General features: G+C 60.2%; 52 protein-coding genes (1 of these 52 running past the window's edge). 26 read left to right on the top strand and 26 right to left on the bottom strand.

Annotated features, from left to right (window positions below):
• A protein-coding gene (locus tag G9Q84_RS00255; protein WP_181642721.1) for a DUF6231 family protein crosses the window boundary here: on the bottom strand, positions 1–284 show its 5' portion. It extends 214 nt beyond the left edge of the window; the window shows 284 of its 498 coding nt (coding positions 1–284); its start codon is at positions 282–284; its stop codon lies beyond the left edge, outside the window.
• Between the two features lie 244 nt (positions 285–528).
• Here G9Q84_RS00255 and G9Q84_RS00250 point away from each other — a divergent pair, with 244 nt between their 5' ends.
• Positions 529–1,287 carry a hypothetical protein gene (locus tag G9Q84_RS00250; protein WP_032891600.1) on the top strand — a complete coding sequence of 253 codons (759 nt, stop codon included), beginning with the start codon at positions 529–531 and terminating at the stop codon, positions 1,285–1,287.
• A 76-nt stretch (positions 1,288–1,363) separates the two neighbouring features.
• On the opposite strand, the gene G9Q84_RS00245 is transcribed toward G9Q84_RS00250, so the two are convergent.
• Entirely contained in the window at positions 1,364–1,828 is a 465-nt protein-coding gene (locus G9Q84_RS00245) for a CopD family protein (protein ID WP_099601285.1), read from the bottom strand.
• Between the two features lie 99 nt (positions 1,829–1,927).
• Between G9Q84_RS00245 and dinG the strand changes: the two genes are divergently transcribed.
• The 6 genes from dinG (at position 1,928) to G9Q84_RS00215 (ending at position 10,376) form a co-directional block, all read left to right on the top strand.
• The gene (gene dinG / locus G9Q84_RS00240) at positions 1,928–4,072 is read left to right on the top strand and encodes an ATP-dependent DNA helicase DinG (protein WP_181642720.1); all 2,145 of its coding nucleotides are present in this window, start codon (positions 1,928–1,930) and stop codon (positions 4,070–4,072) included.
• Positions 4,073–4,160: 88 nt separating this feature from the next.
• A complete protein-coding gene (locus G9Q84_RS00235; protein WP_181642719.1) occupies positions 4,161–6,458 on the top strand; it encodes a beta-galactosidase in 2,298 nt (765 codons plus the stop codon).
• An 82-nt stretch (positions 6,459–6,540) separates the two neighbouring features.
• Positions 6,541–7,686, top strand: a complete 1,146-nt coding sequence (locus tag G9Q84_RS00230) for a serine hydrolase domain-containing protein (protein ID WP_181642718.1) — start codon at positions 6,541–6,543, stop codon at positions 7,684–7,686.
• A 143-nt stretch (positions 7,687–7,829) separates the two neighbouring features.
• Complete coding sequence (locus G9Q84_RS00225; protein ID WP_099601286.1) at positions 7,830–8,972, top strand: OmpA family protein; 1,143 nt, start codon at positions 7,830–7,832, stop codon at positions 8,970–8,972.
• Positions 8,973–8,999: 27 nt separating this feature from the next.
• Entirely contained in the window at positions 9,000–9,647 is a 648-nt protein-coding gene (gene pdxH, locus G9Q84_RS00220; protein ID WP_032891594.1) for a pyridoxamine 5'-phosphate oxidase, read from the top strand.
• Positions 9,648–9,911: 264 nt separating this feature from the next.
• Positions 9,912–10,376, top strand: coding sequence for an outer membrane lipoprotein (locus G9Q84_RS00215; protein ID WP_003189251.1), 465 nt, complete (start codon positions 9,912–9,914; stop codon positions 10,374–10,376).
• Positions 10,377–10,453: 77 nt separating this feature from the next.
• On the opposite strand, the gene nhaA is transcribed toward G9Q84_RS00215, so the two are convergent.
• The gene (gene nhaA / locus G9Q84_RS00210; RefSeq protein ID WP_095184026.1) at positions 10,454–11,629 is read right to left on the bottom strand and encodes a Na+/H+ antiporter NhaA; all 1,176 of its coding nucleotides are present in this window, start codon (positions 11,627–11,629) and stop codon (positions 10,454–10,456) included.
• A 216-nt stretch (positions 11,630–11,845) separates the two neighbouring features.
• On the opposite strand from nhaA, the gene G9Q84_RS00205 reads away from it, so the two are divergent.
• Positions 11,846–12,940, top strand: a complete 1,095-nt coding sequence (locus G9Q84_RS00205) for a PLP-dependent cysteine synthase family protein (RefSeq protein WP_099601287.1) — start codon at positions 11,846–11,848, stop codon at positions 12,938–12,940.
• Between the two features lie 122 nt (positions 12,941–13,062).
• Here the strand turns inward: G9Q84_RS00205 and G9Q84_RS00200 are convergent, their stop codons facing one another.
• The 3 genes from G9Q84_RS00200 to G9Q84_RS00190 form a co-directional block, all read right to left on the bottom strand.
• Positions 13,063–14,676: an NAD(P)/FAD-dependent oxidoreductase gene (locus G9Q84_RS00200; RefSeq protein WP_122755703.1), complete on the bottom strand. Its 1,614-nt coding sequence runs from the start codon at positions 14,674–14,676 to the stop codon at positions 13,063–13,065.
• 105 nt (positions 14,677–14,781) lie between these two features.
• Positions 14,782–15,453, bottom strand: coding sequence for a COG3650 family protein (locus G9Q84_RS00195; protein WP_032891587.1), 672 nt, complete (start codon positions 15,451–15,453; stop codon positions 14,782–14,784).
• Positions 15,454–15,550: 97 nt separating this feature from the next.
• Positions 15,551–16,150 carry a short chain dehydrogenase gene (locus G9Q84_RS00190; RefSeq protein WP_032891585.1) on the bottom strand — a complete coding sequence of 200 codons (600 nt, stop codon included), beginning with the start codon at positions 16,148–16,150 and terminating at the stop codon, positions 15,551–15,553.
• A gap of 103 nt (positions 16,151–16,253) precedes the next feature.
• On the opposite strand from G9Q84_RS00190, the gene G9Q84_RS00185 reads away from it, so the two are divergent.
• Positions 16,254–17,162 (top strand): LysR family transcriptional regulator, encoded by a 909-nt coding sequence (locus G9Q84_RS00185; RefSeq protein ID WP_095184028.1) that lies wholly within the window; start codon positions 16,254–16,256, stop codon positions 17,160–17,162.
• Here G9Q84_RS00185 and G9Q84_RS00180 read toward each other — a convergent pair.
• The 9 genes from G9Q84_RS00180 to G9Q84_RS00140 form a co-directional block, all read right to left on the bottom strand.
• Positions 17,159–17,644, bottom strand: coding sequence for a DoxX family protein (locus G9Q84_RS00180; RefSeq protein WP_181642717.1), 486 nt, complete (start codon positions 17,642–17,644; stop codon positions 17,159–17,161). The two genes, G9Q84_RS00185 and G9Q84_RS00180, sit on opposite strands and share 4 nt — an antisense overlap.
• A complete protein-coding gene (locus G9Q84_RS00175; protein ID WP_122755704.1) occupies positions 17,641–18,417 on the bottom strand; it encodes an HvfC/BufC N-terminal domain-containing protein in 777 nt (258 codons plus the stop codon). The genes G9Q84_RS00180 and G9Q84_RS00175 overlap by 4 nt, the downstream gene beginning before the upstream one ends.
• The gene (gene bufB / locus G9Q84_RS00170; protein ID WP_185159942.1) at positions 18,414–19,289 is read right to left on the bottom strand and encodes an MNIO family bufferin maturase; all 876 of its coding nucleotides are present in this window, start codon (positions 19,287–19,289) and stop codon (positions 18,414–18,416) included. Before bufB ends, G9Q84_RS00175 begins: the two co-directional genes overlap by 4 nt.
• Before the next feature lie 26 nt (positions 19,290–19,315).
• Positions 19,316–19,612: a BufA1 family periplasmic bufferin-type metallophore gene (locus G9Q84_RS00165; RefSeq protein WP_181642716.1), complete on the bottom strand. Its 297-nt coding sequence runs from the start codon at positions 19,610–19,612 to the stop codon at positions 19,316–19,318.
• 238 nt (positions 19,613–19,850) lie between these two features.
• Positions 19,851–20,552, bottom strand: a complete 702-nt coding sequence (locus G9Q84_RS00160; RefSeq protein WP_010212366.1) for an ABC transporter ATP-binding protein — start codon at positions 20,550–20,552, stop codon at positions 19,851–19,853.
• 1 nt (position 20,553) lies between these two features.
• A complete protein-coding gene (gene livG, locus G9Q84_RS00155; protein ID WP_012722652.1) occupies positions 20,554–21,321 on the bottom strand; it encodes a high-affinity branched-chain amino acid ABC transporter ATP-binding protein LivG in 768 nt (255 codons plus the stop codon).
• Positions 21,318–22,571, bottom strand: coding sequence for a high-affinity branched-chain amino acid ABC transporter permease LivM (locus tag G9Q84_RS00150; protein WP_095184031.1), 1,254 nt, complete (start codon positions 22,569–22,571; stop codon positions 21,318–21,320). The genes livG and G9Q84_RS00150 overlap by 4 nt, the downstream gene beginning before the upstream one ends.
• A complete protein-coding gene (gene livH / locus G9Q84_RS00145; RefSeq protein WP_003172375.1) occupies positions 22,568–23,491 on the bottom strand; it encodes a high-affinity branched-chain amino acid ABC transporter permease LivH in 924 nt (307 codons plus the stop codon). Before livH ends, G9Q84_RS00150 begins: the two co-directional genes overlap by 4 nt.
• Positions 23,492–23,720: 229 nt before the next feature.
• The gene (locus G9Q84_RS00140) at positions 23,721–24,848 is read right to left on the bottom strand and encodes a branched-chain amino acid ABC transporter substrate-binding protein (RefSeq protein ID WP_032891577.1); all 1,128 of its coding nucleotides are present in this window, start codon (positions 24,846–24,848) and stop codon (positions 23,721–23,723) included.
• 340 nt (positions 24,849–25,188) lie between these two features.
• On the opposite strand from G9Q84_RS00140, the gene G9Q84_RS00135 reads away from it, so the two are divergent.
• Positions 25,189–25,494, top strand: coding sequence for a DUF2288 domain-containing protein (locus G9Q84_RS00135; RefSeq protein WP_099601291.1), 306 nt, complete (start codon positions 25,189–25,191; stop codon positions 25,492–25,494).
• A 256-nt stretch (positions 25,495–25,750) separates the two neighbouring features.
• Positions 25,751–26,842, top strand: coding sequence for a hypothetical protein (locus G9Q84_RS00130; RefSeq protein WP_122764887.1), 1,092 nt, complete (start codon positions 25,751–25,753; stop codon positions 26,840–26,842).
• A 44-nt stretch (positions 26,843–26,886) separates the two neighbouring features.
• On the opposite strand, the gene G9Q84_RS00125 is transcribed toward G9Q84_RS00130, so the two are convergent.
• From G9Q84_RS00125 to G9Q84_RS00115, 3 genes are all read right to left on the bottom strand, one after another.
• Positions 26,887–29,064 (bottom strand): hypothetical protein, encoded by a 2,178-nt coding sequence (locus G9Q84_RS00125; protein WP_181642715.1) that lies wholly within the window; start codon positions 29,062–29,064, stop codon positions 26,887–26,889.
• 202 nt (positions 29,065–29,266) lie between these two features.
• Positions 29,267–31,531, bottom strand: a complete 2,265-nt coding sequence (locus G9Q84_RS00120; RefSeq protein WP_032891569.1) for a putative bifunctional diguanylate cyclase/phosphodiesterase — start codon at positions 31,529–31,531, stop codon at positions 29,267–29,269.
• A gap of 138 nt (positions 31,532–31,669) precedes the next feature.
• Entirely contained in the window at positions 31,670–32,035 is a 366-nt protein-coding gene (locus G9Q84_RS00115) for a YkgJ family cysteine cluster protein (RefSeq protein ID WP_032891567.1), read from the bottom strand.
• Between the two features lie 251 nt (positions 32,036–32,286).
• Here G9Q84_RS00115 and G9Q84_RS00110 point away from each other — a divergent pair, with 251 nt between their 5' ends.
• On the top strand, positions 32,287–33,633 hold the full coding sequence (locus G9Q84_RS00110; protein ID WP_032891565.1) for a spinster family MFS transporter: 1,347 nt from the start codon (positions 32,287–32,289) through the stop codon (positions 33,631–33,633).
• A 181-nt stretch (positions 33,634–33,814) separates the two neighbouring features.
• Here the strand turns inward: G9Q84_RS00110 and rapA are convergent, their stop codons facing one another.
• The gene (rapA, locus tag G9Q84_RS00105) at positions 33,815–36,661 is read right to left on the bottom strand and encodes an RNA polymerase-associated protein RapA (RefSeq protein ID WP_032891564.1); all 2,847 of its coding nucleotides are present in this window, start codon (positions 36,659–36,661) and stop codon (positions 33,815–33,817) included.
• A 218-nt stretch (positions 36,662–36,879) separates the two neighbouring features.
• On the opposite strand from rapA, the gene G9Q84_RS00100 reads away from it, so the two are divergent.
• Positions 36,880–37,221: a hypothetical protein gene (locus G9Q84_RS00100; RefSeq protein WP_032891563.1), complete on the top strand. Its 342-nt coding sequence runs from the start codon at positions 36,880–36,882 to the stop codon at positions 37,219–37,221.
• Here the strand turns inward: G9Q84_RS00100 and G9Q84_RS00095 are convergent.
• The 3 genes from G9Q84_RS00095 to G9Q84_RS00085 all read right to left on the bottom strand — a co-directional run bounded on the left by G9Q84_RS00095 (position 37,218) and on the right by G9Q84_RS00085 (position 39,830).
• Positions 37,218–38,399, bottom strand: a complete 1,182-nt coding sequence (locus G9Q84_RS00095) for an aminotransferase class V-fold PLP-dependent enzyme (RefSeq protein WP_181642714.1) — start codon at positions 38,397–38,399, stop codon at positions 37,218–37,220. The genes G9Q84_RS00100 and G9Q84_RS00095 overlap by 4 nt on opposite strands.
• Positions 38,396–38,866, bottom strand: a complete 471-nt coding sequence (locus tag G9Q84_RS00090) for a RidA family protein (RefSeq protein ID WP_099601298.1) — start codon at positions 38,864–38,866, stop codon at positions 38,396–38,398. Before G9Q84_RS00090 ends, G9Q84_RS00095 begins: the two co-directional genes overlap by 4 nt.
• A 91-nt stretch (positions 38,867–38,957) precedes the next feature.
• The gene (locus G9Q84_RS00085) at positions 38,958–39,830 is read right to left on the bottom strand and encodes a LysR substrate-binding domain-containing protein (RefSeq protein ID WP_181642713.1); all 873 of its coding nucleotides are present in this window, start codon (positions 39,828–39,830) and stop codon (positions 38,958–38,960) included.
• Positions 39,831–39,963: 133 nt separating this feature from the next.
• On the opposite strand from G9Q84_RS00085, the gene G9Q84_RS00080 reads away from it, so the two are divergent.
• A complete protein-coding gene (locus G9Q84_RS00080) occupies positions 39,964–40,125 on the top strand; it encodes a hypothetical protein (RefSeq protein ID WP_095184037.1) in 162 nt (53 codons plus the stop codon).
• Positions 40,126–40,268: 143 nt separating this feature from the next.
• Complete coding sequence (gene ccoM, locus G9Q84_RS29585; RefSeq protein WP_017530457.1) at positions 40,269–40,385, top strand: cytochrome c oxidase subunit CcoM; 117 nt, start codon at positions 40,269–40,271, stop codon at positions 40,383–40,385.
• 178 nt (positions 40,386–40,563) lie between these two features.
• Here ccoM and G9Q84_RS00075 read toward each other — a convergent pair whose 3' ends face one another.
• Both G9Q84_RS00075 and G9Q84_RS00070 read right to left on the bottom strand, forming a co-directional pair.
• Positions 40,564–42,039, bottom strand: a complete 1,476-nt coding sequence (locus tag G9Q84_RS00075) for an inorganic phosphate transporter (RefSeq protein ID WP_032891556.1) — start codon at positions 42,037–42,039, stop codon at positions 40,564–40,566.
• A gap of 312 nt (positions 42,040–42,351) precedes the next feature.
• Positions 42,352–42,552 (bottom strand): hypothetical protein, encoded by a 201-nt coding sequence (locus G9Q84_RS00070; protein WP_003172389.1) that lies wholly within the window; start codon positions 42,550–42,552, stop codon positions 42,352–42,354.
• 569 nt (positions 42,553–43,121) lie between these two features.
• Between G9Q84_RS00070 and pcaR the strand changes: the two genes are divergently transcribed.
• The 11 genes from pcaR to pcaC all read left to right on the top strand — a co-directional run bounded on the left by pcaR (position 43,122) and on the right by pcaC (position 53,838).
• Complete coding sequence (pcaR, locus tag G9Q84_RS00065) at positions 43,122–43,964, top strand: pca regulon transcriptional regulator PcaR (protein ID WP_032891554.1); 843 nt, start codon at positions 43,122–43,124, stop codon at positions 43,962–43,964.
• 145 nt (positions 43,965–44,109) lie between these two features.
• Positions 44,110–45,450 (top strand): 4-hydroxybenzoate transporter PcaK, encoded by a 1,341-nt coding sequence (gene pcaK / locus G9Q84_RS00060; protein WP_099601301.1) that lies wholly within the window; start codon positions 44,110–44,112, stop codon positions 45,448–45,450.
• Positions 45,451–45,641: 191 nt separating this feature from the next.
• Complete coding sequence (locus G9Q84_RS00055; RefSeq protein WP_032891550.1) at positions 45,642–46,499, top strand: CoA transferase subunit A; 858 nt, start codon at positions 45,642–45,644, stop codon at positions 46,497–46,499.
• Positions 46,499–47,278 carry a CoA-transferase subunit beta gene (locus tag G9Q84_RS00050; protein WP_032891547.1) on the top strand — a complete coding sequence of 260 codons (780 nt, stop codon included), beginning with the start codon at positions 46,499–46,501 and terminating at the stop codon, positions 47,276–47,278. The genes G9Q84_RS00055 and G9Q84_RS00050 overlap by 1 nt, the downstream gene beginning before the upstream one ends.
• Complete coding sequence (gene pcaF / locus G9Q84_RS00045) at positions 47,275–48,477, top strand: 3-oxoadipyl-CoA thiolase (RefSeq protein ID WP_177326468.1); 1,203 nt, start codon at positions 47,275–47,277, stop codon at positions 48,475–48,477. Before G9Q84_RS00050 ends, pcaF begins: the two co-directional genes overlap by 4 nt.
• 17 nt (positions 48,478–48,494) lie before the next feature.
• Positions 48,495–49,199, top strand: coding sequence for a protocatechuate 3,4-dioxygenase subunit beta (gene pcaH / locus G9Q84_RS00040; RefSeq protein ID WP_181642712.1), 705 nt, complete (start codon positions 48,495–48,497; stop codon positions 49,197–49,199).
• A 1-nt stretch (position 49,200) separates the two neighbouring features.
• Positions 49,201–49,767, top strand: coding sequence for a protocatechuate 3,4-dioxygenase subunit alpha (gene pcaG / locus G9Q84_RS00035; RefSeq protein WP_095184039.1), 567 nt, complete (start codon positions 49,201–49,203; stop codon positions 49,765–49,767).
• 189 nt (positions 49,768–49,956) lie between these two features.
• Complete coding sequence (locus tag G9Q84_RS00030) at positions 49,957–51,252, top strand: MFS family transporter (RefSeq protein ID WP_032891544.1); 1,296 nt, start codon at positions 49,957–49,959, stop codon at positions 51,250–51,252.
• A gap of 10 nt (positions 51,253–51,262) precedes the next feature.
• Positions 51,263–52,627 (top strand): 3-carboxy-cis,cis-muconate cycloisomerase, encoded by a 1,365-nt coding sequence (locus tag G9Q84_RS00025; RefSeq protein ID WP_122680237.1) that lies wholly within the window; start codon positions 51,263–51,265, stop codon positions 52,625–52,627.
• A 10-nt stretch (positions 52,628–52,637) separates the two neighbouring features.
• On the top strand, positions 52,638–53,429 hold the full coding sequence (pcaD, locus tag G9Q84_RS00020; protein ID WP_122764891.1) for a 3-oxoadipate enol-lactonase: 792 nt from the start codon (positions 52,638–52,640) through the stop codon (positions 53,427–53,429).
• Positions 53,430–53,439: 10 nt separating this feature from the next.
• Entirely contained in the window at positions 53,440–53,838 is a 399-nt protein-coding gene (pcaC, locus tag G9Q84_RS00015; protein ID WP_032891541.1) for a 4-carboxymuconolactone decarboxylase, read from the top strand.
• A 133-nt stretch (positions 53,839–53,971) separates the two neighbouring features.
• Here pcaC and G9Q84_RS00010 read toward each other — a convergent pair whose 3' ends face one another.
• Positions 53,972–54,871, bottom strand: a complete 900-nt coding sequence (locus tag G9Q84_RS00010) for a polysaccharide deacetylase family protein (protein ID WP_095184041.1) — start codon at positions 54,869–54,871, stop codon at positions 53,972–53,974.
• Between the two features lie 84 nt (positions 54,872–54,955).
• A complete protein-coding gene (locus G9Q84_RS00005; RefSeq protein WP_099601307.1) occupies positions 54,956–56,206 on the bottom strand; it encodes an OprD family porin in 1,251 nt (416 codons plus the stop codon).
• Between the last annotated feature and the right edge of the window lie 82 nt (positions 56,207–56,288).

Below are 56,288 nucleotides of genomic sequence, written 5' to 3'. Positions count from 1 at the left end.
GCGTTGAGGTTGCGAATCCCGCCGAGCAGGGTCAGGCCTTGAGGTTTTGACAGGTGCTCCAGGCAATCGACCACCAATGCCAGGTCAAAGCGCAGCGCGGCCAGCTCTGCGGGCAACGGCCCAGGCGTTGCCACAAACACTTGGGTGTCGGGATGCGCTTCCTTAAAGGCATCCAGCGCCGGGAACTGGCTGGCACCCAACAGCAACAGGCGTTTGGGCTGGTGCAGATCGAGCAATGCGGCCAGGGCTTGCTGGGGGGTACGGGCAGAAAAACCAGCGGTCATCAGAGATCCTCACATCAGGACCGTAGAGACTAGCGCGGCTGAGCGTGTGGGCCTAGAGCAGGTGATGGCGAAAAGTCCTACTTTTATGTTCATCCTCAATGAATGCGGGGATGGGGTACCGCGGCACAGATCCTCTCTTTAATCGCCGCCCTTTCAAGTTTTTTGAACCTTCACTGGCAAATCGCCTGTAGAAGTCGTTACTGTGCGATCAAAGAAAAATTTGAAAACACTCAGGAGCCCCATGATGCGTAAGGTTTTTCTGTTGGCTCTGTTGGCCAGCCCCGTTGCCCTGGCCCAGAGCGTCAGTGTCGAAACCAACTCGTTGATGCGCCTGCCCAGCAGCACCAGTGTGTTGCAGCTGGAACGCTTGGAAGTGGCGGACTACGGCACCTTGCTGATCCCCTCGACCATCAGCCAGGTCACCGTCGATGAGCTGCATTTGGGGCGCGATGCACGTATCGCCATTGTCCCCGGCGCTGTCGGACTGCAATTGCAGGTGGGTCATGCGCAACTGGAACATGGCAGCCAGATCACCTCGCGCGGCGCGCCAGGCACCCATGAAAAACCTGCGAAAGCCGGTCGAGACCTGACCTTGCGCATCAATTCGCTGGCGGCTGAAGAGCTGTCGGTGGATGCCCGTGGCGGCGCCGGTGCTCAGGGTTATGCCGGGCTTGATGGTGCCAATGGTGTGGATCCGGGTTGCACATGGGGCTCAGCCGGGCGCGGTTTCAATGGTGATAATGGCGGTGATGGCCTGCCGGGGGGCGCGGGTGCGCAGGTACGCGTGGAGTTGCCTAAGGACTTCCCGGCTGAACATATCAAGGTCTGGGTGGACGGCGGCGCTGGCGGGCTGGCGGGTACAGCGGGCAAACCGGGCAAAGGCGGGGAATCCAAAGGCTGCCTGGTGTATCGCGCCGATGGCGGCGAAAAGGGCCGTCCTGGTTTGGAAGGACAACCGGGGCCGGTTGGGCCTGCGGGGACTGTGACTATTCAGCGTCTCTGATACTTCAAGCCCCTCCCACCTTGAAATGCATTCCGGGTGTGGGGGGCTTGCTGCCGATAGCGGGCTAAAGGTCGTCTCAGAACATCGGCCGAGCCGAAGCAATCGCGACCACCACCAACCCAACAATCAGATTAACCCCCACTAACTTGCGAATCTGCCCTAGCGCAGCCGCGCCCACCGGCCAATCCTCAGCCGCCACCGCCGCCTTCAACTCCGGAAATTTCAACGCCTGGATGCGGATAAACAACGCGGTCATCACCAGATACAAGCCCATCATGACCTGCACGTAACGCGGTGCAGTCTCAAACCCGCTGAAACGCAGTTGCAGCAGGCCCACACCGCTGATCGGCAAAACCAGCACCGCCACCCATACCCACACGAAAAAACGTTGAAACACATTTGCCCACAACTTGAGTCGGGCAGGGCCCTCAAGTGCCGCCATGGCGGCGGGTCGCAGGATCATCCAGGCGAAAAACATACCGCCCACCCATACCAGGGCGGCCAATACATGCAGGGTGTAAGCGAGGCTAAACGCGGTCATTGTGGTACTCCGTTCTGCGCGGGATTAATTAGCGGGGTATGATAGCGGCCGATCCGAACCACTGAAAATTTATCCAGCGTTTTTTGCGCCCGACTATCCATGATCAGCACTGAACTCAAAACCACGATCCAGGGCGCCTACTCGCGTTTTCTCGAAGCCAAGAGCTTGAAACCGCGCTACGGCCAACGCCTGATGATCGCCGAAGTGGCCAAGGTCCTCGGGGATATCGACACCGACGACGAAGGTCGCCGCGAAGGTGACCCAGCGGTCGTGGCCGTCGAAGCCGGCACCGGTACCGGCAAGACCGTTGCCTACAGCCTCGCTGCGATCCCGACCGCCAAGGCCGCAGGCAAACGCCTGGTGATCGCCACCGCTACCGTCGCCCTGCAAGAGCAGATCGTCTACAAAGACCTGCCCGACCTGATGCGCAACAGCGGCCTGAACTTCACGTTTGCCCTGGCTAAGGGTCGTGGCCGCTACATGTGCCTGTCCAAGCTCGACGTGCTGCTGCAGGAAGGCCACGCGCAGACCGCCACGGCGTCGCTGTTCGAAGAAGAAGGCTTCAAGATTGAGGTTGATGAAGTCAGCCAGAAACTGTTTACCAGCATGATCGAGAAACTGGCCGGCAATAAATGGGACGGCGACCGCGACAGCTGGCCCACCGCCCTTGAAGACGCCGACTGGGCACGCCTGACCACCGACCATAGCCAATGCACTAACCGCCATTGCCCGAACTTCGGTCAGTGCGCTTTCTACAAAGCGCGCGAGGGCATGGGCAAAGTCGACGTAATCGTCACCAACCACGACATGGTCCTGGCCGACCTGGCCCTGGGCGGCGGCGCCGTCCTGCCGGACCCTCGCGACACGCTCTATGTGTTCGACGAAGGCCATCACCTGCCCGACAAGGCCATCGGCCACTTCGCCCACTACACGCGCCTGCGTTCCACCGCCGACTGGCTGGAAACCACCGCGAAGAACCTCACCAAATTGCTCGCCCAGCACCCGCTGCCCGGCGACTTGGGCAAGCTGATTGAGCAGGTGCCGGAGCTGGCGCGGGAGATCAAGACCCAGCAGCAGTTCATGTTCAGCGCCTGCGAGCAGGTCGCCGACTTCAGGCCCGGCGAAGATGTGGAGGGCCGTGAGCGCCCACGTCACCGCTTTGTCGGCGGGATGATCCCCGAGCATATGCGCGAAATGGGCATTGAACTGAAGAAAGGCTTTTCACGCCTGACTGACCTGTTTACCCGTCTCACGGATTTGCTCAAGGAAGGTATGGATGGCGAGGTCAATATCGGCATCGCCAGTAACCAGGCCGAGGAGTGGTACCCACTGTTCGGCAGCCTGTTGTCCCGTTCCCAAGGTAACTGGGAGCTGTGGACCGCGTTTACCGTCGAAGACCCGGAAGACAACCCGCCCATGGCCCGTTGGCTGACCTTGTCGGAAAGCGGCGCGCTGTTTGATATTGAGGTCAATGCCAGCCCGATCCTCGCCGCCGAAATGCTTCGGCGCAATCTGTGGAACGTGGCCTACGGCTGCCTCGTCACCTCCGCCACGCTGACGGCCCTGGGCACTTTCGACCGGTTCCGCATGCGCGCCGGGCTGCCGAAAAAAGCCGTCACCGCCGTGGTGCCGAGCCCGTTCCATCACGCCGACGCCGGTGTGTTACGGGTGCCGGACCTCAAGGCCGATCCTCGGGACGCGCCGGCCCACACTGCCGCGATCATTCGTGACTTGCCGGGCTTGGTCGAAGGCTCCCGGGGCACGCTGGTGCTGTTCTCGTCGCGCAAGCAGATGCAGGACGTGTTCGACGGCCTCGACCGCGACTGGCGCAAGCAGGTGTTTATCCAGGGCAACCTGTCCAAGCAGGAAACCCTGAATAAGCACAAGGCGCGCGTCGACGGCGGGGACTCCAGCGTATTGTTCGGCCTGGCGAGCTTTGCCGAAGGTGTCGACTTGCCGGGCGCGTACTGCGAGCACGTGGTGATCGCCAAGATCCCGTTCTCGGTGCCGGATGATCCGGTAGAGGCCGCGTTGGCCGAATGGATCGAAGCGCGGGGCGGTAACCCGTTCATGGAAATCTCGGTGCCGGATGCTTCGTTGAAGCTGGTGCAGGCCTGCGGGCGGTTGCTGCGTACGGAAGAAGACCGCGGCACCATCACCTTGCTCGACCGTCGTTTGGTCACCCAGCGCTACGGCAAAGCTATCCTGAATGCTTTACCGCCGTTCCGGCGCGAAATTTCTTAAGCCACTGTGGGCGGATTCGCCCACTTCGTGGTCTATCTCATCAATGTCATCAGGCCATTCACCGGCCGTTTGGGAGAACCTTGCTCGTATGATTCGCACGCTGCCCGCCCTTTTTGCCCTGCTGTTCGCTGCGCCCTTGATGGCGGCGCCCGCCGGGCAACAAACCCTGTTCAACTTCGTCCGGCCTGCCGATGTGGTCAAGGTGGCGACCCAGGACGCCAGCCTGCCGCAATACAACGCCGAGCAAACCCCCGAAGGTGAGGTGTTGCGCCGTATCACCTTCAACCCGGCCGCCGAACCCAGCTTGGTGCTTAGCCCGCAGACGGGGGTGTGGGACTGGTCGCAGTCCAGCGCCATGAGCCTGCGTATTCAGAGTGCCATGGACTGGGCGCTGACCCTTTACGTCAAGGTGCAGAGCAGTGACGGCAAGACGTTGGTCAGTCGAATCGACCTGCCGGCCGGCCCGGCACAGACCCTGCTGATCCCGCTGCAAGCCAACTCGCCGCTGAGTCAGGGCATGAAGGCCGGCCCGCCGATGCCGATTACTGTTGATGGCCAGCGTGTGTTGCTGGCTGGCAGCGCTGGGGAAATCGACCGCAGCCAGGTGGTCTCGGTGACGTTGTCGATGATCAAGCCCAACGCGGCCCAAAGCATCCTGCTGGAGCGCTTTGGTGTGCAGGACAGTGAGCCGGTATTGAAGGCCGCCTACAGCGAGTTAGTGGATACGTATGGCCAATCCACCCGTGCGCGTTGGCCAGAGAAGGTCAGCAGCGACGAGCAGCTCAAGGCCGCCGCGGCCAAAGAGCAAACCCAGCTTCAAGGCTGGTTGGCTGCGCGGGATAAGTCCGCATTGGACAGGTTTGGTGGCTGGAACAAAGGCCCTGCATTCAAGGCCAGCGGCTTTTTCCACACGGAGAAGCGTGACGGCCGCTGGTATCTGGTAACGCCTGAGGGCCATCCGTTCTACTCCCTGGGCGTCAATACCGTGGCCCCGGATAACAGCCAGACCTACGTGGCCGGTCGTGAATGGATGTTTGCGGCGTTGCCCAAGGCTGGTGAGCCCTTGGATAAGTATTACGGCAGCGGCGATAACCGCACCGGTAACGGTGCGGGTGAGGGGCGTAGTTTTGGCGCCGGGCGTTGGTACGATTTCTATGGCGCCAACCTGCAGCGCGCCTATGGTGGCGAAGGCTTCGACCAGAAACGCTGGGTGACTCACACCCTGGACCGCCTGCAGGCCTGGGGTTTCAACACCGTGGGCAACTGGAGCGACGAGGCTTTGGCCCGTGCCGACCGCGTCCCCTATACCTTGCCGCTGTCGATCGTCGGCGATTACGCCAGCATCAGCACCGGCACCGACTGGTGGGGCGGCATGCCCGATCCGTTTGACCCACGCTTCGCCATGGCGACCGAGCGTGCCGTTGCGATTGCTGCCCGCGACCATCGCGACGACCCGTGGCTGATCGGCTTCTTTGCCGATAACGAACTGGCCTGGGCAGGGCCGGGTGATGATCCGAAATCCCGCTACGCCTTGGCCTACGGCACGTTGCGTATGACCACCGACGTTCCAGCCAAACGCGCTTTCCTCAAGCAATTGCGGGACAAGTACCGCAATGAAGAAGGCTTGTCGAAAGCCTGGGGCATCGAATTGGCGGGTTGGGAGCTGATGGAAGATCCAGGCTTTGAACCACCGATTCCCAACCCTGAGCACCCGGAAATCGAGGCCGACTTTAAATACTTCCAGAAAACCTTTGCCGATGCTTATTTCAAGACCATCTCCGATTCACTGAAATGGCACGCGCCGAACCAGTTGTTGCTGGGTGGTCGCTATGCGGTGAGCACGCCCGAGGCTGTGGCTTCGTGCGCACAGTATTGCGATGTGCTGAGCTTCAACATGTACACCCTCAAGCCTCAGGACGGTTACGACTTCGCTGCGCTGCGCGCGTTGGATAAACCCGTGCTGATCACTGAATTCAACTTTGGCTCTGCCGACCGTGGCCCGTTCTGGGGCGGCGTGACCCAGTTGGCCAGGGAAGAGGACCGTGGCGCGGCGTACGCCAACTTCCTCAAGCAAGCCATGGCCGAACCTTCGATTGTGGGTGTGCACTGGTTCCAGTACCTGGACCAACCCGTGACCGGCCGTTTGCTGGACGGTGAAAACGGCCACTTCGGCTTGGTGGGCATCACCGACGTGCCTTATCAGGGCTTTGTCGACAGCGTGCGTAAAAGCAACCTGGCGGCGGTGGACCAACTGGGCAAGGAGGCGGAAAAGGCCAAGGCGGCAAGCGCTGTCCGTGAAGGTGAAGGCGGTAAGTCTGGGCATGACGGCAAAGGCGCAGGGCAGGGCGCCGGGCATGCCGGTGGGCACTCCGCCAACGGTCATTGATTGATCGCTGACGGGTTCACAAAACCTACAAGGGCTGGAACAATGTCGGCCACTTTCAATGGTGTTTTTCGAGGCGGCTTACGTGCAGATTCAGGGTCATTACGAACTCCAGTTCGAAGCGGTACGTGAAGCGTTTGCCGCGCTGTTCGATGACCCACAGGAGCGTGGCGCCGGGCTTTGCATTCAGATCGGCGGCGAAACCGTGGTCGATCTGTGGGCCGGCACCGCTGACAAGGACGGTGCCGAGGCCTGGCACAGCGACACCATCGTCAATCTTTTCTCCTGCACCAAGACATTTACTGCCGTCACGGCCCTGCAATTGGTGGCTGAGGGTAAGTTGCAGTTGGACGCTCCAGTTGCCAAGTACTGGCCGGAATTTGCCGCTGCCGGTAAGGAAAGCATCACGCTGCGCCAGTTGCTCTGCCATCAGGCGGGTTTGCCGGCGATCCGCGAGATGCTGCCCACCGAGGCCCTGTATGACTGGCAACTGATGGTCGACACCCTCGCGGCCGAAGCACCCTGGTGGACGCCGGGCCAAGGCCATGGTTACGAGGCGATCACCTACGGCTGGCTGGTCGGCGAACTGCTGCGCCGCGCCGATGGGCGTGGGCCTGGTGAATCCATTGTGGCGCGCGTTGCACGGCCGTTGGGCCTGGACTTTCATGTGGGCCTGGCGGATGAAGAGTTTTATCGTGTTGCCCATATAGCGCGCAGCAAAGGCAATATGGGCGATGAAGCTGCGCAACGTTTACTGCAAGTAATGATGCGTGAACCCACCGCCATGACCACACGGGCATTTGCCAATCCACCGTCTATTTTGACCAGTACTAATAAACCTGAATGGCGACGCATGCAGCAGCCCGCGGCTAATGGTCACGGTAATGCGCGTAGCCTGGCGGGTTTTTATAGTGGTTTGTTGGACGGTAGTTTGTTGGAAGCCGACATGCTCGAAGAGTTGACCCGTGAACACAGTATCGGGCCGGATAAAACATTATTGACACAAACTCGCTTTGGCTTGGGCTGCATGTTGGATCAACCGCAGATGCCTAATGCCACATTCGGCCTTGGCCCGCGTGCTTTTGGGCATCCTGGTGCAGGTGGATCGGTAGGTTTTGCCGACCCCGAACACGATGTAGCGTTTGGTTTCGTGACTAATACATTGGGGCCTTATGTACTTATGGACCCTCGTGCACAGAAGTTGGTCGGAATATTGGCCGGTTGTCTGTAAACCCCTTGCTGTTTCACATTTTTTTGTTACAAAGGCAACTATAAGAAGACGCTGAACGAAATGATGTAACTTTAATGTTCTGTAAGCGTCTGTTTAACGGGTCATCCAGACCCCCGTTTCTTTTCTCATTTTGTGGATATCTCATGTTATCGAACAAGTCCTTGGCACTGGCGCTTTGCCTCACCATTACCGGCTGCGCACAAACTCCACAGAATGATGCCGAGGGTGGGCATTGGTGGTCATTTGGATCTGATAAGGCCGCTACCAAGGACGTCGTGACCCAGACCGAGGCCAAGCCTGATGCCAAACCCGCAGCTGGCGCCAAGCCTGCCGCACCTGTAGCCGCTGCGCCTGCTCCGGCGGCCAAGGCTGACACCGGCTCCAGCTGGTGGCCGTTCTCCTCCAAAAGCACCGACGAAAAGGCTGCCGATGCCAAGGCCGCAGACCTGAAAGCCGACCTCAAGGCCGCCACTCCTGCCCCTGCCGCCGCACCAGCCGTCGCCAAGACCGACAGCGAAACTCACTGGTGGTGGCCGTTCGAAAGCAAACCCAAGCCATTGTCCAAGGTCGACGTGACCAACGTGCCGATGCCGGACCCGAAAATCACCCAGGCCTGGTTGGACGACTATGAGCCGCGCCTGCGCGCCGCCATCAAGGACAGCAACCTGCAACTGGAACGTCGCGACAACGTGCTCGTCGTGATTGCGCCGGTCGATGGCTCCTACAACCCAAAACGTCCAGCCATGCTGTTGCCGGTTACCCTTGGCCCGTTCACGCGTGTTGCCAAGGCTGTTGAAGCAGACCCCAAGACCGCCGTACTGGTCTTGGGTCACGTTGACGCCACCGGCACCGCCCCGGCGAGCCAGGCGCTGAGCAGGGAGCGCGCACAGTCCATCGCTTCGATTTTCAGCCTCAGCGGTTTGAAGCAGGATCGCCTGATGCTGCGTGGCATGGGTGACCTGATGCCACGTGCCGCCAACGACAGCACCCAGGGCCGTGCGCTGAACCGTCGCATGGAAATTATGTTCACTCAGCGTACAACTATGTTGGCGCTGCTGAGCAAGTACAACTCGGGCAAGACGCCGCCTGTGGCTGAAATGGTTGCCGTGCAGAACGTACCTGCACCGGCTCCGGCAGCCAAAGCTGCGGCGAAAAAAGCTCCGGCCGCGAAGAAAGCTGCCGCCAAGCCAGCCGCTAAAAAGGCGCCGGCCAAGCCAGCTGCCAAGAAAACTGCCCCGGCCAAAGCCAAGGCTGCTGCACCGGCGAACGACCAGGCAAAAAACTGATCTGCTGAACCAGAAGGATAAAGCCGCATGACCCAGGCACTGGCCGATATGCGCCGTGACTACACACGGGACGGTTTGAGCGAGGCCCAGGCCCCGGGCGAGCCGTTTGCGTTGTTCCACCAGTGGTTTGCCGATGCGGTGAAAACCGAGCAGCCCCCGGTGGAAGCCAATGCCATGACCCTGGCTACGGTCGACCAGGAAGGTCGCCCGCACTGCCGCATCCTGCTGCTCAAGGGCTTGGATACGCAGGGCTTTACCTTCTTCACCAACTATCAGAGCGCCAAGGGTGAACAACTCGCGGCGCGGCCGTTTGCAGCCATGACGTTTTTCTGGCCGACCCTGGAGCGCCAGGTGCGCATCGAAGGGCGGGTGGTCAAGGTCACGCCTCAGGAGTCGGATGCTTATTACCAGGTCCGTCCTCTGGGCAGCCGTCTCGGCGCTTGGGCTTCCCCGCAAAGCCAGGTCATTCGTGACCGTGAAGAACTGCAAGACCTGCTCACGGCCACTGAGCAGCGCTTCAGCGATACCCAGCCCGACTGCCCCGAGCATTGGGGTGGCTATCGTCTGCTGCCGGAGCGTATTGAGTTCTGGCAAGGTCGCGCCAGCCGCCTGCATGACCGCTTGAATTACCGCCTGCAAGGGGGCGAGTGGACCCGCGAGCGCCTGGCGCCCTGAGCGTCACCTTTCGTCACTTCATCTGAATGTTGTTCGCAGCACCGACGTCTCTATGGGAGAGACTTCGGTCGCATGCGGCTGCGCGGCTACAATGATGAAACCGTTGTGACATCTCTTGGTACACGAACTGAGCTACCGTTTGTCGAGTTTTCCGGTGTACGCAGTCTGTACTCAGGCTGAATGAAAGCAGTTTTCTGCGGTGCTTGCCGTGACAGGCGCCAAGCCGCAGCGTCTAATGAACACCTGTCCTTTGGAGTTGATGCTATGCGTAAGTCCGTTTTACTGGTTGCCTGCTTTACCACCCTGTCGCTGCTGCTGGGTGGCTGCGCCTCAAGTTTGACCGGCGATTCGTATTCCCGTGATGAAGCGCGTCGTGTACAGACCGTGCGCATGGGTACCATCGAATCCCTGCGTCCGGTGAAAATCGAAGGCACCAAGACCCCAATCGGCGGCGCTGCCGGCGCAGTCATCGGCGGCGTTGGCGGCAGCGCCATCGGCGGCGGCCGTGGCAGCATCGTCACTGCTGTGATCGGCGCAGTCGCTGGCGGCCTGCTGGGCTCGGCCACTGAAGAAGGTCTGACCCGCACTCAAGGCGTGGAAATCACCGTTCGCGAAGACGATGGCAGCATGCGCGCTTACGTCCAGGCTGTGCAGGAGAACGAAATCTTCCGCATTGGCGACCGCGTGCGCATCATGACGGTCGATGGTACCAGTCGCGTTACCCGTTAATCGGTAAGCAGCAGGTAAAGAAAAACCCCAACCGGGTGACCGGTTGGGGTTTTTTTGTGGGCGCGGTTTCTGGGGGATCAGGCTTTTTTACGACTCGCCATCGCCGTCACCAGATATCCAATACATGCTGCCAATATCGACCCGGTCAGAATCCCCATTCGATCCTCGCCGGCAAATTCGCTGGCGCCCGGCACGAATGCCAGGGAGCCGACGAACAGGCTCATGGTGAAGCCGATACCGCACAGGATCGCCACGCCGAAGACTTGGCCCCAGTTGGCGCCGTTAGGCAGTGTGGCGAGACCCGTCTTGATGGCCAGCCAAGTGAGGCCGAACACACCGATGGTCTTGCCGATCAGCAGGCCGGCGGCAATGCCCATGGGCACGTGGTGGGTGAAGCTCTCCAGGCTGACGCCGGTGAGGGAAACGCCAGCGTTAGCGAAGGCGAACAGCGGCAGGATGCCGTACGCCACCCACGGGTGCAGAGCGTGTTCGAGGGTCAGCAGCGGCGAGGGCTCGGCGTTCTTAGTGCGCATCGGGATGCAGAACGCCAGCGTCACGCCGGCCAGTGTGGCGTGCACGCCACTCTTGAGCACGCATACCCACAGGATCAGGCCGACGATCAGATAGGCCCAGAGCTTGATCACTCCGAGGCGGTTCATCGCGATCAAGGCCACCAGACAGGCGCCCGCGCCAGCCAAGGCTGCACCGGACAAATCGGCGGAATAAAACACTGCGATCACGATGATCGCGCCCAGGTCATCGATGATCGCCAGGGTCATCAGGAACAGTTTCAAGGACGTCGGGACGCGCTTGCCCAGCAGCGCCAACACGCCCAGGGCGAAGGCAATGTCGGTGGCCATGGGGATTGCCCAACCGGAGAGGGCGGCGGGGTAGTCCTTGTTGATCGCCCAGTAGATCAGCGCCGGCACCACCATACCGCCGATGGCGGCTGCACCGGGCAGGACCACTTGCGACGGTTTGGACAGATGGCCGTCAAGCAACTCGCGCTTGACCTCCAGGCCGATCAACAGGAAGAACAGAGCCATCAGGCCATCGTTGATCCACAACAAGGCTGGCTTGTCGATTTTCAACGCGCCAATCTGCGCCACCACCGGCACGTCGAGAAACGCGCCGTACAGGTGGGACAACGGTGAGTTATTGATGATCAATGCCAGGGCCGCAGCGGCGATCAACAACAGACCGCTGGCGGCTTCCAGCTGGAAGAAACGAGTGAAAGTGCTACGCAGAGCCAAGGGGTGCTCTCCAATCCGGATTCAATAGGCGGGTACCCTAACCCGTACCGTTAGTTGTTAAAACAAAAGTTATATTCTTATTTGTTATAAGCAATGGGCAGGTTCAGCGTTGCGTCAGGGGCTTGAAATTGTGTGTCCAATTGAGACGTTACTGTATCTGTGTCGAGTGTAGGAAAGATCCTAATATTGACCTGGAAATTCTTAGAGAAACCGACCATGAGTGACCATCGTCCCTGGGCTCGCGAAGCCATTCGTATCATCGAAGCAGACTTCCAGCGCAGCGCTGACACCCACCTGATCCCCTTGCCGCTGCCAGGTTTGCCGGGTATCGAGTTGTACTTCAAGGACGAGTCGAGCCATCCCACCGGCAGCCTCAAACACCGGCTGGCCCGCTCGCTGTTTCTGTATGCGCTGTGCAATGGTTGGCTCAAGCCCGGAGCACCAGTGATTGAAGCCTCCAGCGGCTCCACGGCGATCTCCGAAGCCTACTTTGCTCGGCTGCTCGGCCTGCCGTTTATCGCGGTGATGCCGGCCACCACTTCCCAGGAAAAAATCGCGCAGATTGCCTTCTATGGCGGTAAGAGCCATCTGGTAAAAGATCCCACACAGATCTATGCAGAATCCGAGCGCTTGGCGCGGGAAAGTGGCGGTCACTTCATGGACCAGTTCACCTACGCCGAGCGCGCTACCGACTGGCGCGCGAACAACAACATCGCCGAGTCGATCTTCCAACAGATGCGTTTCGAGCAGCATCCCGAGCCGAGCTGGCTGATTTCCAGCCCCGGCACCGGCGGCACCACGGCGACATTGGGTCGCTACGTGCGGTATCGCCAGCACGCCACCCGCGTGCTATGCGCCGATGCTGAGCGATCGGTGTTTTTTGACTATTACCAGACGGGTGACGCCAGCCTGCGCCTGGACTGCGGTTCGCGTATCGAAGGCATTGGCCGGCCACGGGTCGAGGCGTCGTTTTTGCCGAAGGTGATCGACGCAATGGTCAAGGTCCCGGATGCGCTGTCACTGGCAGCCATGCATTACTTGGCAGAGCGATTGGGGCGGCGAGTGGGCGGTTCCAGCGGGACCAACCTGGTTGGCGCGCTGGTGGCAGCGCAGCAGATGAAGGCTGCGGGGGAGTCGGGTTCTATCGTGGCGATCTTGTGCGATGGTGGCGAGCGATACGCCACAACCTATTACAACCCGGTGTGGTTGGCGGGGCAGGGGTACGAGTTGCAAGGGCTGATCGCGGCCGTTGCGGCCAGTGTGGAGCGGGGCGAGCCGCTACCGGATTGCATCCTGCGCGCTAACATCTGAAATCACGCAAAAACCGTGTGGGAGGGAGCTTGCTCCCAATGAAGGTGGACCAGTCACATGTGTCCTGACTGATCCACTGCTATCGGGAGCAAGCCCCTTCCCACTTGTGAACACGGATGTGCTCAGGCCTCGATGCCCAACATATCCCGCGCCAACGCCTCGGCAATTCGAATCCCATCAACACCCGCCGACAAAATCCCACCGGCATAACCGGCGCCTTCACCGGCCGGAAACAGGCCTTTAACGTTCAGGCTCTGCATCGAATCGTCACGGGTTATCCGCAGCGGCGACGAGGTGCGCGTTTCGATACCGGTCAGTACCGCATCGTGCAGCGAGTAGCCTTTGATTTGCTTCTCGAACGCCGGCAGCGCTTCGCGGATGGCTTCGATGGCGAAGTCCGGCAGCGCCAACGCCAGGTCGCCCAGAGCCACGCCAGGCTTGTAGGACGGTTCCACACTGCCGAGGGCGGTGGACGGCTTGCCGGCGATGAAATCACCCACCAGTTGTGCCGGCGCTTCGTAGTTGCTGCCACCGAGAATGTAGGCGTGGGACTCCAGGCGTTCCTGCAACTCGATACCCGCCAGCGGGCCACCGGGGTAGTCCACTTCCGGCGTGATGCCGACCACGATGCCGGAGTTGGCATTGCGCTCGTTACGTGAGTACTGGCTCATGCCGTTGGTCACAACGCGGTTCGGCTCGGAGGTGGCCGCCACCACGGTGCCGCCAGGGCACATGCAGAAGCTGTAGACCGAGCGACCATTCTTCGCGTGGTGCACCAGTTTGTAGTCGGCGGCGCCCAGCTTCGGGTGCCCGGCGTATTTACCCAGGCGCGCGGCATCGATCAGCGATTGAGGGTGTTCAATGCGGAAGCCCACCGAAAACGGCTTGGCCTCCATGTATACGCCACGACCGTGAAGCATGCGGAAGGTATCTCGGGCGCTGTGGCCCAGGGCCAGGATCACGTGCCTGGACAGGATCTGCTCGCCGCCATCCACCACCACGCCGTTCAGTTGGCCGTCTTCAATCAGCACGTCAGTCACGCGTTGCTCGAAACGCACCTCACCGCCCAGGGCGATGATCTGCTCGCGCATGTGTTCCACCACGCCGGTCAGGCGGAAGGTACCGATGTGCGGCTTACTGACGTAGAGGATTTCTTCCGGCGCGCCGGCTTTGACAAACTCGTGGAGTACTTTACGGCCGTGGAATTTGGGGTCTTTGATCTGGCTGTAAAGCTTGCCGTCGGAGAAGGTGCCGGCGCCGCCTTCACCAAACTGCACGTTGGACTCGGGGTTCAGTACGCTTTTGCGCCACAGGCCCCAGGTGTCCTTGGTGCGCTGGCGCACTTCCTTGCCGCGTTCGAGGATGATCGGCTTGAAACCCATCTGTGCCAGCAGCAGCCCGGCGAAGATCCCGCAGGGGCCAAAACCGACTACGATCGGTCGTTCAGCCAGGCCTTCGGGCGCTTGGCCGACTACTTTGTAGCTGACATCCGGCGCCGGGTTGACGTTGCGGTCATCGGCAAACTTGAGCAGCAGGGCGGCTTCACCCTTCACATCCAAGTCGATGGTGTAGATGAAGCACAGCTCCGACGATTTTTTACGGGCGTCGTAGCTGCGTTTGAAGAGGGTGAAATCGAGCAGGTCATCACTGGCGATGCCAAGGCGCGCCAGGATGGCAGGCCGCAGGTCTTCTTCGGGATGGTCGATGGGCAGCTTGAGTTCGGTGATTCGTAACATGACGGGATCCGGTGTGCGGCATTCGGTAAGGCCGGCGGTTTTGCAAACCGGCGATTATAAGCCCCAACGGTGGTGTCCCGTCATGCTAAAAAGCGCAGGACACTATCAATCGTCCCGCGAACCACCGAAAGCCGCGCAGCCACGCTGGACTTGACCGTTGATCCGCAATTCGGCGGTCATGTGTTGCAGGCTGCCGCTGACGCTGTCCACACAACGTTGCGGAGCCACCCACAGCTCGATGTGCTGGTTGTTGGCTTCGGTCATCAGGTTAAAGCGGCCGTCGCCGATCTGCTCTTCTACATAAGGTACGGCCAAAGGCGGCTGGCCTTCACGTTCCAGCACCATGCCCTTGGCGGTGACGTTCATCGCCCAGGCCGGCTTGTGGCCGTTGGCGCGCAGGATCATGCGTTTGAAATCGGGGTCGTCGCAGGCCGAGGTCGACCGTTCGACACGGTAGAGCTGTTGCAACTCCACTTCGCCCTGAGTGCCGGTGGCGACGCCCGAAAACTTACCGCGCAGGTCGGCAAACAGCGCACCTTGCTGGCCGGCCAGGGAGGCGGCTTCCTGCAGGATGCTGGTGCCGCCGGTGTCCTTGACCACGTAGTTACGTTGGTCGTGGCACGCTTGGAACAACAGTTTGTCGCCTACGGCTGTGAGTTGGCCCTGCATGCGGGTCAGCCCAACCGTAGACGGCTTGGCCGGCTCGCTCTCGAAGACCTGACACGCGGTTAGAAAGGGAAGCAAAGCACACAAAGCAAAGGTACGGGCGGCACGCATTATCGGGGTCTCCAGGCAAGTGCCGCCACGTTACGCAGGCTGGCGGTGCATCACAACCCCGCTGTCCCGCTTCAGGTAATTCTTACAACCCTTACATTCAGCCAACCATAAATGTCTGGCCGGTCTGTAGGCCTTCTACGCTTTTAGCGTAGGCCAAGGCCACGTCAGCGCCCGGAGCAGGCTTATAGCCGCGGAAGTAAGGTGCGTAGCTGCCCATGGCCTCTTCCAGCACTGTGGGGCTCACGGAGTTGATGCGCAGGCCTCGTGGCAATTCGATCGCTGCCGCTTTGACAAACGCATCGAGTGCGCCATTGACCAGCGCCGCAGAAGCGCCAGTCCGAATCGGATCACGGTTGAGAATGCCACTGGTGAAGGTGAACGAGGCGCCGTCGTTAGCATACTCGCGGCCGATCAGCAGCAGGTTTACCTGGCCCATCAGCTTGTCACGCAGGCCAAGTTCAAAGTCGTTTTCGCTCATATCACCCAGCGCCACGAAATTCACGCTACCGGCCGCGCAGATGAGGGCGTCGAATTTACCGGTTTGCTCAAACAACCTGCGGATTGACGCGCTGTCGCTGATATCCACTTGGAAGTCGCCGCTGGTGCGGCCAATGCTGATCACCTCATGACGCTGAGCCAGTTCGGCCTTGACTGCCGAGCCGACGGTGCCACTCGCGCCAATCAATAGGATTTTCATGGTGCTGTTCCTCCAGTGATAAGTGAGGGCTCAGTCTAGGGTGGCTTTTTCGCTGGATAAACGTGGTAATAGGCAACCTTTGGTTTTCAAATGGAAACAATCCATGAGCGAGATGGATGACCTGGCGGCCTTTGCCGTACTGATCGAAGCCGGCAGTTTTACGGTGGCCGCCGAGCAACTGGGCTGCAGTAAGGGCCAGTTATCCAAGCGTATCTCCCAGCTGGAAGCGCAGTTTTGTGTGGTGTTGTTGCACCGCACCACCCGCAAGCTCAGCCTGACCGCTGCCGGCGCGGCGTTGTTGCCACAGGCCCAGGCATTGGTGGTGCAGGTGGAACGTGCGCGTCAGGCACTGGCGAGGCTCAAGGACGATCTGGCCGGGCCGGTGCGTATGACGGTTCCCGTTTCATTAGGCGAAACTTTCTTCGATGGCTTGTTGCTGGAATTTTCCAAGCAGTACCCTCAGGTGCAGATCGAGATTGAACTCAACAACAGCTATCGAGACCTCGCGCGTGATGGCTTTGACTTGGGGGTACGTTCGGGTGCGATTGAAAACGAGCGCCTGGTGGCCAAGCCTCTGCTGGCCTGGCATGAGATGACTTGCGCCAGCCCCGCCTATCTGGAGCAGCACGGCGAACCGCTGACCCCGGCGGATCTTGCGGCGCACACCTGCTTGCTCAACAGCCATTACAGCGGCCGCGAGGAGTGGCTGTATCACCAGCAGCACGAGTTGTTGCGGGTCAGGGTAAGCGGCACCTTTGCCTCCAACCATTACAACTTGCTGAAGAAGGCAGCGCTGGTAGGCGCTGGTATTGCCCGGTTGCCGTCCTACGTGCTGCCGACGGAACTGGCCGACGGTCGATTGCGCTGGTTGCTGCGTGACTATCAGACTCGAAGCCTGCCGATGTACCTGGTTCACCCTTATCAAGGTGGCCTGCCCAGGCGCACCCAGGTTCTGGCCGACTACCTGGTGGAGTGGTTCAAGCGCAGCGGCGAGGCGTTGGATCGTCTTTAACGGTAGCGGCGGGCGATCAAGTGGTCGATGGACAAGCAACCAGGGCCCTTGGCAACCAATAGCAACAGCAGCGCAAGCCAAGTGCCGTGGGTGGGGTAGGCGTCCGGGTACACGAACAATTGAATGACCAACGTCATGCCAATCAAGGCCAGGGCCGAGAAGCGCGTGGCGAACCCCGCCAATATCAGCACCGGGAAAAAGTGCTCTGCAAACGCCGCCATGTGCGCGGCCACTTCCGGCGATATCAACGGCACGTGGTACTCACTGCGAAACAGCGGCAGTGTCGAGGCGGCGAGTGAGGGTTCACCGAGTTGGAACGTGCCGCTGACCAGATCGATGGCGAAGCCTTCTACTTTGGTTTGCCCGGATTTCCAGAACACTGCCGCGATTGAAAAGCGCGCAATAAACGCGATCAGGCTGTAGGGGATTTTCTCGAAAAGAACGATGGCCTGTTTGATCCTGCACGAAGGGCTATTGTTCATGGCGATACCTTTTGTTCTGGGAGCAAGTGAGTGATGGCGTCGTGGTTGATCAGCAGTGACAGACACTGGTGCAGGTCGAACTCGGCGCAGGCTTTAAGCGCATCCGCCACGGCCATTTCCAATGCGGCGCCGTGGTTCAGGCTATTGATAAAAGCGACAGAGCCGCCGTCGACGGCGAAGACCTTGACGATCAACCCCTGGCGCAGCACCAATGCACTTTGGGCTTTGTAAGGATCAAGAGTGGCCAAGGCGCCCTCGGTCTGGTGCGCCGCCCATACCGCAACCACGGCGTAGGCTGAGTTCAAAGCGGCAAGGGATGGGTGCAGCCGTAGGCGCAATGCGCCCAGCTCCGTTTGGGCCTGCAGCTGTTGCAGGGCGGCTTGCTGACTCACCGCCGGCGTATCTGCCGCGTGATAGGCACGAACCCGCAAGCGTTCCAAGCGGGCCACGTCGGCCAGATAAGGCACACTGGAGGCCGGATCGAAACCCTGGATGAAGTCGGCGAATGTGCTGCCGTAGTCACTGATCAGTGGGCTGGTAGGCGGGTGCGCCTGGACGTAAACGCCGACCATGGCGCGGAAAAACTCATCGCCTACCAATTGCACTGTCACGGGATAGGCCGATGCCAGTGCATTGATCAATGAGCTGTGGACATTGTTGCGATATACCGCAAAGCGACTGGCCGGGTCGGCACCGTTACTGCTGAACAGGCCGTCCGGGCAGGGCAGGTCGGGTGCCAGCAAGGCGCTGGTGAAGGCGTCGTGAAGGCTCATGGGCGGACCTGCGATAAATAGTGTTCGGCCTGTTGGGCTTCAGCGTGCAAAACGTTAAAGGCCGGCACGTGGTTGTCACGTTCAATGAGCGTGGCGACCGGGCCAGTTCGTGTGAGCACCTGTTTGTACAGTTGCCATACGGCGTTGTTGATGGGGGCACCATGGTCGTCGATCAGCAGGCGATCACCCAGGTTGTCGGTGTCCTCGCCAAAGCCGGCCAGGTGAATCTCGCCCACCGCGTGCAACGGCAGGGCGTCGATGTAAGTGAGCGGGTCGCGCTGGTGGTTGATACACGACACGTAGGCATTGTTCACATCCAGCAGCAAGCCACAGCCAGTGCGGCGGATGGTCTCGCTGATGAAGTCGGTCTCGTCCAGGGTAGAGCGTTGGAACTGCAAATAGGTCGATGGATTCTCTAGCAGCATGGGCCGCTTGAGCGTGCTCTGCACCTGGTCGACGTGTTCGCATACCCGGTTCAGCGTGTCTGCGTCGTAGGCCAGGGGCAGTAAGTCATTGAGAAACACCGGGCCGTGGCTGGACCAGGCCAAGTGTTCGGAAAAGGAGTGGGGTTGGTAGCGTTCGATCAGCGTTGCCAGGCGCGCCAGGTGCTCACGGTTGAGCGGGCCTTCGCCGCCGATGGACAGGCCCATGCCGTGCAGCGACAGCGAGTACTGTTGGCGAATCAACCCTAGGTAGTGATGAAACGGGCCGCCGGCCACCATGTAGTTTTCGGCGTGTACTTCAAAAAAACCGACATCGGGAAGGGTCTGGAGCACTTCGGTGAAGTGCTCGCTCTTCAGCCCCAGCCCGGCCCGACAGGGGAGGCCGGGCGCCTGAGCGTGTGAGACCGTGTGCTGGCGTGAAAGCGTCATGATCCGTACTCAGGCTGTGCAGGGTTTCACGACTTGGCGGTGAAGGTAGCTTCCTGGCCGAAACCGGTCGGCGAGGTGGAGCTGGGGGTTTGGGTGCAGGTGCCGGCGGGGACCAGTTTCCAGGCGTTGGCCTGATCCTTGGTTTTCGAGCTGCCGGCACAGGAGGTGCCTGCGCCTGCGGCGCAATCGTTCTTACCGGCTTCAGCGACGCCGAAGCATTTTTGCATGTCGTCGGCGGCGTGGACGGTGCTGGTCAGAGCGGAGAGGCTCAAGGCAGAACTCAGGGCGAGGACGAGGGACGCGGCGGACAGTTTGGTCGTCATGGTGTTTCTCCAGCAGTGGTTGAGTGGGCAGGCTTGATTGCCTGCATGCACCACTAGAGAAGGGAGGATTGAGTTCGTTACAAAGGCAGTTGAAAAACTTTCAAACGGTGCAAAACAAATGTGGGAGGGAGCTTGCTCCCGATGGCGGACTATCAGTCACATGCTCTGTGCCTGATATGCCGCCATCGGGAGCAAGCTCCCTCCCACATTTAGATCCGGTTTATTCAGCAACCGTCTCTTAGCCGCCCAAGTACGCCTCGCGCACCTTCGGATCCGTCAGCAACTGCTCGCCAGTGCCCTGCATCACCACACGACCGTTTTCCAGTACATAGGCGCGGTCGGCGATTTTCAGCGCCTGGTTGGCGTTCTGTTCCACCAGAAACACGGTCACACCGTCTTTGCGCAGCTGTTCGATGATGTCGAAAATCTGCTGGATGATGATCGGTGCCAGGCCCAGGGACGGTTCGTCCAGGAGCAACAGCTTGGGCTTGCTCATCAGCGCCCGGCCGATGGCGAGCATTTGCTGCTCGCCGCCGGACATGGTGCCGCCGCGCTGACTGAAGCGCTCCTTGAGCCGGGGGAACAGGTGCAGCACCTTGTCCATTTGCTCCTGGTAGTCGCCCTTGTCGGTGAAGAACCCGCCCATGGCCAGGTTTTCTTCGACGGTCAGTCGCGAGAACACGCGGCGGCCTTCCGGCACCACCGCAATGCTCTTGCGCATGATCTGCGAAGACTGCTGGCCCACCAGTTCTTCACCCATGTAGCGGATGCTGCCGCTGTGGGCCTGTGGCGAACCGCACAAGGTCATCAACAAGGTGGACTTGCCGGCGCCGTTGGCGCCGATCAGGGTCACGATTTCACCCTGGCGTACTTCCACATTGACGCTGTGCAGGGCCTGGATCTTGCCGTAGAAAGTGGAAACGTTTTCGAATTGCAGCATTTTACGCTTCCCCCAAATAGGCTTTGATCACTTCAGGATTGTCGCGGATCTGCTCCGGCGTCCCGTCGGCCAGGGGCGTGCCCTGGTTGATCACCACGATGTGGTCGGAAATGCTCATGACCAGTTTCATGTCGTGTTCGATCAACAGCACCGTGGCGTTGTTTTCTTCACGCAGCACACCGATCAGCGCCTTGAGATCTTCAGTTTCCTTTGGGTTCAGGCCGGCGGCTGGTTCGTCGAGCATGAGGATCCGCGGGCGGGTCATCATGCAGCGGGCGATTTCCAGGCGACGTTGCTGACCGTAGGCCAGGGTGCCGGCGGGACGGTTGGCAAACTCGGTGAGGTTGACCTTGTCCAGCCAGTACTCCGCGTATTCCATGGCCTCGCGCTCGCTTTTGCGAAACGCCGGGGTCTTGAACAGGCCTGCAAAGAAGTTGGTGTTCAGGTGACGGTGTTGGGCGATCAACAGGTTTTCGACCGCCGTCATGTCTTTGAACAACCGCACGTTCTGGAAGGTACGCACCACGCCCTTGCGGGCGATCTCGTGACCGGCCAAACCCTGGATCGGCTGGCCGTCCAGCAGGATGCTGCCACCGCTTGGCTTGTAGAAGCCGGTGAGGCAGTTGAACACCGTGGTCTTGCCGGCGCCGTTGGGGCCGATCAATGCAACCACCTGTTTCTCTTTCACGGTCAGGGCCACGCCGTTGACCGCCAGCAAACCGCCAAAGCGCATGCTCAGATTTTCGACTTTCAGGATCTCGCGGCTCATTTGCGCAGCTCCATGTGTGGACGTTGCATGGGCAGCAGACCTTGAGGACGCCAGATCATCATCAGCACCATCATGGCGCCGAACATCAACATGCGGTATTCGCTGAACTCACGCATCATTTCTGGCAGCAGGATCATCACGATCGCGGCCAGGATCACGCCCAGTTGCGAGCCCATGCCGCCCAATACCACGATGGCAAGGATGATCGCCGACTCGATAAAGGTGAACGACTCCGGTGTCACCAGGCCTTGGCGCGCGGCGAAGAAGCTGCCGGCAAAACCGGCGAACGCAGCACCCAGGGTGAAGGCGGAGAGCTTGATGATGGTCGGGTTCAGGCCCAGGGCGCGGCAGGCGATTTCATCTTCGCGCAACGCTTCCCAAGCACGGCCGATTGGCATGCGCAGCAGGCGGTTGATCACGAACAATGCCGCCAGCGCCAGCAACAGCGCCACCAGGTACAGGAACACCACTTTGCTTACCGGGTTGTAGGCAATCCCGAAGTACTCGTGGAAGGTCTGCATGCCTTCGGCAGCGGTGCGGTCGAACGACAGCCCGAAGAACGTTGGCTTGGGGATGCTGCTAATGCCGTTGGGGCCGCCGGTGATGTCCGTGAGGTTACGCAGGAACAGACGAATGATCTCGCCGAAACCCAGGGTCACGATGGCGAGGTAGTCACCGCGCAGTCGCAGTACCGGGAAGCCCAGCAGAAAGCCGAACGTGGCCGCCGCCATGCCGGCCAGCGGCAGGCAGATCCAGAAGCTCCAGCCCAGATAGTGCGAGAGCAGCGCGTAGGTGTAGGCACCCACGGCGTAGAAACCCACATAACCCAGGTCGAGCAGGCCGGCGAGGCCCACCACGATGTTCAGGCCCAGGCCTAGCAACACGTAGATCAGGATCAGGGTGGCGATGTCTACGGCACCGCGCGAGCCAAAGAACGGCCAGATCAGCGCGGCCACGATCAGGCCGATGATGATGTAGCGCTGGGTGCGCGGCAGGGTCAGGAATTGGCTGACCTTAGGCGATACCAACGGACCACGGTTGCTCTTGAACAGAGCGCCGACCTGCTGGGTGAACAGCACACGCAGGAACATCAGCACCGAACACAGGGCGATGATGGTCAGGGTCACGGGACCGGTGCCATGCACTTCCAGGTTGATGCCGACAATGCTCAGCTTGAGGCCGAGTACCGGGAAGGCCACGGCCCACACCAGCAAGGCGCTGAAAAACGCCGATTTAAGATATCTGCTCATACTTTCTCAACCTCCGGACGGCCCAGGATGCCGGTCGGACGGAACAACAGCACCAGAACCAACAGGCCGAACGCCACGACGTCCTTGTACTGGTCGCCGAAGATATCGGCACCAAACGCCTCGGCCACACCCAGCACCAGCCCGCCGAGCATCGCGCCCGGAATACTGCCGATGCCGCCCAATACCGCTGCGGTAAAAGCCTTGAGGCCTACCAGGAAACCGGCGTTGGGGTTGATTACGCCGTACTGCATGCTCAGCAGTACCGCCGCGACGGCTGCCAGCGCAGCACCGATCACGAAGGTCAGGGCGATGATGTTGTTGGTGTTGATGCCCAACAGGTTGGCCATCTTGATGTCTTCGGCACAGGCCCGGCAGGCGCGCCCCAGACGGGAGCGGGAGATGAACAGGGTCAGGCCCAGCATGGCCACCAGGGTGACGACGAAGACCAGGATCTGCATGTAGGAAATCAGCACTTCTTCCGCACCACCTGGGCCGAAGGAGAAGCTCCCCGGGATCAGGTTGGGGATGGATTTATCCTTGGAGTCCTGAGACAGCAATACGGTGTTCTGCAGGAAAATCGACATGCCGATGGCGGAAATCAGCGGGATCAAACGGTTGCTGCCACGCAAGGGACGGTAGGCAACGCGCTCGATACTGTAACCATAGGCACTGGTTACGACGATCGACGCAAGGAACGCGGCGGTCATCAACAGCGGCAGGGAGTGGATACCCATCATGGCCAGCCCGGCAAGGGCGATGAAGGCCACGTAGGAACCAATCATGTACACCTCGCCATGGGCGAAGTTGATCATTCCAATGATGCCGTAAACCATTGTGTAGCCAATGGCTATCAAGGCATAGGTGCTGCCAATGGTCAGGCCATTAACCAGCTGTTGGAAAAAATGATAGATCTCAGGCATTACAGCGCTCCTAAAAACCCGATACGCATTTCACTGGTGGAGTCATGTTCCGGCCCTGTGCTGTGTTCTGTGAGCACATTTGCACAAAGCGTTTGCCAGCGAACCGCTGGTGACGGTTTTAAGATTTTCAGGTGAGCCAGCGCCCGGATCGCGGGTGACAGGCCCATAAACCTCGTAAAACAAAGCCCACTGCTCTCACAGTGGGCTTGTTGGACCAGTAACGCCTGGCTTACTGAGGGGAAACTTCGGTTTTTGGTTTGCCGAAGTGCCATTCGTAGACCACGAACTTGAAGTCCTTCAGGTCGCCCTTGGCGTCGAAGCTCAGCTCGCCGGTAGGGGTCTTGAAGGTGCCCGCGTGGATGGCGGCAGCCACTTTGGCGGTGTCTTCGCTCTTGGCAGCGGTAATACCGCCGGCGATGACTTCAATGGCCGAGTAGGCCGGGAACACGAACGGACCGGTTGGGTCCTGCTTGTTCTTGGTGAACTCTTCAACGATGGCTTTGTTGGCTGGGTCGGTGTCGAAGGATTTCGGCAGGGTCACCAGCAGGCCTTCGGAAGCACCTTGGGCGATTTGCGAGATGGAGTCGTTGCCGACGCCTTCAGGGCCCATGAACTTGGCGTTCAGGCCTTTTTCCTTGGCTTGGCGCAGGATCAGGCCCAGCTCAGGGTGGTAGCCGCCGTAGTAAACGAAGTCGACGTTGGCTTGTTTGAGTTTCTGGATGATCGAGGAGAAGTCTTTGTCGCCAGCGTTCAGGCCTTCGAAGACGGCAACTTTGGTGCCTTTTTCTTCCAGGGTCTTTTTGACGGCGGTGGCGATGCCTTCGCCGTATTGCTGTTTGTCGTGCAGGACGGCAACGATTTTAGGCTTCACGTGGTCGGCGATGTAGTTGCCGGCCGCTGGGCCTTGGGCGCTGTCGAGGCCGATGGTACGGAAGATCAGCTTGTAACCACGGGCGGTGATTTCCGGGCTGGTGGCCGCCGGGGTAATCATGATCACGCCTTCGTCTTCATAGATGTCGGACGCTGGCTGAGTGGAGCTGGAGCAGAGGTGACCGACCACGAACTTAACGCCGTCGTTAACCACTTTGTTGGCGACAGCCACGGCTTGTTTAGGGTCGCAAGCGTCGTCGTATTCCTTGGCTTCAAGCATTTTGCCGTCGACGCCGCCTTTGGCGTTGATGTCGGCGATAGCTTGCTTGGCACCCATGAATTGCATGTCGCCGTATTGCGTTACAGGACCAGTCTTTGGACCGGCGATGCCGATCTTGATGGTGTCAGCTGCGAACGAATGGCCGGCAACCCCAGCCAGGACCATAGCGGCAAACAGTTTGGAAATCTGCTTAGTAGCCTTATTCATAGTGCTCCACTCTTACTGTTGTATTTTTTATAGTTCTAGCGGCCTTGTGAGCTGCAGAACCGGATCAGATATCTCGGATATCCCCCGGCAGTGCCCTGGCAACTGTACCGGTACAGTGTAGAGCGCCGGTTCATCGCTTGAAAAGCTGGCTGCTGGGGGCAAAACCTTGGCGTGTCGCTTAAATGAAAGAAAAAGACAGAATTGCGGCGGGGTGATGCCAGAGTTTCGGGCAATCCTTGGCTTTCCTGACACTTTCTATCGATGACTCATTTGCAACTGGGTTTTTCTACCTCGGTCGCGACGTTATGATTGCGCCGATTTTTTCCCAAGGTGAACTCCCATGACGCAAGAACCTAGCACCCTCTATGCCAAGCTGCTCGGTGAAACCGCCGAAATTTCCTGGAAGGAGCTTGAACCGTTCTTTGCCAAGGGTGCCCTATTGTGGGTCGACACCGGCTTGGATTTGATCGAAGCCGCCGAGGGAATGGCCGAGGACAACCGTGACAAAGTCGCTGCCTGGCTGGCCTCGGGTAGCCTGGGCGAAGTGTCTGCGACGCGGGCATTGGACCTGGTGGAGCGTGACCCGAGTTTGTGGGCGGTGGTGGTTTCGCCGTGGATATTGATCCAGGAAAGGGCAGCGCAATAGAGGTGAGCACTAAAACGGTGCGTGTTTTTCCGTGGCAAAAGTGTGTAGCGGAGTAACCGCAGATACGGTGATGGCATCTTGCCGTGGAGAAAGGTCACAGCTCAGGGTGACGTGCGCGTCATGGGAACAGTTATCTTGCGAGCGAATAGGCGGGAGAATTGTTTCTCAGTGTGAATAAAGCGTAGCGGCTGTCAGATCATGACATGGGAAAGGGTGAATTCCGGTAAAGTTCGCCGCTTGTCACCCGGAGCTCGTCATGCCGTCAGCGCTGCCCCCTTTAGCCAAGTCCTCGCACCAGCTGCTTTACCTTATTTACGGTAATCAGGACGTTTATCGGCGCGAAGCCAAGTTCAGTATCCTCACTGCCTTGTCCCAGCTCAAAGCGGGCGAGTCGTTGTGCATCCGTGTCATGACCGATCGCCCCCAGGATTACTTCGGCTGGCCGGTTGAGACCATCACCTTGGACGAGCAGACCCTGACCCAATGGCAGGGTGAAAACGGCTATGCCCACCGCCGCAAGGCGTGCGCGATTGCCCACGGGCTTGCGCTTGCGGACAAGACCCTGTTCGTTGACACCGACACCCTGTTTCTCAAATCCCCCCATCGCGTGCTTGAGCTGATCGAGCCGGGCCAGTACGTGATGGATGGCTTCGAATACGACTGGAGCTACGTGTGCAAGCGTCCTGACTACCTCAAGTTGGGCGAGCACCTACAGGCCCATGGCATCTCTGCCGATAACAGCTTCAAGCTCTACAACAGTGGCCTGTGCGGTGTCCGCGCCAGTGATGCGCCGCTGCTCGAAGCGTCCATCTGCCTGATCGACGAGTGGACCCAGCACTCGTTCGATATCCACACCATCGAGCAAATCGCGATTTCCTTTGCGATGCGCGAACAGAAGGTGCGCGAGGCGTGCAAGTTTGTGCATCACTACTATGCCGACAAGCGCTTCTTCCATGCCATGCAGGCGCACTTCTTCGCCCAGCACGGTGAGGTATTCGGCCCTGAGTTGGTAGCGCGTTGCCTTGATGTGCCGCGGGTCAAGCCGGTGCCCTCGCCCTGGCAGCGATTGCGCATCAAATGGAAGCTGCGCAATCAGTGCAAGCGTGTCAAAAAGGTCGGCCGCGATCTGCTCTACGGCAGTTCGGCGCCCGAGCATCCGTACTACGACGTGTGCCGACATGGCTGGTGGGAATCGGCTTCCCGGGAGATTCGCGGCTGGGATGAGGCGGAGCAGCAGCGGTTTTTCGGCGCGAAAGACGCCGGCTGGCCGAAGCATATTCCCCGGCCTGCCAAGCGCGCTGACGAACAAACCATCCTCGCGTTCCTGCGCCAGCGCATGACGCAATGACGCAATGACGTTGCGACGGCGCCACGCGGCGCCGTCGCACAGTATCAGGCCGTCTTGCCGGTATGGTTATTCAACGAAATAACCTTGGTCTTGCCGATACGGTGACGATAGATCTCACGCAGGTACTTGATCGCTTTCTTCACGCAGTCCCGTGACAGGCGAATGTCATTGATCGATACGAACTTGTCTTTGTCGTTGATCAGCTCCCGGTACTTCTTCTCATACATCGGTTTGATCGCGTACCAGTTGGTGTCGAGGATCTTGGCCGGGTTTTCAAACTCGTTGAGCAGCTCGTCGATACGGTCTTCGTCGAAGTCCTCGTGGATGATGAAATCCAGGATCGAGTTGTCCAGCGTGTCATCGAAGCGGTACGGATTGCGCGCGAAGCAACGTTTGATAAACGCCACGATCAGCGTCAGGAAGTCATCCGACAGGCAGGGGCTCTTGGCAATCAGGGTGGTCAGCGACAGGTTGGCCGACGCGCCGATGACCAAGGCGTAGCGCTTGAGCGTGGTATTGGGGAACAGGCTGTTGAGGTGAGTCTTGAGCCGGTTCAGGTCCATGTAGGACAGTTTGTAGTCCTTGGGCAGCGAGACGATGGACACCACCGACGAGCAGTTCTTGAAGAAGTGCAGGTCGTGCAGCGCCGCTGCGTCATAGCCGGAATTCTTGTACTGCTCCAGGGACGCTTTGTAGCGCTTGGACTCGATTGGCAACAGGCTGATGCCTTCGATGGCCTGGGTGACCTTATTGAAGTGCGGCAGGTCGATGGAGCGGAAGAACAGATCGTCGATATTCAGGCGCTGGGGCTCCTTCTCGAAGACTTTGAACTTGTCATTCGAAGGAACCGGTGTTTCCGGAACCACGGACTCGGCGTAGGCAATCGCTACCGGGCCGGCCAGGCTCATGAATAGGTCGTTGGCGTCCAGGCGGATGGTTTCGCCGATGTCGATACCGGCGCGACGGAAGTAGTTCTGGTCGTAGTCGGTGGTCACGGCCTGGGCGGTGAGGATGTTGAAGATCTGCTGGGAGATGTACTGGTTGGCGTGTTTTTCCATGGCATTGACGTCAATGTTCTGGATGTTGCCGTCATCGCTTTCTTCGGCATAGCGCATGATGTCGTTGGAGATCAGCATCATCGCGTTCCATGGGCGGATACGCCCCTTCACGCTGGCTTCGCTGCTGTCTTCGTTGTCAAAGTTGTACGAGAAGTCCCACTCTTCCGAAAGGTATTTGCACAGCAGCCGGCCGGCGTTGATGTGCAGCGCCTCGGACATTTCACTGCGGTGATCGGAAATGTTCGGCAGCACACAAATACCGCTGGTGAAGATCGGCTCGAAGACGAAAGCATGGCCGCTTTTGCTGTCGTGCTCATCGGCGGGCTTGGTGTCGAAGGTCTTGTTCATGTACGAGTGCTGCTGGGCCAGGCCGAATTCCGAGGCCATGCCTGAGCCGGTACCGCCACCGGCGCTGAAGATCGAGAAGTACAGACGCGACTGATTGGCCTTGATGCCGCAGGAGTCGATGAGGTACGAGTGGATCATTTTCCAGTCGGGGCTGGAAAAGCGCTGGGTGTCTTTGTTGAGGATGATCTTCGCCAGGTATTGGCCGAGGATCGGCGCGTTACCGGCGCCACCGGCATGGACTTCGGAGAGGTCCATGATTTTCATCTTGCTGTAGTCGCGCAGGAAGCCGCTTTTTTCGCCCTTGCGTGAGAAGCGAATACGCCCGGCGATGTCCTTGTCCAGGTCGCCGAGCATCACCAACGGTTCCACCAGGAACACCGGCTTGCTGGCCTTGCCGCCGCCCAGGCGCAGGTTATTGCGGATCCACTGGGCCGGACTGTAACCCTTGTCCAACGATTTATCTTCGTTGCTGAACTCGTTCAGGTAGAACTTTCGCGCGTTGTACACCAACTCCGCCACGTCCAGCGCAATGTTCGAACCGCAGCGGCCCAGGCCGATCAGGCATACCGACGGAAACTCTTGCTCGCTGCGCTGCTCGCCGTCCACTTCCAGATGAGGCGGGCATGGAAACACCATGTCGCGCAGGCCATCGAGGTTATCGAGGATACGGTCGGTATTGGTTTCGGTGAAGTACAGGTATTGCTGGGTGGACAGCGGGCGGGCAGTGGTCAATGACGTTGAACCTGAGGGCTTCTGCGCAGGCGCTGCGAGCAACACGTCGGATACCACGGTGGCAGAGTTATTTTTAGAAGTCATTGTGCGCCATGTGCCTGGGCGGATGGCTGGAAAGAATCAAAGGGCCATCACGGAATGGGAGTTCGCGACTTTGCAGTGCGTCCTTGTCCGGGACGATCGGGCTGACCCCGTGTTCTCAGGGAAAACCTGGCCGGACTCTGATGAATCGGCCGTTCGTCGGGAATCTTTAGATGAATGATGGCGAAATGCCAAGGAATCGGCGTCAGCGAATTGGCCTCACGATAGAGGTGGGCCCAGGTCGGCCCGGGGCAGGTTCTCTCGGCGCGATGGTGTCTTTGGTGGCTGCCATGCTCAACGAATAAAGCGGGTTGTGTATGTCGATGCCCTGCATAACGCTGATGATGTCACTGGCGGCCACTGCTGGGCTCAGCAGGTAACCCTGGACGTAATCACAGCCGTGTTGGAGCAGCAGTTCGAACTGGGCATGGGTTTCCACGCCTTCGGTCACCACCTGCAGGTGCAGGGTATGGGCCATGCCGATAATCGCCTGGACGATCTCGATATCGGCGGTCGATTTGGGAATGTCCTGGATGAACGAACGATCAATCTTCAAGGTGTTGAGCGGCAGGCGCTTGAGGTAAGCGAGGGAGGAGTAGCCGGTGCCGAAATCGTCGATGGCCAGCGACACGCCCAGCGAACGTATTTGCCGCAACAGTGCCAGGGTGCTGCTGATGTTGCCCATCAGCGCATTTTCAGTCACTTCCAGCTCCAGGCGATTAGCGCCGATCCCGCTGAAGCGCAGGGCGTCTTCTATCTCATCTGCCAGCTCATCGCGGGCCAGGTTCAGGGCCGAGCAGTTCACCGCCATGGTCAGGTCGGTATAGCCTCGGTCGGTTAGCAGGCTCAAGTCATGGCAGGCCTGGCGCAGTACCCAGTGGTCGAGGTCGGCGATCAGTCCGTTGCTTTCGGCAATGCCGATAAATCGGTCCGGGGCCAGCAGCCCATGTTGCGGATGCTGCCAGCGCACGAGGGCCTCCAGGCGCGTGACTTTGCCCAGTTTCATGTCAAATATCGGTTGGTAGAACAGCACCAGTTGGTTCTGGGCGCGCAAGGCGCTGCGCAGTTCTTCTTCCAATTGCAGTTCGAGGAAGGCCCGGGTCTTCAGGTTGGAACTGAAGAAGTTCAGGCTGTTACGCCCCGTATCCTTGGACTGGTAAAGCGCCAGGTCGGCGGTCTTGAGCAGCTCTTCGCAGGTCAGGCCATCGTCGGGAAACAGGCTGATGCCGATGCTGGTGGTCATTACCATGCGGCGGCCGGCCAGTTCGATGGGCTCTTTCATTTTCTGCATGATGCGCTGGGCCAGGTGCCGCGCTTCGTCGCGGTGGTGGACGCTGATCAGGATGCAGAACTCATCGCCGCCAAACCGGGCGACCACGTCTGCATGGCTGCGCACCGAGCCTTTGATATGGCTGGCGAGTACGGTGAGCAATTGATCGCCGGCGTCATGACCGAGGCTGTCGTTGATGCGCTTGAAGTGGTCGATGTCCAGGAAAATCACGGCCATCATGCCGTTTGAAGCGGTTTTTTCGGCGATTTTCTCCGCAAAGATCTGATTGAAACCCCGGCGATTGAGCAGGCTGGTCAGGGCATCGTAATGGGCTACCTGTTGTAGAGAGGCGCGCGCCTGGTCCAGTTCGCTGAGCAGTGCGTTGACCCGACGCAGGTCGCGTTCCTTGTGCTGCAGTTTCTTGTCCGCCAGAGCAGCGCTGATGCTGCTGCCGATTACCAGCAGGGTGATCACGGCGACCGACAGTCCCAATTGGATCGGGTTGTTGTCCAGCGGCAATGAAAGGTCGGCCCCCGTGGGCACGATCAATTGCGTCGCGGCCATGCCGGTAAAGTGCATGCTGAGAATGCCCGCGCCCAGCACCAGGCTGGCGGCGTACTTGAGCAGTTGATGAAATACCCCAGTGCCGGTGCGCAGGTAACTCGACAGCAATAACGCGGCCAGGCTGGCGCCCATGGCGATGCCCACAGAGGCGAGGAACAGTCCCGACTCGAAATACATCTGAGCCTGGGAGCGCATGGCTGACATGCCGACGTAGTGCATCAACGCGATGCCAAACCCCATCCAGACCGACGCCAGCACGTATTGGTGGAACCGCAGGTTGGCATGACTGAGGGTTTTCATGGCGAACAACGAGGCGATCAGGGCGATCAGCAGCGAGGCGAACGTTGTAATCAGTTCGTAGTGAATCGCAATGGGGGCTTGGAAGGCCAGCATGCTGATGAAGTGGGTAGACCAAATGCCACCCGCCAGGCAGCCGGCACCCAGCCAGCGCCAGTGGCGGCGTGCGGTGGGATCTTCGACATGGCCAACGCGTTCAGCCATGTCCAGGGTGCCGAACCCCGCCGCACAGGCCACCAGATAGGCCAGCAACACCAGGAAAGGGTTATGACTGCAATTGAGTAATAAGTGCCCGTTCGCTGGAAGATCGGTAAAGAAGTGCAGACCCAGCCATTCCATAGCATGTCCCGTCATAGCGTCACGTCACAGCCTGCGGCAATGACCTATGGGGTCGAGTATAGAAGCCTCGAAGGATTTGCCAGGGATAATGGCACTTTGCTCTGAATGATTTTGGCATGCCACCCATAGCGATTAATGCTAAGCGCTGATGGGCAGTTCCAATTCGAACGGCGCTTGCAACGGCGGCAGGCCAAATGCGGCGCGGGCTGCATCGCAGTCGACGTTCTGTTCGCCCTGACTCCACGACGCATCGAACTCTCGGCAGGGGCTTGAACGCTGCTCATATATTGAGCAACTGGTGCCTTTGCCGACTTCACCTTCAAGGCTGCAGCAGCGTGCGGGCTTTTGATCAGTCCCGATCATCGCCACGCGGGTCGGGTTGATCTGCACCACCAGGTCATCCGGCACCGTGCCCCCCGATGAGGCACACTCACCCCAGAAGAAAGACACACGGAAGTGTGAACAGCAGGCACCGCAACTCAGACACGGACTGGCTTCGGACATGGGCGTCATCGATAAGAAAGGTAAGAAGGGGTGCTACGGGAAGGCTCGCCATTCTATCCGCGCCATGGCCGTTGGGAAGAGGGTGGCGCACTTATATTTTTGTAGGTGAAGTCCCGCAGCACCGGGTGAAATCATGCCCTATCAGCTTTACGAATCATTACAGACAACCAGAGCTCGCCTGACTATGTTGCAGGTACCGGGCAGGATGCATCGGGCATCGCAGCTCTCATAACAATAAAAGAGACGGACCCATGCAGAACTCGACCCAAGCGGCGAATGCCTGGCGCATTCTGTTCCTGCTGTTTCTGGCCAACCTGTTCAACTTCTTCGACCGCACGATTCCGGCGATCATCATCGAGCCAATCCGCATGGAATGGCACCTGAGCGACTTCCAGCTCGGCATCATCGGCACCGCTTTTACTATCGTCTACGCCATTGCCGGCCTGCCGCTTGGGCGCATGGCCGATACCGGCTCGCGCAGCAAACTCATGGGCTGGGGCCTGTTCGCGTGGAGCGGCCTGACGGCAGTCAACGGCTTGGTCGGCAGTTTCTGGACATTCTTGCTGGTGCGCATGGGCATCGGTATCGGTGAAGCCAGTTATGCGCCTGCCGCCAACTCGCTGATTGGCGATCTGTTCCCGGCGCACCGCCGTGCTCGAGCCATGGGGATTTTCATGCTGGGCCTGCCGCTTGGCCTATTGCTGGCATTCTTTACCATTGGCTGGATGGTCAAGGCCTTCGACAGCTGGCGCGCGCCGTTCTTTATCGCCGCCGTGCCGGGGATGATCCTTGCGGTGTTCATGTTCTATATCAAGGAGCCCAAGCGCGGCGCCGCCGAAACCGTACAAGTCTCCCAGGAACGCGTCGACCGCCCGATTCGCCGCGTACTGGCTGTGCCGACTTTCCTGTGGCTGGTGCTGGCTGGCCTGTGCTTCAACTTTGCCACCTACGCGTGCAACTCGTTCCTGGTGCCGATGCTGCAGCGCTATTTCCTTATGCCACTGCAGGACGCGGCGGTCGCCACTGGCGTCATTGTCGGGTTGACCGGCCTGGTGGGCTTGACCTTGGGGGGCTGGATTGCCGACAAGATCCATCAACGTGTTGCCAATGGCCGGCTGCTGTTTGCGGCGTTCAGCCTGATCATCTCCACTGTGACCACCGCCTGGGCATTGCACGCCGGGCGCATCGAGATCGGCGTGTTTGTGGCCCTGTTCAGTGTGGGCTGGTTGTTTGCGTATAACTTCTACACCTGCGTGTACACCGCGATCCAGGACGTGGTCGAGCCGCGCCTGCGGGCCACGGCGATGGCGTTGTTCTTTGCCGGGTTGTACTTGCTCGGCGGCGGGATGGGGCCGATTGTGGTGGGCGGGCTGTCCGACCACTTTGCCCATTCGGCGATGTATGCCGATGGGGCTGCGCAGATGACCGAGGCTTATAAAGCCGTGGGCTTGCACGACGCCATGTACCTAATTCCGGTGGCGCTGTTTTTGACGATGTTGTTTCTGTTCCAGGCGTCACGCAGTTTTGTGCGTGATGCCAAGCGTATGAAGGAAGGCTTGATGGCGGTTGAGGTGCCGGCTGCGGCAGCGACTGCTTGAAACCGCGGTGATTCCACCGGGGGCAAGCTTCCTCCCGCAGTTGACCGAGTTGTCATGTCGACCACTGATCAATGTGGGAGGGGGCTTGCCCCCGATGAAGCCCAAAGCCAACGCTGTTCTCCAGCGAATAAAAAAGGCCCGCATTGCGCGGGCCTTCTTGTTCAGCAGGGCAGGGCGGTAATCAACCCGCTACCAACACCCGAATGGCTTCCAGTCGCAGCGCCGCTTTGTCGAGCATGGCCAGGCCTTGCTCGCGTTGGTTGCGCAGGGCAACCAACTCACTGTCACGCACGGTCGGGTTGACCGCTTGCAACGCGGTCAGGCGTGCCAGTTCTTCGTCGGTGTCTGCCGCCAGGCGACGCTTGGCCTCGGCCACACGTTCGGCGTGGCGCGGAGTGATCTTCTCTTCACCGGCGTTGATGCGCGGGGTGAGTTGATCGCGCTGGGCTTGCACGAACTTGTTGGCGCTGGCCCGTGGCACGCTTTCCAACTGGTCGTTCAGGGTTTCGAACGAGACGCGGCCGGACAGGTCGTTGCCGTTGGTATCCAGCAAGCAGCGCAGTGCCGCCGGCGGCAGGTAGCGACCCAGTTGCAGTGCGCGTGGTGCGACGACTTCGCTGACGTAGAGCAGCTCCAGCAGCACGGTGCCCGGCTTGAGCGCCTTGTTCTTGATCAGCGCCACGGCGGTATTGCCCATGGAACCGGACAGCACCAGGTCCATGCCGCCCTGCACCATCGGGTGTTCCCAGGTGATGAACTGCATGTCTTCGCGCGACAGTGCCTGGTTACGGTCGTAGGTGATGGTTACACCTTCGTCGTCGCCCAGGGGGAAGCTGGCGTCGAGCATTTTTTCGCTGGGCTTGAGGATCAGCGCGTTTTCCGAATGGTCTTCGCTGTCGATGCCGAATGCGTCGAACAGGGTTTCCATATAGATCGGCAGGGCGAACTGGTCGTCTTGTTCAAGAATGTCTTCAACCAGCGCATCGCCTTCGCCAGCGCCGCCGGAGTTGAGCTCCAGCAGACGGTCACGACCGGTATGCAGCTCTTGCTCCAGGCGCTCGCGCTCGGCACGGGCTTCGTCGATCAGGGCTTGCCACTCGCCGTCGTCAGCGTTTTCCAGCAGCGGCAGTAGGCGCGGGCCGAACTGATGCTGCAAGGCGTTGCCGGTCGGGCAGGTGTTGAGGAACGCGTTCAGCGCTTCGTGGTACCACTGGAACAGGCGCTCTTGCGGGCTGGTTTCCAGGTACGGCACGTGCAGTTCGATCACATGCTTCTGGCCGATCCGGTCCAGACGACCGATCCGCTGTTCCAGCAGGTCGGGGTGTGACGGCAGGTCGAACAGCACCAAGTGGTGGGAGAACTGGAAGTTGCGGCCTTCACTGCCGATTTCCGAGCAGATCAGCACCTGTGCGCCAAACTCTTCGTCGGCAAAGTAGGCGGCGGCGCGGTCACGTTCGAGGATGTTCATGCCCTCGTGGAACACCGTGGCCGGGATGCCGGAGCGCACGCGCAGGGCGTCTTCCAGGTCCATGGCGGTTTCGGCGTGGGCGCAGATCACCAGCACTTTGGTGCGCTTGAGCATTTTGAGCTGGTCGATCAGCCACTCGACGCGCGGGTCGAAGCGCCACCAGCGGTTTTCTTCATCGATGTCCGGTTGCGACTGGAAGCTGACTTCCGGGTACAGCTCGGCGTGTTCGCCCAGCGGCAACTCCAGGTATTCGTCCGGGTTCGGCATTGGGTAGGCGTGCAGCTTGCGCTCCGGGAAACCCTGCACGGCGGCACGAGTGTTACGGAACAGCACGCGGCCGGTGCCGTGGCGGTCGAGCAGCTCACGCACCAGGCGCGCGCTGGCTTCTGCGTCGCCATCGTTGACGGCGGTGAGCAGCGCTTCGCCTTCGTTGCCGAGGAAGCCTTGGATGGTCTTGTGTGCGGTCGGTGACAGGCGGCCCTTATCGAGCAGCTCCTGCACGGCTTCGGCCACCGGGCGATAGTTCTCGCTCTCGGCGCGGAAGGCGTGCAGGTCGTGGAATCGGTTCGGGTCCAACAGGCGCAGGCGAGCGAAGTGGCTGTCCTGGCCCAGTTGCTCCGGGGTAGCGGTGAGCAGCAGGACGCCGGGGATCACTTCGGCGAGTTGCTCCACCAGCGTGTATTCCGGGCTGGCTTTTTCTTCATGCCAGACCAGGTGGTGGGCTTCGTCGACTACCAGCAAGTCCCAGCCGGCGGCGAACAGCGCGTCCTGGGCCTTCTCGTCGTCCACCAGCCATTCCAGTGCAACCAGGGCCAACTGAGTGTCTTCGAACGGGTTGGCGGCATCGCTTTCGATGAAGCGTTCTTCGTCGAACAGCGCAACTTGCAGGTTGAAGCGGCGGCGCATTTCCACCAGCCACTGGTGCTGCAGGTTTTCCGGGACCAGGATCAGCACACGGTTGGCGCGGCCCGACAGCAATTGGCGATGGATCACCAGGCCGGCTTCGATGGTCTTGCCCAGGCCTACTTCGTCCGCCAGCAATACCCGCGGCGCGATACGGTCAGCGACTTCACGGGCGATATGCAGTTGGTGAGCAATGGGTTGCGCACGCACGCCACCCAGGCCCCACAGCGAGGACTGCAATTGGCGGCTGGTGTGTTCCAGGGTGTGGTAGCGCAGCGAGAACCACGCCAACGGGTCGATTTGGCCGGCGAACAGACGGTCGCTGGCCAGTCGGAACTGGATGAAGTTGGAGAGTTGGGTTTCCGGTAGGGTGACCTGCTCGTTCTGCCCATTGAGGCCGTGGTAAACCAACAGACCGTCGACGTCGTCGACTTCCTGAACGGTCATTTTCCAGCCTTCGAAATGGGTGATGGAGTCACCCGGCGAGAACCTCACGCGGGTGAGGGGCGCATTCCGTAGCGCATACTGGCGAGTGTCGCCAGTGGCCGGATAGAGCACGGTCAACAAGCGGCCGTCCTGTGCCAGAACGGTGCCTAACCCCAGCTCTGCTTCGCTGTCACTAATCCAGCGTTGCCCCGGTTGATACTGCTGCGCCATGCTGCCTGACTCCCGCCGTGAAAAAGCCGACTATCTTAACGGAACAAGGCCCTCAGCCAAAGGACTCTGACGAAAACTACTCCGTTTGAGTGCAGGGGCGAGCGCTGAATCGACGGGTGGCGGGCACTTGCGAGTGTCGACTGGGTCACAGGTTGGCGAGTCCGTGCTCAAGTCGTCGCCCGGCCCGCCGACAGCCTGCTGACAGGAGAACAACTATCATGCTGCCACCCATGCTGCCCGTCAGCGTTGTACCGGTTACGTCGCAACTCGACCCGGTCCGCCAGAAACCGGATATTCCGCCCGTGGTCCCTGTGCAAGCGGGCTCCAACGAAAGCACGATCGACCTGAAAAAGGGCGATGCCGAGCAGTCGACCTTCTTGCTGCGCGAGGAACAACGCCGCCAGCAGGAACAACAGAAACGTCGGCGCGAAGCCGATGAAAACCCGGATCAGCACCTGGCGATTCCGGGCGACCTGCTCAATGCCGACAACACCGTACCGGTCGTGCCGTTGATCGAAGACGCGCCGCGCCAGGGCTTGTGGGTTGACGTCGAAGTTTAAGCGCTCAGTTGCCGCAGGGCTGCCATCAGCGACTTGATGTCGTGATCGTTGTTCAGGGGGCTGACGGAGATTCTTGCAACGCTTGCCAGGCCACGCGCCTGCATATCCAGCGGGGTGTAGCCCACGCCGTTGGCGCCGATATTGATGCGCTTCAATCCCAATTGCCGTTTGAGTTCGAAGGCGTCCCAGCCGGCGAGGTTGAAAGCGATCAGTCCTGATTGAAGCGTGCCCAGTTCATGCAGGGAAATCCCCGGAATCTCACGTAGAGCTTCGCGAATTTGTGTGCTGGTCTGTGCGACGCGTTCCCATACGCGCTCAATCCCCAGGTGATTCATCTCGTGCAGCGCATTTCCCAAACCCGCTAACAGCGCGAAGGACACTTCGCTGGTTTCAAAGCGCCTGGCGTCGTCGCGCAGGTCGAAACCGGTTGCGGCCAAGGGGGCAGAAAGCACGTCACGCTGGGCCGGGTCCAGGTGCTGGAGAAAGTCCGGCCGTACATACAGCAGCGCCGTGCCTCGCGGCCCGCGCAGGTGTTTGCGACCGGCCGACTTGAGTACGTCACACTGCAACGCTTGTACATCCACCGGCACTTGGCCGACGGCTTGGCCGGCGTCGACAAAGTAGGGGATGCCATGACGCTTGGCCACTGCGCCGATGGCCTGGGCGGGGTTGATCAGGCCGCCGTTGGCCGGGAGCCAGGTGAGGTCGATCAGCTTTACATGGGCATCGATCATTGACTCCAGCGCCACGGGGCAAACCGCGCCGGTTGCATCGCAGGGGATGACTTCCACCCGTGCACCCGCCTGCACGGCCAGCTGCATGCTCGCCAGATTGCCGCCCCATTCGTGGCGCCCCACCAGAATGCGATCACCGGGTTGCCACGCGCCCAAGGCTTGGAACGCCATGCTCCAGGCAGTTGAGCCGCTGCTGGCAAACGCTATGGACGCGGCGGGCGCATTGAGCAGTTGCGCGGCGGCGTGGCGGGCTTTTTCCATCAGCATGGCGCCATGCTCACCGGCCTCCATTGGACCGTCGCGGGCTTCGCGCTGTAGTTGGTCGATGATGGCGTCCAGTGTCGCCTGGCTTGGCAGGGACGCGCCGGCATGGTTGAAGTGCACGAGGCCCGATTGGCAGCCGGGAGTGGCCTCCCTTAATCGTTGAATATCCAGCGGGCTCACGGCTGCAACTCGAAAATTGCGTCAACCTCCACCGCCACGCCGGCCGGCAGGCTGGCAACACCCACCGCTGTTCGCACATGCCGGCCCTGTTCGCCGAGTGCATTCACCAGCAGGTTCGACGCACCGTTCGCCACCGCGCCCTGGTGCTGGAAGTCAGCGCTGCTGGCGATAAAAACCCCCAGGCGCAGGGTGCGTACCAAGCGCGACAGGTCATCGCCCAAGGCATCGCTCAATTGCGCGAGCAAGCTCAGTGCAGCCAGTTCTGCCGCCTGGGTGCCGTCTTCCTCGCTGAGGGATTCCCCCAGTCTGCCGAGGTAAGCAGGCTTGCCGTCGAGCAGGGGGATCTGCCCGGAAATAAACAGCTGGTTCTGGCTGATGACATGGTTGATGTAGTTGGCAATCGGCTGGCTGGGGGCTGGCAGCGTCAAGCCAAGGGCGTGCACGCGTTGGCGGATGGAGTTGCTCATGCTGAATCCTCTGATTTCAAGAGGTTTGAGCATGTTGGTCCGGGGGAGGCTGCGACAAACGGATAGATCTCACGCGACGTATCGAAATAACTCACGCGTCAGCGCAGACCTCCTTTAACCATCGGCTGAAACACTCGGCCGCTTCACCGGTGGAACCTTGGGGGGCGATCAGCCAATAGCCGATGTCACTGTGGTAGGGCGGCCAATCGAAGGCTTCAACCAGGCTGCCGTCCTGAAGCCGGCGTTGGATCAGGCGGTGACGGCCCATGGCAATGCCCTGGCCGGCGACGGCGGCTTCGACCACGATGTTGTAGTCATGCAGCATGACGCGCGGGTGGTCTTCGAGGTCGACTTGATAATGCTGGGACCAATCCGTCCATTCGAACGGCCGGTGCGAGGTTGCCATCAGCAAGGGGCCGTTGTGCAGTTGACTGGCCTTGAATGCCGGGCTGCACACCGGTGAAATCACTTCAGCCATCAGCCGCGTGGCCCGCACGTCCGGCCAATCGCCTTTGCCGTAACGGATGGCCAGGTCGACTTCGGCAGCGGCGACGTTGGCCAGTTGAATCGCTGGCAACAGCTCCACCTGGATGTGCGGATAGCGGTTGAGAAACCCCGCCAGGCGCGGGGCCAGCCACAAGGTTGCGAAAGACGCCAGCAGGCCGATGCGCAACACAGTGGCGCTGGGTAGCTGCCGTTGGGCGCGGGTCGCGGCAGCGATGGCGTCAAGGGCGGGGCGGATTTCATCGTAGTAACGCTGCCCGTCGGCGGTCAGATCGATCGCGCGGGTGCGTCGGATAAACAGCGGTTTACCCAGATGCTGTTCGAGCTTTTGCACCTGATGGCTTAGGGCGCTTTGGGTAACCGATAACTCACTCGCCGCCTTGATAAAACTCAAGTGGCGGGCCACGGCTTCAAAGGCTCGTAGTGCCAGCAACGGTGGAAGATCCTTGTGCAGAGCCACCTGAGTGCGCCTCCTGGGTCGTGCGGAAAGTGCCGATTTTGGGCGACGGCCTGCCATTTGTCGCGCGCTGATTTGCCGTCGGGCGCAGCAGCCCGCATTATTGAACCCTACTCGCCACGACGTAAGACAAGCCATGAGTGATGACGACAAGCTGATCGACCTGAATGCCGAACGCGCCAAGCGCGTACATGACCTCAATGACAAACGCCTGAATGAAGTGCGCCAGGCGTTTGAACACGCGATGCCTTTAGGCAAAGGCAAGAAAAAATCAAAGAACAAACCGAAAAAGCGTTAACACGGCCTGCATCTGTTGATGCAGGTCAGTTAGTCCCCTTCTTTACGCCCCGTTGCGGGCGACATTGATCCCCGTCAATTTTTCAATCCGCCTTCTCCAGTAACTTAGCCCTATCGCAACAGGGCAAGTGCAGGAGGCCGGTCATGTTTATCGATAATGTGGTATTCGCCGGAGTGCTGACTGTAAGCCTCATGGTGTTGTTTTTTGTAGGGTTTGGATTCTTCATCTGGAAAGACGCAAACAAGCGTAAAAAACCTTAGGTCTTTCCGGGTTACATGAGCACGCAAGGCATTTTGGGCGACTTCGGTCGCCTTTTTTTTTGAGTTGTTTTTGTGTGTATATCCGTCGCTGCAGCAACGGATAGGTCCCCCGCCAAAAAAACCAAAAAAAAGGCGCAACCCCCATCAGGATAACGCCTTCTTTTCCAACCCAAATCTATCAGCTACCCAACGCCTTGGAAGCCAACCAGAACAACCCGGCCGACAGCCCAACAGTCGCAGGCAACGTCAACACCCAGGCCATCAGGATGGTCTTGACCGTGCCACCTTGCAGGCCGCTTTTGTTCGCGACCATGGTGCCGGCCACGCCCGAAGACAGCACGTGGGTCGTGGACACCGGCAGGGCGAAGATATTGGCAAAACCAATCATGGTAGCGGTGGTGATCTGTGCCGACATGCCCTGGGCATACGTCATGCCCTGTTTGCCGATCTTCTCACCGATGGTCAGTACCACACGCTTCCAACCCACCATGGTGCCCAGGCCCAAGGCCAGTGCGACGGCGAGGATCACCCAGAACGGCGCGTACTCGGTGGTGGCGGTCAGGTCTTTGCGCAGTTTGTCGAGGTCGGACTTCTCACGCGCATCCAGGCCCGGCAGCTTGCCGACTTTCTTCGCAGTGTCGTCCAGGCAGAGCAGGTAGCGACGCACTTCGATACGCTGATCCGAAGTCAGCGAATGGTAGTCGGAGACACCTTTCAACGTACTGACGAGCGCATTGATAGTAGGTTCGGTCTGCTGCGGGTTGCACTGGAACTTGCCCGGCAGATCGTCTTTCACGCTTTTGCCCAGGGCCAGGAATTCGCCGAGGGTGGCGTTATTGCGCTGGTAGAACTGGCTCAAATGCACGGTGGCGTCGCGAGTGCGTTCGATCTGATAGGTGGTACTGCCCAGATCGAGTACGAACTGCGCCGGCACGATACCGATCAGCACCAGCATGATCAGGCCGATGCCTTTCTGGCCATCGTTGGAGCCGTGCACGAAACTCACGGCCATGGCGGAGATCACCAGGACCAGGCGGTTCCAGAACGGCGGGTGCTTCTTGTCGTCGAGCTTGCGGCGCTGGTCCGGAGTCTTGTGCATCTTCGACAGCGGACGCCACCATTTCAGACCGATCAGCACCAGGGCTGCGACCAGGAAACCAGCCATTGGCGAGAACACCAGGGATGCGCCGATATCAACAGCTTTCTGCCAGTTCACACCGTCAGACAGGGGGATATCGTTGATCAGGGCATTGGCCAGGCCGACACCGAGGATCGAACCGATCAAGGTGTGGGAGCTGGAAGCAGGGATACCGAAGTACCAGGTGCCCAGGTTCCAGGTGATCGCCGCGGCTAACAACGAGAAGACCATCGCCAAACCATGGCCGGTGTTCACATTGATCAGCAACTCCACCGGCAGCAGATGCACGATGGCGTAGGCGACACCGACACCACCGAGCAATACGCCGAGGAAGTTGAACACCCCGGAGAAGAACACGGCCAGATGCGGCGGCATGGCTTTGGTATAGATGACTGTGGCCACCGCGTTAGCGGTGTCATGAAAGCCATTGATGAACTCGAAGGCGAGGACAAAGGCGAGGGCGAGCAACAGGCTCACTAGAACCCAAGCATCCAGTCCGCTGAATAAATCGATCATGAAGGTTTTCTGACCCGGTCGTAAGGGGGCGCGATTATGCCAGAAAACCTCAGTAATCGATGCATTAGCTGCTCATCGGTAACAATCTTCATTGAAACGCCTGGGGCGAAACCGGGCGATCCCAGGGTTTTCGGGGCTTTAGCAAGTCTTTGATTTATAAAGTGCAGGGCTGAAAAGACACGGTTTTGTCACCGAATCGTCATCCTTGAAACATTTGTATGAAATTTTACTGGTGGGAGTGGGACTCAGGGTGCCCGACCGATGGCTAGCTGCCGGCAGTCAGGGCCGAACCCTAGGCTCAATCCGAAGCGCTTATGGCTCTTCGGCTTTGAGTTCCTGTTCAATCTTTTGGATTTCCTGGGCAAATGCCTGGTCGAGCAGGCTGGCTCGCTTGCGCCATGGTTTGCGTTCAGGTTCAGGCTGGGCGGCGTAGGTGGTGACTTCCCCGCCGTAAACATCCTTGTAACGTTGCTCCTGGCGCTCAAGTTCCGCGCGCAGTTCATCTTTCGTCACATTGTTACCTAATTGAGTTGAGTGTAATTACGCTGCAGCGTTATGCCTGAATGTCGCCCTCGGATTGTTCAAAGTTGAGCAGTTGATGCGTTCAAGTTTGAACAACGGATACTGGAAACCGTTGGTTATGGCTGTCATTCAAAGCAGGTAGTTGCGACTGTCCATGCACTGCATGTGCCTGGCCTGGCGAGCTGTGGCCCCGAAAGTGAAACCGGGCTGACCTCCGCACAGGGTGCATTATAGCGGCGCATTTGAATAACACTATCGGCATAAAGTTGAAAAGCGTCAACTTTGTGTGAGCGTTTTGTTACACGCACACGTGAGTAGTTGCTGAGATTCTGGCGCCATAAATTCAACAAGCAACTAAAGGTTCAAGCCTTTCACCGTAACTTTACTTTGCCAAGGCGCCATCGCGAGACCGGTCGCTCAGGTACGCCCCAAATTGCGATAATCGCATGATCGTCCGATAATCGCCCAATGTTGCCGGCCCTGCCTTGTGCAGATCGGTCGGTGCGGCTTGTAATACCTGCCCAATCCCTGCGGTTGACAATAAGAGAAAGGAACCTGAGATGAACGATCAATTGCGCAACTCTTTCGCCTCAGTGGCGCCGCCGATCGTTGCCTCGCCGGCCAAGCGTATCCAGGCGTTTACCGGTGACCCGGATTTCATGACCTCCCTGGCCCGTGGCTTGGCCGTGGTGCAGGCATTCCAGGAGCGCAAACGCCACCTGACGATTGCCCAAATCAGCCATCGCACCGAAATTCCCCGCGCCGCTGTGCGTCGTTGCCTGCATACCCTGATCAAACTTGGCTACGCCACCACCGATGGGCGTACCTATTCCTTGTTGCCCAAAGTACTGACCCTCGGCCATGCCTACCTGTCGTCCACGCCATTGGCGGTGTCGGCCCAGCCATATCTGGACCGCATGAGTGAACAACTGCACGAAGCCTGCAACATGGCGACCCTCGAAGGCGACGACATCCTCTATATCGCCCGTTCGGCCACCACCCAACGCCTGATTTCCGTGGACCTGTCGGTGGGCGGGCGTTTGCCGGCCTATTGCACGTCCATGGGCCGCATCCTGCTCGCGGCGCTGGACGACGCCTCGCTGCAGGATTACCTCGACCACGCGGACCTGCAAATCAAGACCAGCCGCACCCTCACCACCCCCGAAGCTTTGTTCGAATGCCTGCAACAAGTGCGTCAGCAGGGTTGGTGCATCGTCGACCAGGAACTGGAGCAAGGCCTGCGCTCCATCGCCGTGCCGGTGTATGACGCGTCTGGCCAAGTATTGGCGGCGCTCAACGTCAGTACCCATGCCGGACGCGTCAGCCGCAGCGAGCTGGAACAGCGCTTCCTGCCGAGCATGCTCAGCGCCAGCCGTGAGCTGAGTGCGCAGTTGTTTGCCTAAGGTGTTCGGTGACCGCACAGATCCCGGCTTGATCAATTGACGCTATTTCCTCCGGCTTATTACTGTGCGGCAGCGCTCTTAAGGGCGCCCCAATAATAATGACGACCCCAGGTCGTTGGCCCGCCCTCGGTGTGGAATAAAAATAATGAATCAGCCTTCTGTCGGTACCACGCTGGACGTGCAGTCCTTCATCAACACCCAGCCACTGTCACGCTATCAGTGGCGCGTGGTTATCCTGTGTTTCCTGATTGTCTTCCTTGATGGCCTCGACACCGCCGCCATGGGCTTTATTGCGCCTGCGCTGTCCCAGGACTGGGGCATCGACCGCGCCAGCCTTGGTCCGGTGATGAGCGCCGCGTTGATCGGCATGGTGTTCGGCGCGTTAGGTTCGGGCCCGCTGGCCGACCGTTTCGGTCGTAAAGTCGTGCTGGTCGGCGCGGTTTTGGTGTTTGGCGCGTTCAGCCTGGCTTCGGCCTACAGCAGCAATGTCGACCAATTGCTCGTGCTGCGTTTCCTCACAGGGCTGGGCCTTGGTGCAGGCATGCCTAATGCCACCACGCTGCTGTCCGAGTACACCCCCGAGCGCCACAAGTCGCTGCTGGTGACCAGCATGTTCTGTGGTTTCAACCTGGGCATGGCCGGTGGCGGGTTTATCTCGGCCAAACTGATCCCTGCGTTCGGCTGGCACGCGTTATTGATGATCGGCGGCATCCTGCCGCTGGTCCTGGTGGTGGTGCTGCTGCTCTGGCTGCCGGAGTCGGCGCGTTACTTGGTGGTGCGCAACCGCGGCACCGATAAGGTGCGCAAAACCTTGTCACCCATCGAGCCCAACATCGTCGCCCAGGCCACCGCCTTCAGCGTGCCCGAACAAAAAACCGTCAAGGCCCGCAACGTATTCGCGGTGATCTTCTCCGGCACTTATAGCGCCGGGACCTTGCTGCTGTGGCTCACCTACTTCATGGGCCTGGTGATCGTGTACTTGCTCACCAGTTGGTTGCCGACGCTGATGCGTGACAGTGGCGCGAGCATGGAGCAGGCCGCGTTTATTGGCGCGTTGTTCCAGTTCGGTGGGGTGTTAAGCGCCGTCGGCGTGGGCTGGGCGATGGACAGGTTCAATCCCCACAAAGTCATCGGCATCTTTTACCTGCTGGCCGGGGTGTTTGCCTACGCGGTAGGTCAGAGCCTGGGCAATATCACCGTGCTGGCGACGTTGGTGCTGATCGCCGGAATGTGCGTCAACGGCGCGCAATCGGCGATGCCGTCCCTGGCGGCGCGCTTTTATCCGACCCAAGGCCGCGCCACCGGCGTGTCGTGGATGCTCGGCATCGGCCGCTTCGGCGCGATCCTCGGCGCCTGGATGGGCGCCACCTTGCTGGGCCTGGGCTGGAACTTTGAGCAGGTGCTCACCGCCCTGGTGATCCCGGCCGCTGTGGCCACGACGGCGGTGGTGATCAAGGGCATGGTCAGCCATGCGGATGCCACCTGAGCTTGGCAGGTTTCTAAGCTGTGAGAGGGCAAGCCCCCTCTCACACCAGAAGATTAGCTAGACAACAATATGTTCGATAATCGAACGCTGAGTCGATTATCGGATTGTTTGGCCCATTTCCCCGGCTTAATCTTCAAGCACTTCGGCGCCACCTCAGCGCCTTTTTCGATCAACACCGGGAGCCCAACCCCATGGCTGAAATTCTCACCCTGCGTGATGCGGTCAAGCGTTTCGTGAACGACGGCGATACCGTCGCTCTCGAAGGCTTCACCCACCTGATCCCTACCGCCGCAGGCCATGAAATCATTCGTCAGGGCAAGAAAGACCTGACGCTGGTGCGTATGACGCCTGACCTGATCTACGACCAGTTGATCGGTGCCGGCTGCGCACGCAAGCTGATTTTCTCCTGGGGCGGCAACCCGGGCGTGGGCTCCCTGCATCGCCTGCGTGACGCGGTCGAGAAGCAATGGCCGCAACCGTTGGAAATCGAAGAACACAGCCACGCCGACCTGGCCAATGCCTACGTCGCCGGCGCCTCTGGCCTGCCGTTCGCGGTACTGCGTGCCTACGCCGGTTCCGACCTGCCCAAAGTCAACCCATTGATCAAAAGCGTGACATGCCCGTTCACCGGCGAAGTGCTGGCGGCGGTGCCGTCGGTGCGTCCGGACATCACGGTGATCCACGCGCAAAAGGCCGACCGCAAGGGCAATGTGCTGCTCTGGGGGATTCTCGGTGTGCAGAAAGAAGCGGCGTTGGCGGCCAAGCGTTGCATCGTCACCGTTGAAGAAATTGTCGACGACCTGAATGCACCGATGAACAGCTGCGTGTTGCCCACCTGGGCCCTGACTGCTGTGTGCCACGTACCCGGCGGCGCGCATCCGTCCTACGCCCACGGTTACAACGAGCGCGACAACCGCTTCTACCAGGCGTGGGATCCGATTGCCCGCGACCGTGGGACGTTTACCGCCTGGATCGACGAATACATCCACGGCACTGCCGATTTCAGTGAATACCAGGCCAAGTTGGCCACCGCGCAGGAGGCCAAGTAATGGCTTACTCGACCAATGAAATGATGACCGTCGCCGCCGCGCGCCGCCTCAAGAACGGCTCGGTGTGCTTTGTCGGCATCGGCCTGCCATCCAAAGCGGCCAACCTGGCGCGCCTGACCTCATCGCCCGATGTGGTGTTGATCTACGAGTCCGGCCCGATTGGCGCCAAGCCCTCAGTACTGCCGCTGTCCATTGGTGATGGCGAACTGGCGGAAACCGCTGACACCGTGGTGCCAACCGGTGAGATTTTTCGCTACTGGCTGCAAGGCGGACGTATCGACGTGGGCTTTCTCGGTGCAGCCCAAGTCGACCGTTTCGGCAACATCAACACCACTGTGGTCGGTGACTATCACCAGCCCAAAGTACGCCTGCCGGGTGCCGGTGGCGCGCCGGAAATCGCCGGCTCCGCCAAAAGCGTGCTGATTATCCTCAAGCAGTCGTCCCGTTCGTTTGTGGACAAGCTGGACTTCATTACCTCAGTCGGCCACGGCGAGGGCGGCGATTCACGTAAACGCCTGGGCCTGCCGGGTGCCGGTCCTGTCGGAATCATTACCGACCTGTGCATCATGGAGCCGGAAGAGGGCACCCATGAATTCGTGGTCACCGCGCTGCACCCTGGCGTGACCCGCGAGCAAGTGGTGGCCGCTACCGGTTGGGCGATTCGCTTTGCCGACCAAGTCAGCACCACCGCCGAGCCGACCGAGGTCGAGTTGACCGCCCTGCGTGACCTCGAAGCCCGCACCGCTGCCGCCCACGGCCAAGCACCGGGAGAAGCCTGATGCGCGACGTATTTATCTGTGACGCCATTCGCACCCCCATCGGCCGCTTTGGCGGTGGCCTGTCCACCGTACGCGCCGATGACCTGGCGGCATTGCCGATCAAGGCGCTGATGGAGCGCAATCCGTCGGTGGACTGGAGCGCGGTGGATGAGGTGTTCCTCGGCTGCGCCAACCAGGCCGGTGAAGACAACCGCAACGTCGCCCGCATGGCGCTGTTGCTGGCGGGTCTGCCGGAAAGCATTCCGGGCGTGACCCTTAACCGTTTGTGCGCCTCGGGCATGGACGCCATTGGCACCGCCTTTCGCGCCATCGCCAGCGGCGAAATGGAGCTGACGATTGCAGGGGGCGTTGAGTCGATGTCCCGTGCGCCGTTCGTGATGGGCAAGGCTGACGCGGCGTTTTCGCGCAACATGAAGCTGGAAGACACCACCATCGGCTGGCGCTTTATCAACCCCTTGATGAAAGCCCAGTACGGCGTGGACGCGATGCCGCAGACCGCCGATAACGTCGCCGATGACTACCAGGTTTCACGTGCTGATCAGGACGCCTTCGCCCTGCGCAGCCAGCAACGCACGGCGGCCGCTCAGGCTGCGGGCTTTTTTGCCGAAGAAATCGTGCCGGTAAGGGTTGCCCATAAAAAAGGCGAAACCGTGGTCGAGCACGATGAGCATCCACGAGACACCACCCTGGAAGCCCTGACCAAACTCAAGCCGGTCAACGGCCCTGACAAGACCGTCACCGCCGGTAATGCTTCAGGTGTGAACGATGGTGCGGCGGCGCTGATTCTGGCGTCCGCCGAAGCGGTCAAGAAACACGGCCTGACGGCGCGTGCCCGCGTGTTGGGCATGGCCAGCGCCGGTGTCGCCCCGCGTGTGATGGGCATCGGTCCGGTGCCAGCGGTGCGCAAACTGGTGGAACGCCTGGGGTTGGCGGTCACCGACTTTGACGTGATCGAACTCAACGAAGCTTTCGCCAGCCAAGGCCTGGCGGTACTGCGCGAATTGGGTATTGCCGACGACGCGCCCCAGGTCAATCCGAACGGCGGCGCCATCGCCCTCGGTCATCCGTTGGGCATGAGCGGTGCGCGGTTGGTACTGACAGCCCTGCATCAGTTGGAAAAAACCGGTGGCCGTAAAGGCCTGGCGACCATGTGTGTCGGCGTCGGCCAAGGGTTGGCCCTGGCGATTGAACGCATCTAATAAGAGAGGATTGCTCCATGAGTGACAAGCCCGGTTACCGGCGCCCGCAAGCGGGCACCCAACCTGATTACCTGCACTCGGCCTACCAGTCGACGAACTTGCGTTCGCCGTCACAGCCGTTGGTGTTCCTGCCCCATTCCTTGTCGGAAATCACCGGCCCGACCATCGGCGCCGAGCGGATCAACGAGAAAGACAACGACCTCACCGCCCAGCATGAAGGCGAGCCCCAGGGCGAACGCATCATCATCCATGGGCGTGTACTGGACGAAAACGGTTTGCCGGTGCCAGGCATTCTGGTGGAGATCTGGCAGGCCAACGCCGCCGGCCGCTACAACCACAAGCGTGACCTGCACGACGCGCCGCTGGACCCGAACTTCACCGGCACCGGCCGTACCGTCACCGACGCGGATGGCTGGTATCAGTTCCAGACCATCAAGCCCGGCGCTTACCCATGGGGCAATCACCACAACGCGTGGCGCCCGGCGCATATCCACTTTTCGCTGTTCGGCCCCAGCGTGCTGACGCGCTTGGTCACGCAGATGTATTTCCCTGGCGACCCGCTGCTGGAATACGACCCGATATACAACTGTGTGCCGGACACTTCGGCCAAGCAGCGCCTGATCGCCAGTTTCGACCTGGAAAAAACCATTCCTTCCTATGCCCTCGGCTACCGCTGGGACATCGTCCTGCGCGGCCGCGACGCCACGCCGATGGAGAAATGAGATGAGCCTTTACGCAACCACGTCCCACACCGTCGGGCCGTACTACCACATTGGCCTGACCTGGCTGAACCGCGAAGACCTGACCGTCGCCGCCACCCTTGGTGAGCGCGTGGCGATCAGCGGGCAAGTGGTGGATGGCAACGGTGATGTGGTCAACGACGCCATGCTCGAAGTCTGGCAGGCCAACGCCGCCGGCAAATACGACCACCCGGAAGATGACCAGGACAAGGCCGTCGATCCCAACTTCGAGGGTTTCGGTCGGGTGCCGGTGGACGCCGAAGGACGTTTTCGCTTTACCACCATCAAGCCGGGCAGCGTGCCGGGCCTGAAAGGCACGACCCAGGCGCCGCACTTAGTGGTGCTGGTGTTTGCCCGTGGCTTGGTGAAGCACTTGCTCACGCGGATTTATTTTGACGGTGAGGCGTTGAATGGGGATGACGCGTTGCTGGCATGCGTGCCTGCCGAACGTCGTGGCACCTTGATTGCCAAGCAGGATGCTGACGGTGTGTATCAGTGGAATGTGATTTTGCAGGGGACAGATAAGGAGACGGTGTTCTTCGACTACTGAGTCCCTTGTCAGGGACCCATCGGGGGCGAGCCCCTTCCCACATTTGATAGGCGGCGCGCTCAAAATGTGGGAGGGGGCTTGCCCCCGATGAGGCCGGTTCAGGAGATCCCTATCCAAATGTCTGCTTGCGGAACATGGTTGTTGCAAAGTATGTCTAGGCTATAACCGTTCCCACTGAGTGAAAAAATCATGACAACAGCCACCAGTCACTACACCGGAGAAGAGCGCAGCAAACGGATCTTTGCGATTGTCGGTGCCTCCTCCGGCAACCTGGTCGAATGGTTCGACTTCTACGTCTACGCCTTCTGCGCTATCTACTTCGCCCCCGCATTTTTCCCGTCGGACGATCCCACGGTGCAACTGCTCAACACCGCCGGTGTATTCGCCGCCGGGTTCCTGATGCGCCCCATCGGCGGCTGGCTGTTCGGCCGGGTCGCTGACAAGCACGGGCGCAAAAATTCGATGATGATTTCGGTGCTGATGATGTGCGCCGGTTCGTTGGTCATCGCCTTCCTGCCTACTTACAAAGACATCGGCGCCTGGGCCCCGGCATTGCTGCTGGTGGCGCGGTTGTTCCAGGGCTTGTCGGTGGGTGGCGAGTACGGCACCACCGCGACCTACATGAGTGAAGTCGCACTCAAAGGCCAGCGCGGCTTCTTTGCCTCGTTCCAGTACGTCACCCTGATCGGCGGGCAACTGCTGGCGGTGTTGGTGGTGGTGATCCTGCAACAGATCCTCACTGAAGAAGAACTGCGCGCCTGGGGCTGGCGGATTCCGTTCGTGATCGGTGCGATTGCGGCGGTGATCTCCCTGTTGCTGCGGCGCACCCTCAAGGAAACCACCAGCAAGGAAACCCGCCAGGACAAGGACGCCGGCAGCGTCGCCGCGCTGTTTCGCAATCACAAAGCGGCCTTCATCACCGTGCTCGGCTACACCGCGGGCGGCTCGCTGATTTTCTACACCTTCACCACCTACATGCAGAAGTACCTAGTGAACACCGCCGGGATGCACGCCAAGACCGCCAGCTACATCATGACCGGCGCGCTGTTTGTGTACATGTGCATGCAGCCGCTGTTCGGCATGCTCTCGGACAAGATCGGCCGACGTAACTCGATGCTCTGGTTCGGCGCCCTCGGTACCCTCTGCACGGTGCCGATCCTGCTGACCCTGAAAACCGTGACAAGCCCGTTCCTGGCCTTTGTACTGATTTCCCTGGCGTTGGCTATCGTGAGTTTCTACACCTCGATCAGCGGCCTGGTGAAAGCGGAAATGTTCCCGCCGCACGTACGAGCCCTGGGTGTGGGCCTGGCTTACGCAGTGGCTAACGCGATCTTCGGTGGCTCGGCGGAATACGTGGCCTTGGGACTCAAATCCATGGGCATGGAAAACACTTTTTATTGGTACGTCACCGGCATGATGGCCGTGGCCTTCCTGTTCAGCTTGCGTCTGCCGAAACAGGCGGAGTACTTGCACCACGATTTGTAAGGGACGCGTTATGACACTGCGCACGAGCAACCAACTGTTCGACGCCTACTTCACCGCTGACAGCATGGCCGAGGTGTTCTGCGACGAGGGGCGCTTGCAGGGCATGCTGGATTTCGAAGCCGGCCTGGCCCGGGCGCAAGCTCAGGTCGGGTTGATCCCGCCGTCGGCCGTCGCACCAATTGCCCAGGCGTGCCTGGCGTCACTGTATGACATGGACGCCCTCGGTGTGGCGATTGCCTCGGCCGGGAACTCGGCGATTCCATTGGTGAAGGCCTTGGGCAAGTTGATAGCCAGTGAAGATGCCGGTGCCGAGCGCTACGTGCATCTGGGGGCGACGAGCCAGGACGTGATGGACACCGGCCTAGTGCTGCAACTGCGGCGTGCACTGCTGTTGATCGAAACCGACCTGGCCCGCTTGGGCGATGTGCTTGCCGCCCAAGCCCAGCGTTACGCGGTGACGCCGTTGGCCGGGCGCACTTGGTTGCAGCACGCCACGCCGGTCACGCTGGGGATGAAAATCGCCGGTTGGCTGGGCGCCGTGACGCGTAGCCGCCAGCGCTTGGCGGAGTTGAAACCGCGCTTGCTGGTGCTGCAATTTGGTGGCGCCTCCGGAACCCTCGCGGCGTTGGGTGAACAGGCGATGCCCGTGGCCGAGGCCTTGGCGGCCCAGTTACAACTGAGCCTGCCCGAACAGCCCTGGCACACTCAGCGAGATCGTCTGGTGGAGTTCGCCAGCGTGCTGGGTTTGATCGCGGGCAGTCTCGGCAAGCTGGGCCGGGACATCAGCCTGTTGATGCAGACTGAAGCGGCGGAAGTGTTCGAACCGTCGGCGCCTGGCAAGGGCGGCTCGTCCACCATGCCCCATAAACGCAACCCGGTAGGCGCTGCGGTGCTGATCAGTGCGGCTACGCGCGTGCCTGGGTTGGTCTCGACGATGTTCAGCGCCATGCCCCAGGAGCACGAGCGCAGCCTGGGACTGTGGCATGCGGAATGGGAAACCTTGCCGGAGATTTGCCGGTTGGTGTCCGGTGCCTTGCAACAGGCGCTACTGGTGAGCGAAGGGTTGGAAGTCGACCCCGAGCGCATGAAGCAGAACCTCGACCTGACCCAAGGCCTGGTACTGGCCGAAGCCGTCAGCATTGTGCTTGCCCAACGCCTTGGCCGCGAAACCGCGCACCATCTGCTGGAGCAGTGCTGCAAGCGTGCGGTCGCCGAGGGGCGCCATCTGCGCGCGGTATTGGCGGACGAACCGCAGATCACCGCTGAGTTATCTGCGGCCGAACTGGATCGACTGCTCGACCCTGCCCACTATCTGGGCCAGGCCCATACCTGGGTCACGCGTGCTGTCACCGAACATTTTGAACTGACTGCCTGAGGAGGCCCCCATGCCATTTGTACAACTCGCCGAGGGCGACCTGCATTACCAACTGGATGGGCCGGTGGACGCGCCGGTACTGGTGCTGTCCAACTCATTGGGCACCGACCTGCATATGTGGGACATCCAGATCCAGGCCTTCACCGAGCATTTTCGCGTGTTGCGTTTCGATACCCGTGGCCACGGCAAATCCCTGGTTACCGAAGGGCCCTACAGCATCGAGCAACTCGGCCGTGATGTGCTGGCGCTGTTGGACGCACTGGATATTCAACGTGCGCATTTTTGCGGGCTGTCCATGGGTGGCTTGATCGGCCAATGGCTCGGCATCCACGCCGGTGGCCGCCTGAACCGCCTTGTGCTGTGCAACACCGCCGCCAAGATCGGCACGCTGGAGATCTGGAACCCGCGCATCGAGATGGTGTTGCGCGATGGCGCGGCGGCGATGGTCGCTTTGCGCGATGCCTCCATTGCACGCTGGTTTACCGCCGACTTTGCAGCGGCGAACCCCCATCAGGCCCAGCAGATCACTGACATGCTCGCGTCCACGTCACCCCAAGGTTACGCGGCCAGCTGCGGCGCCGTGCGTGATGCGGATTTCCGTGAGCAACTGCGCTCGATCAAAGTGCCGACGCTGGTGATTGCGGGCACCGAAGATGCCGTCACACCGCCGGCCGGTAGCCACTTTATCCAGAATCATGTGCAGGGGGCCGAGTACGCTGAGTTCTACGCGGCGCACCTGTCCAACGTTCAGGCCGGCGCTGCATTCAGCGACCGCGTGATTGAATTTTTGCTGGCCCGTTGAGGAGCTGTTTGTGGAAGAGAAACAACGTTATGCCGAGGGCCTGCAAGTACGCCGCGAAGTGCTGGGCGATGCCCATGTCGACCGCAGCCTCAATGCCCTGACCGAGTTCAACAGCGAGTTTCAGGAAATGATCACCCGCCACGCCTGGGGTGATATCTGGACCCGTCCTGGCCTGCCTCGGCACACTCGTAGCCTGATCACGATTGCGATGCTGATCGGCATGAACCGCGCCGAAGAGCTCAAGTTGCATCTGCGCGCGGCTGCCAGCAATGGCGTGACCCGTGCCGAGATCAAGGAAGTGCTGATGCAGAGCGCGATCTACTGCGGTATCCCGGCGGCGAATGCCACCTTTCACCTGGCAGAGTCAGTGTGGGATGAATTAGGTGTTGAGTCCCGGCAACCAGAGTAGATTTGAAACGCGGTCGAAATGTGGGAGGGGGCTTGCTCCCGATAGCGGTGGTGCAGTCTCAATAACTCTGACTGATCCACCGGCATCGGGAGCAAGCCCCCTCCCACATTTTTGCTCTTCACACGGCTTAAGGTCAGTGGGAGTCGGCGTCCCACACCCAATTCCACACGCCCGGTAAATGCACTTCCTCACTGACAGCCTTCACGGTGCGTGACAGCGCTGCCCGTTCGAGTGCGCCACGGTCGGTGTAGAACGGCTCGGCGGCGGTCTTCATGCCGGTGACCTGGGCACTGTCCAGCAGGATCTGCAGGTATTCCTGCATATGCCGCGCGGTGTAGCGGTTGATGTCGTGGAAGGTCACCACCACCGGTATCACGCCGTCCACTGTCGGCAACTCCCCCAGCGCGATGCGTTCGCGCACGACCGACAGTTGTCGATACAGGTTGGCGCGGCGGCGTGGGCTGCCGTTGAAACCCCAGATCTTGCCGTCATTGGCGCTCAAGTCGGTCAGCAGAACGTGCATGCCATGGCGCTGGTAGGCGGCGAAGGTGCGGCGGTCGTAGTTCCAGAACGGCGGACGGACCAATACCGGTGGTGCGCCGGTGATCGAGGCGATATCGGCAGAACCCTGGGCCAGGGTGCTATCCAGTTCGGCGTTGTTCAGCCAGCGGTGGTTGGTATGGAACGCGGTGGCCGTGTGAAACGCCAGAATATGACCGCCCGCGTACTCACGCTCCATGGTCTTGCGACCCCGTGAACTGCCGCCGGAACGGGCCGCTTCGGTCTGTAAAAAAAACACGGCCTTGATTCCCGGCAACACCGGGTTGTGCGCCAGGTCGGCCACCACCGAACGGCTCGGGTTGTTGTAACCCGAGGCGCTGGGGCCGTCATCGAAGGTCAGCAGAAAACGGATCGGCGCCTGTGCTTGCAGGCGCTGTTCGGTCTGGGGCGTCAGGGCGATAGGCGCGCCGATGCAGCCACTGAGGCTCACGGCCAGGGCCAGCACGGCGGATGCGATGGCGAAGGATTTCATGGTGTGCGCGGGCTCGAAAAAGAGGCCGCTGCTGGGCGGATCAGCAGCGGCAGGCGCGCACGATACAGTAAGTGCCGCGCCGGATTACAGCAGACTTATCGGGTAACTGACGATCAACCGGTTTTCGTCAAACTCGTTGTTGCTGTAGTCGCGGCGCATGCTCGAATTGCGCCAGCGCATCGTCAGGTTTTTCAGGCTGCCACTTTGCACGGTGTAGCCCAATTCACTTTCGCGACCCCATTCCTTACCGTCAGTGATGGTGCCTGTGTGTACGTTGCTGCCGCTGATATAGCGGTTCATCAGCGTCAGCCCCGGCACACCGACGGCGGCGAAGTTGTAGTCGTGGCGCAGTTGCCAGGATTTTTCCTGAGCGTTGTCGTAGCTGGAGTTGTAGCTATCGTTGGCCAAGGTGCCGCCGCTGGTGCCGTTGACGCGCATCCAGGCGTTGTTGCCGGTAAGTTTTTGCAGGCCGACATAGAACGTGTTGCCGCCGTACTTGGCGGAGAACAGGCCGGACCAGGTCTTGTTGTCCAAGTCGCCTGCGCGGGCGCTGCCGTCATCCTTGCCGTAGAAGAACCCAAGGTTGGCGCCCAGGGTCCAGTCACCGAGTGGCTGGCTGTGGGTCAGGTTGACGTATTGTTGGCTATAGATGTCCTTGAGCTGGGCATTCCAGAGGCCGACCTGGGTGCGTTTGTCGTTGAACGCGTATTCGCCGCCCTGGAAGTTGAAGCGGTCCGAAGTGAAAGCGGTTTTGCCGACCATCGACATGTCCGACATGCTGCTGTCGTCTCGCGGGCTGTTGGCGCGGAACTGGCCGCCGTACAGTGTCAGGCCGTCGATTTCCTTGGACGTTATCTGCCCGCCGCGCAGGGTTTGCGGCAGGGAACGGCCGTCATCCGAACGCAGGATCGGCAGCACAGGCATCCATTCGCCGACCTTTACTTCTGTCTTCGAAATACGCGCTTTGAACGCAACGCCGAGACGCCCGAATTCATCCGCCGGCCGGCCGTCATGATCCAGCGGCAGCAACTGCGTGCCGCCAGTACCGCGCCCGCCATCAAGCTTCAACGAGTACAGCCCCAGCACATCCACACCGAACCCCACCGTGCCTTGGGTGAAGCCGGACTTGGCGTCGAGGATGAAACTCTGCGTCCACTCCTGCGCGCCACCCTGGGTTTTGGTTGGGTTGGTGAAATTGCGGTTGATAAAGAAATTACGCAGGTTGAGGTTGGCGCTGGCGTCTTCCAGGAAACCGTGTTCTTCGGCGACGACGGGAAGGGCAAGGCTGGCGACAGCGGTGGCCAGCAAAAGCTGGCGAGGACGGAGCGTGCTCATGGCGTTGGACCTGTTGTTATTGGGGTTGTGCAGGTGGCGGCCATGGTGCGGGGCGGTGCGGGAGGGGTTCAATCGGTGGAGG

Origin of the sequence: Pseudomonas sivasensis, assembly GCF_013778505.1 — a bacterium.
Taxonomy (GTDB): Bacteria; Pseudomonadota; Gammaproteobacteria; order Pseudomonadales; family Pseudomonadaceae; genus Aquipseudomonas; species Aquipseudomonas sivasensis.
Note: the sequence above shows the minus strand (reverse complement) of the source record. Positions and strands in the feature narration are given on the sequence as shown.

What these genes read in the sequence shown, in the direction of transcription:
- G9Q84_RS00250 (WP_032891600.1), top strand. Translation starts at nt 529, where the DNA reads ATGCGTAAGGTTTTTCTGTTGGCTCTGTTGGCCAGCCCCGTTGCCCTG.
- G9Q84_RS00245 (WP_099601285.1), bottom strand. Translation starts at nt 1,828, where the DNA reads ATGACCGCGTTTAGCCTCGCTTACACCCTGCATGTATTGGCCGCCCTG.
- dinG (WP_181642720.1), top strand. Translation starts at nt 1,928, where the DNA reads ATGATCAGCACTGAACTCAAAACCACGATCCAGGGCGCCTACTCGCGT.
- G9Q84_RS00235 (WP_181642719.1), top strand. Translation starts at nt 4,161, where the DNA reads ATGATTCGCACGCTGCCCGCCCTTTTTGCCCTGCTGTTCGCTGCGCCC.
- G9Q84_RS00225 (WP_099601286.1), top strand. Translation starts at nt 7,830, where the DNA reads ATGTTATCGAACAAGTCCTTGGCACTGGCGCTTTGCCTCACCATTACC.
- pdxH (WP_032891594.1), top strand. Translation starts at nt 9,000, where the DNA reads ATGACCCAGGCACTGGCCGATATGCGCCGTGACTACACACGGGACGGT.
- G9Q84_RS00215 (WP_003189251.1), top strand. Translation starts at nt 9,912, where the DNA reads ATGCGTAAGTCCGTTTTACTGGTTGCCTGCTTTACCACCCTGTCGCTG.
- G9Q84_RS00205 (WP_099601287.1), top strand. Translation starts at nt 11,846, where the DNA reads ATGAGTGACCATCGTCCCTGGGCTCGCGAAGCCATTCGTATCATCGAA.
- G9Q84_RS00200 (WP_122755703.1), bottom strand. Translation starts at nt 14,676, where the DNA reads ATGTTACGAATCACCGAACTCAAGCTGCCCATCGACCATCCCGAAGAA.
- G9Q84_RS00195 (WP_032891587.1), bottom strand. Translation starts at nt 15,453, where the DNA reads ATGCGTGCCGCCCGTACCTTTGCTTTGTGTGCTTTGCTTCCCTTTCTA.
- G9Q84_RS00190 (WP_032891585.1), bottom strand. Translation starts at nt 16,150, where the DNA reads ATGAAAATCCTATTGATTGGCGCGAGTGGCACCGTCGGCTCGGCAGTC.
- G9Q84_RS00185 (WP_095184028.1), top strand. Translation starts at nt 16,254, where the DNA reads ATGAGCGAGATGGATGACCTGGCGGCCTTTGCCGTACTGATCGAAGCC.
- G9Q84_RS00180 (WP_181642717.1), bottom strand. Translation starts at nt 17,644, where the DNA reads ATGAACAATAGCCCTTCGTGCAGGATCAAACAGGCCATCGTTCTTTTC.
- G9Q84_RS00175 (WP_122755704.1), bottom strand. Translation starts at nt 18,417, where the DNA reads ATGAGCCTTCACGACGCCTTCACCAGCGCCTTGCTGGCACCCGACCTG.
- bufB (WP_185159942.1), bottom strand. Translation starts at nt 19,289, where the DNA reads ATGACGCTTTCACGCCAGCACACGGTCTCACACGCTCAGGCGCCCGGC.
- G9Q84_RS00165 (WP_181642716.1), bottom strand. Translation starts at nt 19,612, where the DNA reads ATGACGACCAAACTGTCCGCCGCGTCCCTCGTCCTCGCCCTGAGTTCT.
- G9Q84_RS00160 (WP_010212366.1), bottom strand. Translation starts at nt 20,552, where the DNA reads ATGCTGCAATTCGAAAACGTTTCCACTTTCTACGGCAAGATCCAGGCC.
- livG (WP_012722652.1), bottom strand. Translation starts at nt 21,321, where the DNA reads ATGAGCCGCGAGATCCTGAAAGTCGAAAATCTGAGCATGCGCTTTGGC.
- G9Q84_RS00150 (WP_095184031.1), bottom strand. Translation starts at nt 22,571, where the DNA reads ATGAGCAGATATCTTAAATCGGCGTTTTTCAGCGCCTTGCTGGTGTGG.
- livH (WP_003172375.1), bottom strand. Translation starts at nt 23,491, where the DNA reads ATGCCTGAGATCTATCATTTTTTCCAACAGCTGGTTAATGGCCTGACC.
- G9Q84_RS00140 (WP_032891577.1), bottom strand. Translation starts at nt 24,848, where the DNA reads ATGAATAAGGCTACTAAGCAGATTTCCAAACTGTTTGCCGCTATGGTC.
- G9Q84_RS00135 (WP_099601291.1), top strand. Translation starts at nt 25,189, where the DNA reads ATGACGCAAGAACCTAGCACCCTCTATGCCAAGCTGCTCGGTGAAACC.
- G9Q84_RS00130 (WP_122764887.1), top strand. Translation starts at nt 25,751, where the DNA reads ATGCCGTCAGCGCTGCCCCCTTTAGCCAAGTCCTCGCACCAGCTGCTT.
- G9Q84_RS00125 (WP_181642715.1), bottom strand. Translation starts at nt 29,064, where the DNA reads ATGACTTCTAAAAATAACTCTGCCACCGTGGTATCCGACGTGTTGCTC.
- G9Q84_RS00120 (WP_032891569.1), bottom strand. Translation starts at nt 31,531, where the DNA reads ATGGAATGGCTGGGTCTGCACTTCTTTACCGATCTTCCAGCGAACGGG.
- G9Q84_RS00115 (WP_032891567.1), bottom strand. Translation starts at nt 32,035, where the DNA reads ATGTCCGAAGCCAGTCCGTGTCTGAGTTGCGGTGCCTGCTGTTCACAC.
- G9Q84_RS00110 (WP_032891565.1), top strand. Translation starts at nt 32,287, where the DNA reads ATGCAGAACTCGACCCAAGCGGCGAATGCCTGGCGCATTCTGTTCCTG.
- rapA (WP_032891564.1), bottom strand. Translation starts at nt 36,661, where the DNA reads ATGGCGCAGCAGTATCAACCGGGGCAACGCTGGATTAGTGACAGCGAA.
- G9Q84_RS00100 (WP_032891563.1), top strand. Translation starts at nt 36,880, where the DNA reads ATGCTGCCACCCATGCTGCCCGTCAGCGTTGTACCGGTTACGTCGCAA.
- G9Q84_RS00090 (WP_099601298.1), bottom strand. Translation starts at nt 38,866, where the DNA reads ATGAGCAACTCCATCCGCCAACGCGTGCACGCCCTTGGCTTGACGCTG.
- G9Q84_RS00080 (WP_095184037.1), top strand. Translation starts at nt 39,964, where the DNA reads ATGAGTGATGACGACAAGCTGATCGACCTGAATGCCGAACGCGCCAAG.
- ccoM (WP_017530457.1), top strand. Translation starts at nt 40,269, where the DNA reads ATGTTTATCGATAATGTGGTATTCGCCGGAGTGCTGACTGTAAGCCTC.
- G9Q84_RS00075 (WP_032891556.1), bottom strand. Translation starts at nt 42,039, where the DNA reads ATGATCGATTTATTCAGCGGACTGGATGCTTGGGTTCTAGTGAGCCTG.
- pcaR (WP_032891554.1), top strand. Translation starts at nt 43,122, where the DNA reads ATGAACGATCAATTGCGCAACTCTTTCGCCTCAGTGGCGCCGCCGATC.
- pcaK (WP_099601301.1), top strand. Translation starts at nt 44,110, where the DNA reads ATGAATCAGCCTTCTGTCGGTACCACGCTGGACGTGCAGTCCTTCATC.
- G9Q84_RS00055 (WP_032891550.1), top strand. Translation starts at nt 45,642, where the DNA reads ATGGCTGAAATTCTCACCCTGCGTGATGCGGTCAAGCGTTTCGTGAAC.
- G9Q84_RS00050 (WP_032891547.1), top strand. Translation starts at nt 46,499, where the DNA reads ATGGCTTACTCGACCAATGAAATGATGACCGTCGCCGCCGCGCGCCGC.
- pcaH (WP_181642712.1), top strand. Translation starts at nt 48,495, where the DNA reads ATGAGTGACAAGCCCGGTTACCGGCGCCCGCAAGCGGGCACCCAACCT.
- pcaG (WP_095184039.1), top strand. Translation starts at nt 49,201, where the DNA reads ATGAGCCTTTACGCAACCACGTCCCACACCGTCGGGCCGTACTACCAC.
- G9Q84_RS00030 (WP_032891544.1), top strand. Translation starts at nt 49,957, where the DNA reads ATGACAACAGCCACCAGTCACTACACCGGAGAAGAGCGCAGCAAACGG.
- G9Q84_RS00025 (WP_122680237.1), top strand. Translation starts at nt 51,263, where the DNA reads ATGACACTGCGCACGAGCAACCAACTGTTCGACGCCTACTTCACCGCT.
- pcaD (WP_122764891.1), top strand. Translation starts at nt 52,638, where the DNA reads ATGCCATTTGTACAACTCGCCGAGGGCGACCTGCATTACCAACTGGAT.
- G9Q84_RS00010 (WP_095184041.1), bottom strand. Translation starts at nt 54,871, where the DNA reads ATGAAATCCTTCGCCATCGCATCCGCCGTGCTGGCCCTGGCCGTGAGC.
- G9Q84_RS00005 (WP_099601307.1), bottom strand. Translation starts at nt 56,206, where the DNA reads ATGAGCACGCTCCGTCCTCGCCAGCTTTTGCTGGCCACCGCTGTCGCC.